The organism is Halomonas sp. I5-271120 (assembly GCF_030553075.1).
In the GTDB taxonomy this organism is placed as follows: domain Bacteria; phylum Pseudomonadota; class Gammaproteobacteria; order Pseudomonadales; family Halomonadaceae; genus Onishia; species Onishia taeanensis_A.
On sequence record NZ_CP130701.1, the window covers coordinates 1145324 to 1202396 of the forward strand.

The 57073-nt window shown below is 61.9% G+C and carries 51 protein-coding genes and 2 pseudogenes (2 of these 53 cut by a window edge); 17 read left to right on the forward strand and 36 right to left on the reverse strand.

The window, feature by feature from the left end:
- Nucleotides 1-1226, forward strand: partial view of a bifunctional acetate--CoA ligase family protein/GNAT family N-acetyltransferase gene (locus Q2K57_RS05035; RefSeq protein ID WP_304526228.1) — the final stretch only. The gene continues 1573 nt to the left of window position 1, outside the view; only the last 1226 of its 2799 coding nucleotides appear in the window; its start codon lies beyond the left edge, outside the window; the stop codon is at nt 1224-1226.
- A 12-nt stretch (nt 1227-1238) separates the two neighbouring features.
- Here Q2K57_RS05035 and Q2K57_RS05040 read toward each other — a convergent pair whose 3' ends face one another.
- Together Q2K57_RS05040 and dbpA are read right to left on the reverse strand one after the other, a co-directional pair.
- On the reverse strand, nt 1239-1514 hold the full coding sequence (locus tag Q2K57_RS05040) for a YrhK family protein (protein ID WP_304526229.1): 276 nt from the start codon (nt 1512-1514) through the stop codon (nt 1239-1241).
- 59 nt (nt 1515-1573) lie between these two features.
- On the reverse strand, nt 1574-2965 hold the full coding sequence (gene dbpA, locus Q2K57_RS05045; protein ID WP_304526230.1) for an ATP-dependent RNA helicase DbpA: 1392 nt from the start codon (nt 2963-2965) through the stop codon (nt 1574-1576).
- Between the two features lie 168 nt (nt 2966-3133).
- On the opposite strand from dbpA, the gene Q2K57_RS05050 reads away from it, so the two are divergent.
- Complete coding sequence (locus tag Q2K57_RS05050; protein ID WP_304526231.1) at nt 3134-3850, forward strand: YebC/PmpR family DNA-binding transcriptional regulator; 717 nt, start codon at nt 3134-3136, stop codon at nt 3848-3850.
- Between the two features lie 178 nt (nt 3851-4028).
- On the opposite strand, the gene Q2K57_RS05055 is transcribed toward Q2K57_RS05050, so the two are convergent.
- The 6 genes from Q2K57_RS05055 to Q2K57_RS05080 all read right to left on the reverse strand — a co-directional run bounded on the left by Q2K57_RS05055 (nt 4029) and on the right by Q2K57_RS05080 (nt 11121).
- Nucleotides 4029-5558, reverse strand: coding sequence for an IS66 family transposase (locus Q2K57_RS05055; RefSeq protein ID WP_304525928.1), 1530 nt, complete (start codon nt 5556-5558; stop codon nt 4029-4031).
- Nucleotides 5559-5650: 92 nt separating this feature from the next.
- Nucleotides 5651-5986 carry an IS66 family insertion sequence element accessory protein TnpB gene (gene tnpB / locus Q2K57_RS05060; RefSeq protein WP_304524918.1) on the reverse strand — a complete coding sequence of 112 codons (336 nt, stop codon included), beginning with the start codon at nt 5984-5986 and terminating at the stop codon, nt 5651-5653.
- Nucleotides 5983-6351 carry a transposase gene (locus tag Q2K57_RS05065; protein WP_304525929.1) on the reverse strand — a complete coding sequence of 123 codons (369 nt, stop codon included), beginning with the start codon at nt 6349-6351 and terminating at the stop codon, nt 5983-5985. Before Q2K57_RS05065 ends, tnpB begins: the two co-directional genes overlap by 4 nt.
- 217 nt (nt 6352-6568) lie before the next feature.
- Complete coding sequence (locus tag Q2K57_RS05070; protein ID WP_304526232.1) at nt 6569-8299, reverse strand: PAS domain S-box protein; 1731 nt, start codon at nt 8297-8299, stop codon at nt 6569-6571.
- Nucleotides 8296-9534 carry a substrate-binding domain-containing protein gene (locus Q2K57_RS05075; RefSeq protein WP_304526233.1) on the reverse strand — a complete coding sequence of 413 codons (1239 nt, stop codon included), beginning with the start codon at nt 9532-9534 and terminating at the stop codon, nt 8296-8298. Before Q2K57_RS05075 ends, Q2K57_RS05070 begins: the two co-directional genes overlap by 4 nt.
- A 276-nt stretch (nt 9535-9810) precedes the next feature.
- Nucleotides 9811-11121, reverse strand: a complete 1311-nt coding sequence (locus Q2K57_RS05080) for a sensor domain-containing diguanylate cyclase (protein ID WP_304526234.1) — start codon at nt 11119-11121, stop codon at nt 9811-9813.
- A 194-nt stretch (nt 11122-11315) separates the two neighbouring features.
- On the opposite strand from Q2K57_RS05080, the gene mltF reads away from it, so the two are divergent.
- Nucleotides 11316-12737 (forward strand): membrane-bound lytic murein transglycosylase MltF, encoded by a 1422-nt coding sequence (mltF, locus tag Q2K57_RS05085; RefSeq protein WP_304526235.1) that lies wholly within the window; start codon nt 11316-11318, stop codon nt 12735-12737.
- A 165-nt stretch (nt 12738-12902) separates the two neighbouring features.
- Here mltF and Q2K57_RS05090 read toward each other — a convergent pair whose 3' ends face one another.
- Both Q2K57_RS05090 and Q2K57_RS05095 read right to left on the reverse strand, forming a co-directional pair.
- Nucleotides 12903-13769 carry an NAD(P)-dependent oxidoreductase gene (locus tag Q2K57_RS05090; protein ID WP_304526236.1) on the reverse strand — a complete coding sequence of 289 codons (867 nt, stop codon included), beginning with the start codon at nt 13767-13769 and terminating at the stop codon, nt 12903-12905.
- 47 nt (nt 13770-13816) lie between these two features.
- Nucleotides 13817-14821, reverse strand: coding sequence for a zinc-binding alcohol dehydrogenase family protein (locus Q2K57_RS05095; RefSeq protein ID WP_112053798.1), 1005 nt, complete (start codon nt 14819-14821; stop codon nt 13817-13819).
- 194 nt (nt 14822-15015) lie between these two features.
- On the opposite strand from Q2K57_RS05095, the gene Q2K57_RS05100 reads away from it, so the two are divergent.
- Together Q2K57_RS05100 and Q2K57_RS05105 are read left to right on the forward strand one after the other, a co-directional pair.
- Nucleotides 15016-15384: a winged helix-turn-helix transcriptional regulator gene (locus tag Q2K57_RS05100; protein ID WP_369700295.1), complete on the forward strand. Its 369-nt coding sequence runs from the start codon at nt 15016-15018 to the stop codon at nt 15382-15384.
- Between the two features lie 170 nt (nt 15385-15554).
- Nucleotides 15555-15866: a hypothetical protein gene (locus tag Q2K57_RS05105; RefSeq protein WP_112053800.1), complete on the forward strand. Its 312-nt coding sequence runs from the start codon at nt 15555-15557 to the stop codon at nt 15864-15866.
- A 370-nt stretch (nt 15867-16236) separates the two neighbouring features.
- Here Q2K57_RS05105 and Q2K57_RS05110 read toward each other — a convergent pair whose 3' ends face one another.
- From Q2K57_RS05110 to Q2K57_RS05120, 3 genes are all read right to left on the reverse strand, one after another.
- Nucleotides 16237-16809 carry a cytochrome b/b6 domain-containing protein gene (locus Q2K57_RS05110; protein WP_304526237.1) on the reverse strand — a complete coding sequence of 191 codons (573 nt, stop codon included), beginning with the start codon at nt 16807-16809 and terminating at the stop codon, nt 16237-16239.
- Between the two features lie 134 nt (nt 16810-16943).
- Nucleotides 16944-17303 carry a hypothetical protein gene (locus Q2K57_RS05115; protein ID WP_304526238.1) on the reverse strand — a complete coding sequence of 120 codons (360 nt, stop codon included), beginning with the start codon at nt 17301-17303 and terminating at the stop codon, nt 16944-16946.
- Between the two features lie 40 nt (nt 17304-17343).
- Nucleotides 17344-17835, reverse strand: coding sequence for a hypothetical protein (locus Q2K57_RS05120; protein WP_220086227.1), 492 nt, complete (start codon nt 17833-17835; stop codon nt 17344-17346).
- Between the two features lie 737 nt (nt 17836-18572).
- On the opposite strand from Q2K57_RS05120, the gene Q2K57_RS05125 reads away from it, so the two are divergent.
- Nucleotides 18573-19226: a hypothetical protein gene (locus tag Q2K57_RS05125; RefSeq protein ID WP_112053804.1), complete on the forward strand. Its 654-nt coding sequence runs from the start codon at nt 18573-18575 to the stop codon at nt 19224-19226.
- Between the two features lie 200 nt (nt 19227-19426).
- Complete coding sequence (locus tag Q2K57_RS05130; RefSeq protein WP_112053805.1) at nt 19427-19642, forward strand: TIGR02450 family Trp-rich protein; 216 nt, start codon at nt 19427-19429, stop codon at nt 19640-19642.
- Between the two features lie 113 nt (nt 19643-19755).
- Here Q2K57_RS05130 and Q2K57_RS05135 read toward each other — a convergent pair whose 3' ends face one another.
- The 7 genes and pseudogenes from Q2K57_RS05135 to Q2K57_RS05160 form a co-directional block, all read right to left on the reverse strand.
- A complete protein-coding gene (locus Q2K57_RS05135) occupies nt 19756-21006 on the reverse strand; it encodes a dicarboxylate/amino acid:cation symporter (RefSeq protein WP_304526239.1) in 1251 nt (416 codons plus the stop codon).
- Between the two features lie 218 nt (nt 21007-21224).
- The gene (gene yghU, locus Q2K57_RS05140) at nt 21225-22100 is read right to left on the reverse strand and encodes a glutathione-dependent disulfide-bond oxidoreductase (RefSeq protein ID WP_112053807.1); all 876 of its coding nucleotides are present in this window, start codon (nt 22098-22100) and stop codon (nt 21225-21227) included.
- A 220-nt stretch (nt 22101-22320) separates the two neighbouring features.
- Nucleotides 22321-23268 (reverse strand): putative RNA methyltransferase, encoded by a 948-nt coding sequence (locus Q2K57_RS05145; RefSeq protein ID WP_304526240.1) that lies wholly within the window; start codon nt 23266-23268, stop codon nt 22321-22323.
- Between the two features lie 165 nt (nt 23269-23433).
- A complete protein-coding gene (locus tag Q2K57_RS05150; protein ID WP_304526241.1) occupies nt 23434-23583 on the reverse strand; it encodes a hypothetical protein in 150 nt (49 codons plus the stop codon).
- 2 nt (nt 23584-23585) lie between these two features.
- The gene (locus Q2K57_RS18335; protein ID WP_369700296.1) at nt 23586-23885 is read right to left on the reverse strand and encodes a zeta toxin family protein; all 300 of its coding nucleotides are present in this window, start codon (nt 23883-23885) and stop codon (nt 23586-23588) included.
- Nucleotides 23886-23933: 48 nt separating this feature from the next.
- The gene (locus Q2K57_RS18340; protein ID WP_369700297.1) at nt 23934-24074 is read right to left on the reverse strand and encodes a zeta toxin family protein; all 141 of its coding nucleotides are present in this window, start codon (nt 24072-24074) and stop codon (nt 23934-23936) included.
- 332 nt (nt 24075-24406) lie between these two features.
- Nucleotides 24407-24626 (reverse strand): annotated as a pseudogene (locus Q2K57_RS05160) (GMP synthase (glutamine-hydrolyzing)); the annotation flags it as partial.
- Nucleotides 24627-24883: 257 nt separating this feature from the next.
- On the opposite strand from Q2K57_RS05160, the gene Q2K57_RS05165 reads away from it, so the two are divergent.
- Nucleotides 24884-25774 (forward strand): pseudouridine synthase, encoded by an 891-nt coding sequence (locus tag Q2K57_RS05165; RefSeq protein ID WP_304526242.1) that lies wholly within the window; start codon nt 24884-24886, stop codon nt 25772-25774.
- Between the two features lie 51 nt (nt 25775-25825).
- Nucleotides 25826-26185, forward strand: a complete 360-nt coding sequence (locus Q2K57_RS05170; RefSeq protein ID WP_304526243.1) for a hypothetical protein — start codon at nt 25826-25828, stop codon at nt 26183-26185.
- Nucleotides 26186-26507: 322 nt separating this feature from the next.
- Here Q2K57_RS05170 and Q2K57_RS05175 read toward each other — a convergent pair.
- From Q2K57_RS05175 to Q2K57_RS05185, 3 genes are all read right to left on the reverse strand, one after another.
- Nucleotides 26508-28066 (reverse strand): IS3 family transposase gene (locus Q2K57_RS05175; protein ID WP_304525493.1). Its coding sequence is split into 2 segments (ribosomal slippage): nt 26508-27587 and nt 27590-28066, totalling 1557 coding nucleotides; the frame shifts between segments, so codons are not numbered across the junction.
- Nucleotides 28067-28229: 163 nt separating this feature from the next.
- Nucleotides 28230-30920, reverse strand: coding sequence for a DEAD/DEAH box helicase (locus Q2K57_RS05180; RefSeq protein ID WP_304526244.1), 2691 nt, complete (start codon nt 30918-30920; stop codon nt 28230-28232).
- Nucleotides 30921-30931: 11 nt separating this feature from the next.
- Nucleotides 30932-32005, reverse strand: a complete 1074-nt coding sequence (locus Q2K57_RS05185; protein WP_304526245.1) for a DNA methyltransferase — start codon at nt 32003-32005, stop codon at nt 30932-30934.
- On the opposite strand from Q2K57_RS05185, the gene Q2K57_RS05190 reads away from it, so the two are divergent.
- Nucleotides 32004-33023, forward strand: coding sequence for an IS30 family transposase (locus Q2K57_RS05190; RefSeq protein ID WP_369700298.1), 1020 nt, complete (start codon nt 32004-32006; stop codon nt 33021-33023). The genes Q2K57_RS05185 and Q2K57_RS05190 overlap by 2 nt on opposite strands.
- Here the strand turns inward: Q2K57_RS05190 and Q2K57_RS05195 are convergent.
- From Q2K57_RS05195 to Q2K57_RS05225, 7 genes are all read right to left on the reverse strand, one after another.
- Complete coding sequence (locus Q2K57_RS05195; protein ID WP_304526246.1) at nt 33017-33760, reverse strand: site-specific DNA-methyltransferase; 744 nt, start codon at nt 33758-33760, stop codon at nt 33017-33019. The two genes, Q2K57_RS05190 and Q2K57_RS05195, sit on opposite strands and share 7 nt — an antisense overlap.
- An 82-nt stretch (nt 33761-33842) precedes the next feature.
- The gene (locus Q2K57_RS05200) at nt 33843-34847 is read right to left on the reverse strand and encodes a virulence RhuM family protein (protein ID WP_304526247.1); all 1005 of its coding nucleotides are present in this window, start codon (nt 34845-34847) and stop codon (nt 33843-33845) included.
- Nucleotides 34848-34922: 75 nt separating this feature from the next.
- A complete protein-coding gene (guaA, locus tag Q2K57_RS05205; RefSeq protein WP_304526248.1) occupies nt 34923-36500 on the reverse strand; it encodes a glutamine-hydrolyzing GMP synthase in 1578 nt (525 codons plus the stop codon).
- A gap of 161 nt (nt 36501-36661) precedes the next feature.
- Complete coding sequence (gene guaB, locus Q2K57_RS05210) at nt 36662-38131, reverse strand: IMP dehydrogenase (RefSeq protein WP_112053812.1); 1470 nt, start codon at nt 38129-38131, stop codon at nt 36662-36664.
- Between the two features lie 108 nt (nt 38132-38239).
- On the reverse strand, nt 38240-39295 hold the full coding sequence (locus tag Q2K57_RS05215; RefSeq protein ID WP_304526249.1) for an ABC transporter substrate-binding protein: 1056 nt from the start codon (nt 39293-39295) through the stop codon (nt 38240-38242).
- The gene (locus Q2K57_RS05220) at nt 39292-40731 is read right to left on the reverse strand and encodes a sensor histidine kinase (RefSeq protein ID WP_304526250.1); all 1440 of its coding nucleotides are present in this window, start codon (nt 40729-40731) and stop codon (nt 39292-39294) included. Before Q2K57_RS05220 ends, Q2K57_RS05215 begins: the two co-directional genes overlap by 4 nt.
- Nucleotides 40728-41420 (reverse strand): response regulator, encoded by a 693-nt coding sequence (locus Q2K57_RS05225; protein ID WP_304526251.1) that lies wholly within the window; start codon nt 41418-41420, stop codon nt 40728-40730. The genes Q2K57_RS05220 and Q2K57_RS05225 overlap by 4 nt, the downstream gene beginning before the upstream one ends.
- A gap of 159 nt (nt 41421-41579) precedes the next feature.
- On the opposite strand from Q2K57_RS05225, the gene Q2K57_RS05230 reads away from it, so the two are divergent.
- The 5 genes and pseudogenes from Q2K57_RS05230 to xseA form a co-directional block, all read left to right on the forward strand.
- Nucleotides 41580-42560, forward strand: a complete 981-nt coding sequence (locus Q2K57_RS05230; protein ID WP_304526252.1) for a tripartite tricarboxylate transporter substrate binding protein — start codon at nt 41580-41582, stop codon at nt 42558-42560.
- Nucleotides 42557-43018: a tripartite tricarboxylate transporter TctB family protein gene (locus Q2K57_RS05235; protein WP_304526253.1), complete on the forward strand. Its 462-nt coding sequence runs from the start codon at nt 42557-42559 to the stop codon at nt 43016-43018. Before Q2K57_RS05230 ends, Q2K57_RS05235 begins: the two co-directional genes overlap by 4 nt.
- Before the next feature lie 12 nt (nt 43019-43030).
- The gene (locus Q2K57_RS05240) at nt 43031-44545 is read left to right on the forward strand and encodes a tripartite tricarboxylate transporter permease (RefSeq protein ID WP_304526254.1); all 1515 of its coding nucleotides are present in this window, start codon (nt 43031-43033) and stop codon (nt 44543-44545) included.
- 131 nt (nt 44546-44676) lie between these two features.
- Nucleotides 44677-45744: an AbrB family transcriptional regulator gene (locus tag Q2K57_RS05245; protein ID WP_304526255.1), complete on the forward strand. Its 1068-nt coding sequence runs from the start codon at nt 44677-44679 to the stop codon at nt 45742-45744.
- 148 nt (nt 45745-45892) lie between these two features.
- Nucleotides 45893-47230: pseudogene (gene xseA / locus Q2K57_RS05250) on the forward strand (exodeoxyribonuclease VII large subunit); the annotation flags it as partial.
- A 198-nt stretch (nt 47231-47428) separates the two neighbouring features.
- Here xseA and glrR read toward each other — a convergent pair.
- The 6 genes from glrR to Q2K57_RS05280 form a co-directional block, all read right to left on the reverse strand.
- Nucleotides 47429-48721 (reverse strand): two-component system response regulator GlrR, encoded by a 1293-nt coding sequence (gene glrR / locus Q2K57_RS05255; RefSeq protein ID WP_304526659.1) that lies wholly within the window; start codon nt 48719-48721, stop codon nt 47429-47431.
- 157 nt (nt 48722-48878) lie between these two features.
- Nucleotides 48879-49436 (reverse strand): hypothetical protein, encoded by a 558-nt coding sequence (locus Q2K57_RS05260; protein WP_304526257.1) that lies wholly within the window; start codon nt 49434-49436, stop codon nt 48879-48881.
- Between the two features lie 3 nt (nt 49437-49439).
- A complete protein-coding gene (locus Q2K57_RS05265; RefSeq protein WP_304526258.1) occupies nt 49440-50960 on the reverse strand; it encodes a HAMP domain-containing sensor histidine kinase in 1521 nt (506 codons plus the stop codon).
- Nucleotides 50961-52017: 1057 nt separating this feature from the next.
- A complete protein-coding gene (gene argA, locus Q2K57_RS05270; RefSeq protein ID WP_304526259.1) occupies nt 52018-53331 on the reverse strand; it encodes an amino-acid N-acetyltransferase in 1314 nt (437 codons plus the stop codon).
- A 190-nt stretch (nt 53332-53521) separates the two neighbouring features.
- Entirely contained in the window at nt 53522-54787 is a 1266-nt protein-coding gene (locus Q2K57_RS05275; protein WP_112053818.1) for an inorganic phosphate transporter, read from the reverse strand.
- A 122-nt stretch (nt 54788-54909) separates the two neighbouring features.
- Complete coding sequence (locus tag Q2K57_RS05280; RefSeq protein WP_112053819.1) at nt 54910-55590, reverse strand: TIGR00153 family protein; 681 nt, start codon at nt 55588-55590, stop codon at nt 54910-54912.
- Between the two features lie 103 nt (nt 55591-55693).
- On the opposite strand from Q2K57_RS05280, the gene Q2K57_RS05285 reads away from it, so the two are divergent.
- Together Q2K57_RS05285 and Q2K57_RS05290 are read left to right on the forward strand one after the other, a co-directional pair.
- Nucleotides 55694-56572 carry a CYTH domain-containing protein gene (locus Q2K57_RS05285; RefSeq protein ID WP_304526260.1) on the forward strand — a complete coding sequence of 293 codons (879 nt, stop codon included), beginning with the start codon at nt 55694-55696 and terminating at the stop codon, nt 56570-56572.
- 99 nt (nt 56573-56671) lie between these two features.
- On the forward strand, nt 56672-57073 hold the 5' end (the start) of the coding sequence (locus Q2K57_RS05290; RefSeq protein WP_304526261.1) for an ion transporter. Its footprint extends 561 nt past the window's final position; the window shows 402 of its 963 coding nt (coding positions 1-402); its start codon is at nt 56672-56674; its stop codon lies off the right edge, out of view.

Sequence of the window (57073 nt, forward strand, 5' to 3'; positions counted from 1 at the left end):
AGCTGGGCTTCCCCGCGGTGGTGAAAATTCTGTCGAAGGACATCAGCCACAAGTCCGATGTGGGCGGCGTAAAAATCGACCTGACCTCCAGTGAGGCCGTGAGTAGGGCCACCGAGGACATGCTGGCCCGGGTACGTCAATCGAGCCCCGAGGCACGCATCGAAGGGGTCAACGTGCAGCCGATGATCAGCCGTCCCGGCGCCTTCGAGCTGATTCTGGGCGTCGCCGAGGACCCGATCTTCGGCCCGGTGATTCTGTTTGGCCAGGGAGGCACAGGAGTGGAAGTGATCGGCGACCGAGTGATCGGCCTGCCGCCGCTGAATCCCTTGCTGGCACGGGAGATGATCGAGCGCACCCGCGTATCGCGGCTGCTCAAGGGCTATCGCGACCGCCCCGCCGTGGATATCGAGGCCATCGTGCTGGCATTGGTCAAGCTCTCGCAGCTCGTCGCCTGCCTGCCGCGGGTGGTATCGCTGGATATCAACCCGCTGCTGGCCGATGCCGGCGGCGTGATCGCTCTGGATGCCCGGGTCGTGGTGCGCGATGCCAGCAAACCGAGAGCGCCAATGACCATCCGCCCCTATCCGCGGGAGCTCGCCCACGACATCGTCACCCAGTCCGGCCAGCACTACCGCCTGCGGCCGATCCGCCCCGAGGACGAAGACGCCCTGGTGGAGATGCTCAGACGCTCAGATCGCGGCGACATCCGGCTACGCTTCTTCGCCGCGATCAAGCGCTTCGATCATGCCTTCGCCGCCCGCCTGACCCAGCTCGACTACGAGCGCGAAATGGCCTTTGTCGCCCAGCCCCAGGACGCCGACAGCATTCTCGGCGCCGTTCATCTGATCGCCGAGCCCAATCAGGAGCGCGCCGAATTCGCGGTAATGGTGAGAAGCGACATGAAGCAGTCGGGGCTGGGCTACTGCCTGATGCAGGCGATGCTCGACCACGCCCAACGCATGGGGATTACCTGGGTAGAAGGCGAGGTGATGCTGGAAAACGATGCCATGCGCCGTATGGCCAGAGAGCTCGGCTTCAAGGAGCAGGAGTTGGAGCGCGGCGCCGACTCGGTGGCCATCTCGCTCAAGCTCGACCATGCCGCAGACGACGACACGGACGGTTCCAAGAACGATTCCAAGAACGATTCCAGGAACGATTCCAAGAACAATGGCTCGGGCTCGGCACCTGACACCGCCACCCCTGCCGAGTCAGCCAACCCCGACTAAGCGCGACGGTGGCTACCCATCGCCGTGGATGTCGGGAATACGCTGCAAATGCAGATGGCGCGCCAGGCGGATCGCCGGGCGCACCAGGAACTGGAAGCTGCCTATGATGAACATCCAGATCGCTAGATGCTCCTGAGCGGGATACAGGAACAGAATGCTGCCCGCCAGAAACCATAGCGCAATAAGCACATCGTTGAAGATGCTCAGCGCCTCGTAGCGCTGGCGGATGACCAGCTCCTCATGGCCCACATGCAGGGTAAGCGAGTTTTCGGATTGTTGCTGGGCCATGCGCGCCTCCTTTTAGCCATGCGTATGAACGTGCTGACAAACGAGTGTGATTGCCTTGCCTAGCGGCTGACCCGCCGGGCGCGAAATGAGCGCCCCTTGAGCTTGCCATTGGCGAGCTGATCGAGGGCTGCCTTGGCCTGTTCGCGGCGCACCGCGACGAAGGTGCTGCGATCTAGCACCTTGATTTTGCCTACCGCATCGCCGGCGATGCCTCCTTCGCCGGTCAGGGCGCCAAGGATATCGCCAGGGCGCACCTTCTGCTTACGCCCGCCGTCGATCTGCAACGTCACCATCGGTGGCGCAAGGGGCGCCTCGGCGAGCGCCTGGCGAGACGGCAGCGTCTCAGGTGCAAAGGCCTCGTCGAGGCGCTCGCCGAGCTTCTCCAGGCGAAACGCCTCCTTCGGGCCATAAAGGGTACAGGCGATACCGCTGCCCCCGGCCCGCCCGGTGCGGCCGATCCGGTGCACGTGCACCTCGAGCTCGCGGGCGATGCCGTAGTTGAAGACCGCATCCAGAGCGTCGATATCCAGGCCACGAGCGGCCACGTCGGTCGCGACCAGGATCGAGGCGCTCTGATTGGCGAACAGCACCAGGGTGCGATCCCGGTCGCGCTGCTCGAGGTCACCGTGCAAGGCCAGGGCGCTGAAGCCGTGCTCGCAAAGCGCTTCGGCCACCTCGCGCGTCTCGCGCTTGGTGTTGCAGAACACGACGCTGGTGGCGGGCCGGTGGGTCAGCAGCAGCAGGCGCAGGGCCTCGAAGCGCGCGTCTTCGTCGGCCACCTGGAAGAAGTGCTGACGGATGCTGGTGCTATCGTGGGTCGATTCGACCTCCACCGTGACCGGCTCGCGCATCAGCGACTCGGCGATCGGGCGAATGGCATCGGTATAAGTGGCGCTGAACAGCAGCGTCTGGCGATCTTTAGGCGTAACGCCGATGATCGCCTCCAGGGCGTCCTTGAAGCCCATGTCGAGCATGCGATCGGCTTCATCGAGCACCAGGGTCGAGAGCGCATCGAGGGACAGGGTGCCCTTGCGCAGATGTTCTTCGACGCGGCCGGGCGTACCGACGATCAGGTGGGCGCCGTGCTCCAGCGAGCCACGCTGCGGGCCGAAGGGCGCACCGCCGCACAGCGTCAGCACCTTGACGTTGGGCAGTGCGCGGGCCAGGCGGCGCAGCTCGCCGGCCACCTGGTCAGCAAGCTCGCGGGTCGGGCACAGCACCAGCCCCTGAACGTCCAGGCGCGCGAGGTCGAGCCTCGACAGCAGCCCCAGGCCGAAGGCCGCGGTCTTGCCCGAGCCGGTCTTGCCGCGCCCGATCACGTCACGGCCGTCAAGCATCGGCGGCAGACTCTGGGCCTGGATCGGCGTCATGGCGTGATAGCCCAGCGCGTCGAGATTGGTCAGCAGCGCATCGGCCAGTGGCAGGCGCGCGAAAGAGGTGGCATCAGACACGGTGGGCGGTCCTTGGCAGCGGGAAAAAGCGAGGATGGGCAGGATACCAGACCCTTGCCGTGATCGTCTGGAAACCGCGCGGCATCTCGCGGCAAGAAATACCCCTGTTACCGATTTCGGTTGTTCAGTAAGATTTCCGCTTCGATCACGACGCAACAGGATGACACGATGGGCAGGGCCTTCCAGAACCGCAAGGAATCCATGGCCAAGACGGCCGATGCGAAAACCAAGGTCTACAGCAAGTACGGCCGTGAGATTTACGTGGTCGCCAAGTCGGGCGGTACCGACCCCAGCAGCAACCTGACGCTGCGCGGCCTGATCGAACGCGCCAAGAAGGATCAGGTGCCTTCGCACGTGATCGACAAAGCGTTGGACAAGGCTGCCGGCGCCGGCGGCGAGGACTTCTCGCCGGCCCGCTACGAAGGCTTCGGCCCGGCCAGCTGCATGATCATCGTCGAGTGCCTGACCGATAACCCCAACCGCACCTTCGGCGACGTGCGCAACGCCTTCAACAAGGGCAAGGGCAAGATCGGCACGCCGGGCAGCGTCAGCCACATGTTTGACCACTGTGCGATCCTGCGCTTTGCCGGCGAGGACGAGGAGGACGTGCTGGAGTCACTGATGGAGGCCGATGTCGATGTCACCGACATCGAGAACGAGGAGGGCCACATCACCGTTTTTGCGCCACATACCGAGTATGCCAAGGCCAAGCAGGCGCTGATCGACACTTACGGCGAGATGGACTTCGAAGTCGACGAGATCCAGTTCCTGCCCCAGACCCATACGCCGGTCGAGGGCGACGACGTGGCCCCGTTCGAGAAGCTTCTCGATATGCTCAACGACCTGGACGACGTGCAGAACGTCTACCACAACGCCGAGCTGTAAGCCTGTCGCGCCGGGCTCATTCGCGGCCCGGCGCATGCGCCTAACTACGCCTAACTACACCTAACTACACCTAACTACACCTAACTACACCTAACTACACCTAACTACGTCTACATACGCCTAGCTACGTCTATCTACGCCCATTCGTAAGCGTTCGCCAAACACCGCTTGTCAGTGATCAGACGTTGTGCTGCCAGTGATGGGGCAGAAGCTCGTGGATCTGGCTGGCCTTGTGTGTCGGTAGCCGTTCCAGCACGTCCTTCAGGTAGGCATAGGGCTCGTGGCCGTTGAGCTTGGCGCACTGGATCAAGCTCATGATGGTAGCGGCGCGCTGGCCACTGCGCAGTGACCCGGCGAATAGCCAGTTGCTGCGGCCCAGCGCCCAAGGGCGGATCAGGTTCTCGACCCGGTTGTTATCGATAGGTAGTCGGCCGTCATCCAGATAGCGCGTCAACGCCGCCCAACGCTTCAGGCTGTAGTCCAGCGCTTTCGCCGTCGCCGAACCATTCGGCACCTTTTCTCGGTGGGCCAGCATCCAGCGGTGCAGCGTGTCGGCGAGAGGTCTGGCTCGAGTGTCGCGTAACCGCTGGCGTTCTTCCTCGGTCAATGGCTGGGCCTCGCGCTCTAGTTGGTAGAGCTGGCCGATCAGCTCGATGGCCTGCTCGGCGATCTGGCTCTTGCCGGCTACATGCAGATCAACGAACTTGCGCCGCGCATGAGCCATGCAGCCGATCTCGGTGACGCCGTTGGCGAAGCTTTGCTTGTAGCCGCTGTAGTCGTCGCAGACCAGCTTGCCCCGCCACTCGCCGAGGAAGTCGCGGGCATGCTGACCACTGCGTCCCTCGCTGAAGTCGTAGACGACGGCCTTCAGGCCGGCGTAGGGCGTGGTGGCGTAAGCCCAAAGGTAGGCGCGATGTGTCTTCTTCTTGCCCGGGGCCAGCATCGGCACCGGCGTCTCGTCGGCATGCAGCACCGGCTCACTGAGCAGCAGCTTACGTAGGGCATCGATCAGCGGCTGAAGCCGCACGCCGCAGATGCCGACCCACTCGGCCAGAGTGGAGCGCGGAATCGCCACGCCGGCACGGGAGAAGATCTGCTCCTGGCGATACAGTGGGAGGTGATCGGCGTACTTGGCGATCAGCACCTGGGCCAGCAGACCGGCGGTGGGGATGCCCTTGTCGATGATCTGCGCCGGCATCGGCGCCTGGGTCAGTGTCTCGCAGTGATCACAGACCCACTTGCCACGGATATGGCGCTCGACATGGAATACGCCCGGCGTGTAGTCGAGCTTCTCGCTGACCTCCTCGCCGATCCGCCGCAGCTGACAACCACACGGGCAGTGATCATTCTCTGGGTCATGGTGAATCTCGGTGCGCGGCAGTTCGGGAGGCAAAGAGGCGCGCTTGGGCGTCTTCTTGGGCGCCGATGACGCATCGGTCGTGACCAGGTCTTCCAACTCAGTCTCGATGGCGGCGATGTCGGCATCCACCCCATCCTCCAGCAGACTGATCTGCAGAACGTTGAGCTGCTCGCTGCGCTTGCCGAAGGCGTGGCGCTTGAGCAGCGCCAGTTCATAGGTCAGCTTCTGATTGACCTGCTCGCTGTGGCGGAGCGCTTTATCCTTTTCCTCGACCTGCGTCATCAGCGTTGCCGCCAGGTGGCGGAGCTGATCGGGAGAGAGCTGAGACAGGTCGGGAGGCATGTTCATTCGCTGAGTATGCCAACCTGCCGTGGGGAGTGGGATTGGCACTTCAGCGAATAGCGAGCCGGGAGATTCTGTGCCTTATCTGGCTCGGTATGTCAGACCACCGAGATCACGCCACCGGCGCCGAGACGTTGCCAGGGTAGGCCCTGAACCAGCGCCGTGACCTGCTCTGGGCAGAGCTCGACGCGATCGCCGTGCCGGTGGCTGGCCCAGTGGAACTTGCCCTGGTTCAGACGCCGGGCGCACAGCCAGATGCCCAGGCCATCGTGAACCAGCACCTTCATACGGTTGCCGCGCCGGTTGGCGAACAGATAGGCACAGTGCGGTCGGGCGGCACCGAAGACCTTCACCACCCGGGCCAGTGCCGTATCCGGTCCGGCGCGCATATCCAACGGCTCCGTCGCCAACCAGATCTCGTCGATGCGGATCATGCGAGCAGCTCTCGGATCAGAGATCGACACGCGTCGGCCTCCGAGGCAGGCCACTCGATGACCATCGGGCCGTTGGGGTGCGGGATCGTGAGGCGAATACGGTCCGTCACCTGATTTTGGCGAGCGACCGGTAATGAGGCACTGGCCATGGGCACCGGCACAAACGCCGGTGCTTCTGGCGCGGCAGTCCGCTGGCGGGCGGCGCGGATCCACTTGTGGACCAAGTTGGCATTCAGGCTGTGCTCCAGGGCAACCCCGGCCACGGAGGCACCCGATTGCTGGCAGGCCTCAACGATTCTTGCCTTGAACGCGGTGGTGAAGCGACGACGCTTCCGAGGGGCTTCCGGCACGCTTAAGTCAGTCATGGTAGGTGTCCACTTATTAATAGGTGGGCACCTACTGTGATGGAATTCAGGTACTTTCGGCAGATGGGTTCACCGGGCGGTTACGCCCATTCGGCGCCACACTGGCGTGACGTAGGCCGGGACAACACTGCTGATGCCGGGCTAGATAGCGGTGAAGAGACGGTGACGAGACGGTTTCGCGACCTGGGCAAGCTCGGGGCCTGGGCAATCCAGGTAACTAGGCACTCTCGCGAAACAGGATCACGTAGCGCCTTCGCTCTTCGCGAATGACACCATTCGCCGTGACCCGCACCGTCCGCAGCTGGCCGTCACGTCGCTCGAACTGGCACTCCTTTTGCCAGCGCTTTCCCTGATCGAGCATGTCGACCAGATCGGGATGCATCATTAGAAACAGCCGCATGGCCGAACTGGCCTCTTCCTTCGGAAAGCCGCTCATCTCCGCAAAGGCGCTGTTGGAGATCAGCACCTGCTGCTGCTCGTCGAGCACGATGGCCGCATCGCGGGTTTCGGCAAGCACTTCCTTGGTCAGGTCGAGCTCCTCCTCGGTCTGTTCGATGTCGGTGATATCGGTGGCGATGCCGCCAATCAGGTAAGGCGCGCCGTGATCATCGGTGATCGGGAACTTGCTGAACAGAAAGCTCCGCACCCCCGAGCGCGTGTTGAGAACCTGCTTGTATTTGACCGGCTCGCAGTTAAGCAGCACATGACGGTCCATCGCCAGCGCATACTCCATGATCTCGTGATCGAGCACTTCCCACATCGGCCGTCCCAACAGTTGTTGCGTCGTGGTGTTCAACGCCTTGGCATATTGTTGGTTGACCAGGCAGTAGCGGTGATCCAGGTCCTTGAGAAAGATCAGGTCGGGGGAATGCTCGATGATGCCGGCCAGGTACTTGTCGCGCTCGTGGATGCGCCGCAGCATCTCCTCGAAGGCCCGGCCGACGCGGGTAAACTCCTCGAAACGCCCGTCATTGAAGGGTTGGGGCACCCCGCTGTCCGGCACCTGCTCGGCATAGCGGGTCAGGTTACCCAGCGCGCTGGAGGTCAGCCGGTTGATCACCAACATCATGATGACACCAAGCGCCACCACCATCAGGGTGGCATACACCAAGTTGGTGGTATAAATATCGCGCAAGGCATGGTAGCTGTCGCTGGGCAGCGCCGTCAGAACACGATAGGCCTCACTCCGGTCGACCCTGAGCACATGCTCGCGCAGGATACCCGCCGAGGTGATGCGCACCTCATCATCGGAGGCTTTCAGAGCGTTGAGTTGCTGCAAGGCATTCGCACCGCTCTCCAGCGAATCGAGGATCGTATCCCCCTGACTCAATGCAATCGCGCGAGCGCCAAACATCGACTGCAGCTCGTTGAGAATCCAGAAGTTGTCGTTGAGCAACACGAAGGTATGCAGTCGGCCAACCACCTCGCCAAGCCGCGGCTCGACCACCGGCAGCGTCAGTCGTAGCAGGCTATAGTGCGTCTTTTGGGTATCAGGACCGATATCGGCGTCGACCGTTACCCAACGCCCCAACCGCGGCTCTGAACGGCTCAGCGCCTCAAGCGGCAGCTGTAGGTTCAGCAGGCTGACATTGGGTGCTGCCTGAAATTCACCATCGTGCTCGATTACCATGGCATCGATATAGCGGGAGTAGCTGTCCCGCATCAGCCCATGCATGGCCTGATCCAGCAGGGCATTATCGTCGAGCATCAGGGCCCGCTCGAGCGCCGCGGACTGGCTGACCTCCTCGCTGTACTGACGAATGTTGCGAAAATGACTCTCGACGACGCTATCCAGCATGCGCTGGTCGCGAGTCTGTGCCTGCTCCGCTTCCTGCTTCAGCGCGCGCTCCGACCCCAGATAGGCAGTCGTCAGCAAGGTCAGCGACACCCCCGCAAGCATCGCCAGCACCAGCGCCAGCAATAGCCGCGAGAAACGCCAGGTCCTCATTTGAGTGCTCCTGCGGCAAGCTCATTTGCCAAGGCGTCACCGGCCATGTCGCTGGCACCGCCACGTTCACCGCGACGGCCACCCTCGTCATTGTCATTATTATTGTTATCGTCAGCGCCGCCGCTGAGGCGAAACGCCTGGCGTTCGAGATACCCGAGCACCTCGGGCGACACCGAACGCTCGACCAGCATCATCTGGCCGGAAAAGACCTGAGGCACCCGCTGTGGCGCCTGCATCAGATCCAGCTTGATGGCCTCGGCCATGGCGATGCCGTTGTCGTCGTTCATCCGCATTACGGTCAGGTCGAGTTCTCCTCGCCGAAGCGCCGCCAGTTCTGCCTTGCCGCCGCCCCAGCCGTTGATCAGCACATCCATGCGCCCTGCTTCACGAAGCGCACGCAAAGCGCCCAGAGCGGTATCCGTGGCGCTGGCAAAGATCATCTTCAGGTCCGGATGTTGCTTGAGCGCGCGCTGCGTGGCGCGATAGGCTTTTTCGGCCTCACCATTAGTGTAGAAGGCTCCGACCTGTTCGATATCGGGATACTTGGCGGCGGCAGCGGCAAAAGTCCCGCCTCGCATCTCGCTGACATATCCCGGAGCGAAATACAGCATCAGATACTTGCCACGGTAGTCGATGAGTTCAAACATCCGCTCGGCAAGTAGCTGCGTTCCCTGCACATGGTCGAAGCCGACGTACAGGAAAGGCGGTGTGCTCTGCCAGTCCGCCAGCGGTGTTGTGATGTTCTGCAGGATCAAGCGTGTTCGGTGCTGAGCCAGGATGCGCTCGATCATCCGGCTATGGGGCAGCAGGTCCAGGGTAAAGGCCAGGTAATCGGGGTCCCATCTCAGGGCGTCAGCGAGCTGCTGTTCTTGAAGGTCCAGGTCCCCACCGGGACGGGAGAAGTAGGTCTTGAGCTCGAAGGGAATCTGGAGCCGTTCCAGACGACGAGCCATCGCCCTGCTACTGCGCCGCCAGTAGCCCGAGGCCTGCTGGCCGGGGTAGACCATGGCAATACGCACCGCGCGTGCCGGCGGCGTGGCCAGCGGTTCCGCCGGTGCCTCAACCTGCTCAGCAAACTGCGCCATTAGCTCACGTTGTTCGGGATAGCGGTCCAGGTGTTCATTGATGTTCAGATAGCCCGGCGCCGCCGCATAGGGCGATGCCGCGGCCGCCAAGGGGATAAAGCATTGCAGCAGCAGCGTGATCAACGCCAGCTCTCGACACCATCTTGCCATGGGCCACCTCTTCCTGGGCCTCCGCCCTCCATACCAACTCCCTTTGGGCCATCGCCGGTCCGGCAGCGGAAACACTATGCCAGCCGCCAGGCCGAACACTTCGCAGCGCACGCCACGATTTCTGCAGTAAATAGGTGACATGCGAGCCTGCCAGGTAGCGACATGAAGTCGTGCGGTTACGTCAGGAGCGATGTTACGGGTGTGCGACGTCTCGGCCAACGTCCAGGACGAAAGAGGCCCACTCAGCGCCGGTCACGAGTCTCTGCGAGGCCGCGCTCAGCTAACGCATCGCTTGGCGGCGTACATGTCGTTGTCGGCATGGCGGAACAGCTGCTGACGGTCACTCCCCTGCTCGGGGTACAGCGCGGTGCCTATGCTCACCGTTATGTCGAGTTCGAGCCGCTGACCGCCCAGACTGAAAGGCTCGGCAAGCGCAGCACGAATCTTGTCCGCCACAACGGCGACCGAAGGCTTCCCCGCGATACCGGTCAGCAGCACCGTGAACTCATCACCGCCCATGCGCCCCACCATGTCGGACTCGCGCACGATACTCTCGAGTCGTCGAGCCACCTCGCAAAGCAGTTGGTCGCCCGCCTCGTGCCCAAGGGTATCGTTGATGTCCTTGAAGCCATTCAGGTCGAGATACAGGAGCGCCAAATGCTCGCGAGAGCGATGGGCGCGCTTCAAGCACATGTCGAAATGCTGATTGAAGAGCATACGGTTGGGCAGTTCGGTCAGCGGGTCATGTCGGGCCATGTGCTGCAGACGGGTCTCTGTCTGCTTGCGCGAGATGGCGGCAGCGACCTGAGTGGACACGAACTGCAAGAGCCCCTTTTCCTCCTCAGTGTAGCGAATGACATCGGTATAGCTCTGCATCACCACGGCACCGATCACCCCCGCCTGCGAAATCAGCGGCACGCCCAGCCAGTCGACCCATTCCTGGCCCTGCGCTTCGGCCTGCTCAGCAGTGATCAGCAGCGCCTTACCGCTGTGAATGACCTCGGCGAGAGGCGTGCCGGACACTAGCGGCTGCGATGCCGGTAAAGGCACCCGCTCATCGATGTAATAAGGGAAGGTTAGCCAGCCCTTTGCCGCATCGAACAGGGCCACCTGAAAGTTGTCCGCCGGCAGCAATTCGTCAATCACCTGATGAATCAGCTGGTAGAGCTCGACCAGGCCATCGGCCTGGTACGCTGCCTCGGAAATCCGGTAGATCGCCTGCTGCACGCGCTCGGCTCGCTTGATCTCGGTGATGTCTCGAGCCACCGCCAAACGAATGCGTTCGTCCTCCAGCCAGCGCGCCGTCCACATGATATCGACGACGTGCCCATCCCTGTGGATGTAGCGATTCTCGAAATGCATCTTGAGCTGGCCGTCCATGACCTCGGAGGCGGTGGCCAGCGTGCGCTCCCGATCATCCGGATGCACCAGCTCGATCATGGCCGTGCCAATCAATTCCTGCTGGGTATAGCCAAGAAGGCGTTCGCAGGCGGAACTGATGAACACGAAGCGCCCCTCGACATCGACCGCACAGACCGCGTCAGGCAATAGATCCAGCAGTTTGTCGAGGAGCAGCTCGGAATTCATATCGCCTCAATCCAAGGTCAGCAAGGCACGCTTACGCAGTCCCGATGCATAGTACGGCACTCAGGCAAGCAGCCGTTGAGCAAACAGCCGTTGAGAAGGAAGCGGCATTAGGCTGTTAATGTAAAAGACTTCTCTTTGGTATTCGAATGATTGTGCGCTTTCCTTTCGAATACCGTCGGCTATGGAGCAACCTCATGTCCCGATCCTCGCTGGGCATCCTGCTGGCAGCGGTCCTGTTCATGCTCGCGGGCTGTGGCGATTCCTCAGCCCCCGCAGCAGACCTGGCCACTCCCGAAGAGACCGGTGTCCTCAAGGTCGCCACGCGCAACGGCGCCACTACCTATTATTTCGACCGCCACGAAAACCCCGCCGGCCCCGAATACGACCTGACACGGCGCTTCGCCGAAGATCAAGGCTGGGAGATCGAGTGGTCGCTCTTTGATTCTACCTCCCAGGTGCTCGAGGCCCTCGAGTCCGGCGAGGTCCACCTGGCCGCCGCGGGGCTGACCCAGTTGCCCAGCCGGGATCAGCGTTTCGCACCGGGGCCCGGCCACACCGATATCGTCGAACAACTGGTCTGCCACCGGGATATGCGTCCCCTGCCTCGCCAAATCGAGGACCTGACCGACGTGGAGATCCGCGTCACCGCGGCGTCGAGCTATTCGCAGCAGCTCGCCTCGCTGGTCAATGATCAGACCGGTATCTCCTTCGAGGAGGACCCACGTTCCACCGAGGTGCTGCTAGAAGCGGTGGCCAACCGGACGCTGGACTGTACCGTCGCCGACTCCAACATCGTCAGGGTGGTGCGTCGCCACTTCCCCCATCTGGAAGTCGCCATGAACCTGACCGCCGGCAGCACCCTGGGCTGGTACCTGCCTCACGGGCAAGAGGCGCTGGCCGACCAGGCGAAAGACTGGATGGATAGCGACGCGGGCCAAGCCGCCATCGAGGCGATGACCGAACAATACTACGCCTATATCGGCGAGTTTGATTTCGTCGACCTGCGCGCTTTGAACCGTCGCATTGACGACCGCCTGCCGAACTTCATCGACCTGTTCCTCGACGCAGAGAAAAGTACCGGCATGTCGGCCGATCTGCTGGCCGCCCTGGCCTATCAGGAATCCCACTGGGACCCCAGCGCGGTCTCCCCCACCGGCGTGCGCGGCATCATGATGCTGACCCGCAACACCGCCGAGTCGCTGGGCGTGACCAACCGCCTGGACCCTGAGGCCGCCATCGACGGCGGCGCCCGCTATCTGGCCGACCGCCATGCGCGACTGCCCGAAGATATCCCCGAACCGGACCGCACCTATCTCGCGCTTGCCAGCTACAACATCGGCCGCGGCCACCTGCTGGACGCCCGCGAACTGGCCCGCAGCCTGGGCAAGAATCCAGATTCCTGGGAAGACATGAAGGAGGTACTGCCGCTCAAGGCCGACAAGCGCTACTACCCGCAGACGCGCTACGGCTATGCCCGCGGCTACGAGCCGGTGCACTACGTCAAGCGCATCCGCAACTACATGGACGTGATTGGCCCCGCCATCGACCCGCTGGAGATTGCCGAGGCCAACATGACGTCGACCCAGGCGCCTTCACATAACGCATCCACGCAGTAGCCATCACCACGAAAGGCACAGCGACCAAGGCCTGCCGCGCCATGAGCGCGCGGCAGGGCCTTCGTCACCTAGACCCGAGTGCTAGAACAACTTAAGTGCCAGCCCCCGGAGCAAGAACACCCCTTGGGCTGGAGAAGAACCAGGCTGGAAGAGAACGGGGCTAAATCACTCGCGTCCCAGGAAGGCGTGAATTGCCGAGAAGTCATCGCGGCCGCGCCCGGCCTGCTTGGCGCTGCCGTAAAGCGACTTGGCCAGCGAGGCCAGGTAGAGCGGCTGGTCCGCCTCATGGGCGGTCTGCTCCAGCAGGTGAAGGTCCTTGTGCATCCACTCCAGCGGGAACTGCGCCTCATAGTCACCTTCGCGAATCAGCTCGGCCTTGCCGGCCAGAAACGGCGCGGACACCGGCAGGTTGGGCAGCATGTCCATCAGGAAATCCTTCGAGAAACCCAGCTTCTCGCCCAGCAGGGCCGTTTCGGCATAGACCAGCATGGACTGCGCCAGCTGCGCATTGACCAGCATCTTGAAGGCCGACCCCTGACCGACGGCGCCGACATGCAGCGTCTTGCGGCCCATCGACTCCAGCAGTGGCTCAAGTGTCTCGAGTTCACGTGCCTCGCCGCCAACCAGAAAGGTCAGGGTGCCATCCTCGGCCGGCTGCTTGGTGCCGGCGACCGGCGCATCGACGAAACGCAGCCCGCTGGCCTGGGCGCGCTGGGCAGCGTCACGGCTGAAGGACGGGTTGACCGTTGAACAGTCGACCCATAGCGCGCCCTGTGGCATCGCCGCCACGAAGCCGTCCTCGGCAAACGCCACCGTCTCCACGACCTCGGGGGAAGGCAGCATGGTGAAGACGATATCCGCCTGTTCGACGGCCTGAGCATAGGAGGTAGCCCGATTGGCACCGGCACTCTCCAGAGCCGCCATGGGCTCCGGCGAGCGGTTGAAGACCGTCAGTGAGACGGCCGGGTTGTCGAGCAGGTTGCGGGCCATGCGCCCGCCCATGATGCCAAGGCCAATAAAGGTAACGTTCATGATTGCACTCCCTGTCGAGAAGGGTGGGCCGTCTGACGGACGGGGTTTCAGAAACCGCGCAATACGATCTTGCCGCGCCCCTTGCCGGATTCCAGCAGCGCGTGCGCGCGCAGCAGGTTCTCGGCGTTGATGGTGCCGAACTCTTCGGCGAGGGTCGTGGTCAGCTCGCCGCGGTCGACCATCTCGGCCACCCGCTCGAGCAGCCGGTGCTGTTCGATCATGTCTTCTGTCTGGAAGAGCGAGCGAGTGAACATGAACTCCCAATGCACCGATACGCTCTTGCGCTTGAACGGCATGATGTCGAACGACGCGGGGTCATCGATTACCGCAAGCCGCCCCTGGGGTGCGATCAGCTCGGCGATCGCGGCCAGGTGCTCGTCGGTATGGGTCAGGCTCGCCACATAGTTCACGGAAGGAAGGTCGGCTGCCTTCAGTTCGTCGACCAGCGACTGGCGGTGATCGATGACATGGTCGGCGCCCAGCTCCTGCGCCCAGGCACGGGTTTCCGGCCTTGAAGCGGTCGCGATCACGGTCAGGTCGGTAAGCTGCTTGGCGAGCTGGATCATGATCGAGCCCACGCCGCCAGAAGCACCGATGATCAGCAGCGAACCGGCGTTTTCCTTGGCCACCTGCAGGCGATCGAAGAGCATTTCCCAGGCGGTGATCGTGGTCAGCGGCAGCGCCGCCGCCTCGGCAAAGCCAAGTGATGTCGGCATTTTGGAGACGATGCGCTCATCGACCTGATGGAACTGCGCATTGGTGCCGCTACGATCGACAGCACCGGCATACCAGACCTTGTCGCCGGGCTGAAACAGGGTCACGTCCTCACCGACGGCCTCAACCACGCCGGCGGCATCCCAGCCCAGCACCTTGTACTCGCCACCCTCAGGCGACACGTTCTGACGAATCTTGGTATCGACCGGGTTGACCGAGACGGCCTCGACACGCACCAGAAGATCGCGGCCCTGAGCCTCGGGGGTCGGCAGCTCGATATCCTCGAGTGCTTCTGAGGCAGTGACCGGCAGCGACTGCTTATAACCAACGGCTTTCATGGTGAGCTCCTATCAGCAAGTGTATTGCCGACCGAGTATAGGGGTACCATGGTGGCTAACAAGTATGCACATTCCTGTGCGGTAGTGATTTTTCCGTGCCTTAGCCTCTATAAAGATCCTAGGTACACTTTTGTATACCGCAACCAACGGGCAAGGCCCCGCCCGCGAGACACTCGAACAGGCGATACCCGAACATGGATCATAAAAACATGCGGCATCAGAATTACGCCTGCAGCTTCGGCTGCTCCGTGGAAGCCGCCATCGAAGCCATCGGCGGCAAGTGGAAGGGCGTGATCCTCTTCCACCTGGCGGACGGCACCAAACGCTTCAACGAGTTGCGCCGGCTGATGCCGTCGGTAACCCAGCGCATGCTGACCAAGCAGCTACGCGAGTTGGAGCGCGACGGCATTGTCCACCGGCACGTCTATGCCGAAGTGCCGCCCAGGGTCGAATATCGCCTGACCGCCTTCGGCGAGACACTCGAGCCGATCCTCAAGGAGCTGGAAGCCTGGGGCAGCCAGTACCTGGACAAATTATCGGCGTTGCGAAGCGCGGACGAATAGGGAGCGCTTGCTCACTTCTCAGAGCACGCCACTACAGCGCCTGCGACCCGGCACAACAACACAGTGCTGGATCGGCGGCCAAAACCCTGTATGCTGACCGGGTACCACCGACAGTCAATGGAGTAGGCATCACGATCGATCATTCTTACCAAGCCAGCACGGAGGTTCTCATGAAGGTATATCGACCTGAATGGCAGTGCACGTTTAACGTAAACGAAGGCGTGGAAGAAACAGCCAGTTGGAAGGAACGCATCGCCTGGAGCATCAGGGCGCTTGCCAACAGGCTGGATGGTGGCGGACGTACGATCCAGATTGACTGCGATGTGACCCCTCGGGTGAGCCAGGAAGATGTCGATGTCTGCCTGGGTAAAGGCTTCGAGGTGACGCACAGCCTGCTCACCCAGCTTGCTCACCAGGCCGCCTGCGAAAACGTCATGCGTGACGCCAAGGCAGAGCTTTACGAGGAGAACACGCAGTATTGAGGGAACAGGCTGGCGTGATAGAACTGGCGCGATAAGACTGGTGTGACAGAACGGGGCAAGAACGCAGGTTGCCCGCTCAACAGTGAGTCAGGTCGCTTCAAGCCAAGCCTATGTTAGGTAAGCAAAGGGAAGGTAAGTATTTGAAGCAGATCACCTGTTTCACCGCACTTGCTTCACCGCACTTGTCGTACTGAACGTTTAGCCATTGCACGTGAGCAGGGACGCTGCGAAAGCGTTAGAAGCTAGAGAGTTAATCGATGCAAGCTAGACCGCCACGACACCCCATTCAGCCACGCTGGATGGGGTGTTTTCGTTCAGGTCGTGTCACCAGCAGTCCCGCGCTGGCTAATGGCCCGCAGGGCGAGTGTACCTAAAGGCTGGGCGCGCGATAGCGCAGGTAGATATGCAGAATGCCCATGGCGGCATGCCCCACCAGATAGGCTTCTATCAGCCCGGTCAGCAGCCCGTGCACTTCCTTCACCTGATACGCCCACGACGGCAGGAAGTTCCAGCACAGAAACCAGGTAAAGCCCGACAAGACCACCAGCAGCAGCGCTCCCAGGCCGAGCCCATGCATGACCGCAGCCAGCCCAGCCGGCCCCGGGGCTGGCAGCTTGAACTTCAATAGCGTCTGGATATCGGCCTTCAGCGGCTCCAGATCGCCGACCAGGTAAGGAAAGTAGTACTTCAGGCCCCGCTGCTTGATCACGGCAAATAGAAAGATCAGCGATACCGGCACCAGCAACAGCCCCGTCCCGATATGCAGCCAGGTGCCCACGCGCTCGGGAAGCTGGCTCGCCACCTCTCCCGCCCGAGTGAAGCCCATGAAATTGCTGAAAATGATCTGGCTGATCACCATCAGTAAGACGGCGATATGAAACGACAGCACGAGCGGCGTCTGGCGCTCTCGGAAATAGCTCATGGTGCTACTGAGTACGTTCATGCAAGTCCTTATGTGGTGGCGACCCCAAGGCTTTCTGACTCGCCCGATCCTGAAACCCATGGCCTCTTCAACGGATACGATGCAAGGCGATCAGAGAGTAATAGCACCCATGCCTTACCGCGGTCTTAAGTCGCCTAGCCTGCCTCTCCCGCTTTCACGGGCCGGCGCACCACGCCATCGACCAGCAGCCTCTTCTCACCACCGACGATCCGGTAGATCACCGTCGAACGCTCCTGTACGCGCCCATAAGAAACCCCGTTCAACGTCAGTCGCCCGTCCTTGATCTCGACATGATCACCGTTCACATCAATAACCGCGTTACGCCCCGACACCGCCGCTTCCACAGTGCTACCGCCAGCGTCGGTGCGAGTGCTCGAAACCACCACCGAGCCACCGCCCTGGGTATGAACGCTGGTGGCCGCGGGCACTGACTGGCTTCCGCCGGCAAGCATCATTTGCAGCACCATAAACGTCGCCATGCTTTTGGCATTCATTTCACCGCCCTCTATGGATCGCTCATCCCCGCACACACCGCTAGCGAGCACCCACCGGAACCATCAGATGCTGATAGTCGGTGCCCTTCCACATCAGATAAGACCCGCCGTTCTCGGGGTCGGTGGGATAGGCATCGAGCAACGCCGAAGGGGCAATGATCATCAGATGCGGCCCTTCCTTGATCCACTGATTATCCTCGCTGGGCCCCTCGGCATAGGGGTCGATATTGCTGGCTCCCGCGTCTCCCGCCAGCATGTAGGCAATGCCCAGCGCCTCGGCGGTGAAGGACTCCTTGGCTTGCCAGGCCTTGGCCCAGGCCATCCAGGTCTCATCCAGGCACATCGGCGCATTGCCGGTCAGCATCGGTGGCGTCGGCATACAGGTATAGCCATTGCTGCCTTCCTTGAGCACCTTGCCTTCCCAATCCACTACCGTGGCGCCCTCGGCCATCCCCGGCCAGGCCGCGCTCAAGGCGTTCTCAAGAGGAGCCGACTGCGCCTGCGCCGGGCTCGCCTGGGCAAGGGCAATCACCAGCAACGCCCCAGCAACGGCCCAATGGCTGACGTACTCAGCCCTAACTTCCGGCTCTTCACACCACCGCTGATTACACTTAAGCCGACTGACGACACACCGGCTCACATCTCTTGATTCCATCATGCATGTGTTCATCGCACTGCCCTCTCTCATTGCCCTCAGTACCACCTGAAAAGACGACCAACGCAGACCCAGCCAGCCGGTGCTCGCTTGCGCGCCCTGACGGGGCGGGCGCTGCTCTATCAGTCAAGCCGAGTGCGGTAAGACGCTCCACTACCCGTTGCCGATACCGGGTGTGCGGCTGAGCAAAATCAGGGCCTCGTATGATACGCCGTCAGCCAAACGACCAGTGAACGAGCTGGCGCCGTAAGAATGTCAAGCAGGCCGTGTCACGGGTGCGGTAAAAGAGCGCACTCAAGCATTTGATGGTTGATTCAGATCAAGCACCGGAGCAACATTCTGTGTACATGAGCTGCCCTCTAATCGACGCCCCCATTGCCAATTTCAGCGTCATTCGTTTCGGCACTTTTCGGTACCTTTCTAGATACTCTCATAGAGACTCTCATAGAGACTTTTCTAGATACTCTTCTAGAGACTCCCTTAGAGACTAGAGACGTTCTTCAGTACACCCTAGTAGCGGCCCTATCACCGTCTAATGTGAAGAAAGGTTCAAGGGCACCGGGGCAGTCAGTTTTCATCACAGTGATGTGTCAGCACATAAGGAGCCTAGTGACATGCTGAGTATTCTGATCTTTTTCCTGATCTATGCCGGTGTTTCAATTGCCGTTTATCAGCTATATGACATCTATCATAGCCAGAACTTCGCTGACGAAGAGAAGCGCGCCCGCATCGGTGGGCAGGAAGTTGAAGAGCTGGCGCATCAGGCCAAGGAATACCGGGAAACGGGCTCCTCAATGGGGTTTGTAAAAGGCGTGAAGGCCTTCTTCGGTAGCGATTTCGACCCGCGAGTTGCGCTGGCAGCCTTCTCTCAAGGCGATAAGCTTCCCAACGTGGAGCCTCTGCTGCGCCGGAAAAGCAACATCATCTGCAACGGCAAGATCAGTATTCGTCATCCCTTTGGCATCAAGACCAACCCGCCCGCGAAAGACTCCCGGGGCGTTGCCATCGCCGTCATCATCATCAACTGCCTGCTGGCCCTCTTCCTGGGTGGCCTGAGCGTCTACTCCATCGGCTACGATGTACCGGCCGCCTGGATGCACGATGAATCGATCCTGATGCTGCTGATCTATGCGCTGATTCTGTTCACGCACTTGATTGCCAAACTCGACAAGTACATGAATGATCTCTACCAGATCGGCCAGTTGAATCGGCACTTCCCCGCCCAGCCGCTTGACCAGCAGACACAGGATGCTGGCCTATCTACATAAGGTCGTACTTTTATATAAATTGATACTTTTATAAAGGTGGTAAGTCCATAAGGCGACAAATGGGCGAGCAATACCTCATCCACCGATACCACCATCGGCAGGGATTCATAAAAAACGCCCCAAGACCTCAGCGTCAGGGGCGTTTTTTCATACAGCGGAAAAGCCTATTCACGACCGATAAACACAGGAGCACAGCACCGATGCACGCCATCAATCCCGACAAGCTTCACCACAGCAAGTGGACCGCCGTTGCGCCCAAGCATAAGGAAAAACATTTCATGGTCACCAAGCTGTTGCGCGACGAGGAAGAAAACGTCGTGCAGGTGGTGCTGGAAGCCGTGCTAACCCGGCGGGAATTCACCCTGCCCTGGCAGGCACTCAAGGATGAAGAGACCTGGCGGATGGGCTGGAAGTAAGCGCCGCCCCCTGTATCGGCGCTTCTCCCAGCCACTAGGCGGTGGCTCAATCAGATGACTGGCGCTCCCGTTGCCTGGCTGGTGGATACCGGAGGCTAAGCAATTCGCCCTCCTCAGGCCGTTGAGGCCGACGCCTCGGGCTGTGCAGCATGCTTCTCTTCCGTGCGGGAAATGATCGAGGTACCGACCAAATCCCCCGTGACGTTGAGCGCGGTGCAGCCCATGCCCACCAGGGCATCGATGGACGCCAGCAGCGCCACCGTTTCGATCGGCAGCCCCACCTGAGCGAAGACCGTCGCGATCATCACGATGCCGGCTCCCGGCACCCCGGCGGTTCCAATCGAGGTCAGGGTACCGATCAGCACGATCTGGGCCATGCTCATCAGATCCAGCGGCGCCCCGATCACATTGGCCGCGAACACCGCCGAAATCGCGATGCGGATCGCCGCGCCATCCATGTTGATGGTCGCGCCCAGCGGCAGGCTGAAGCCGTACAGGCTGCGCGCATAGCCAAGGCGGCGTGCGGCATTCAGCGTCAGCGGCAGCGTGCCTGAACTGCTCTGGGTGGCGAAGGCGGTGGCCATCGGCGTGCGGGCCTCACGGAAGAACGCCCGCAGCCGAACGCCGAACAGCTTCATCAACACCCCGTAGACGACCACCTGCGCCGCCAGCGCGATGTAGAGCACCGCGACCATGTCACCAAGCGAGAGCAGCGTTTCCATGCCCTGCTGGCCGACCGTCTTGGCGACGATCGCAAACACCCCGATCGGCACATAGTGGAGCACGCCGGACATGACCTTGAGGGTCACTTCGTTCAGCGCCTCTATCACGCCATACAGCCGCTCACCGAGGGCGGCATGGCTGTCGGAGTTGCGCAGCATCAACAGCGCGATGCCGAACACCACCGCCGTGAAGATAATGCCCAGCAGGTTGCCCTCAACGAACGCCGCGACGATGTTGTCCGGCACGATGTTAAGCAGCACGTTGGCGATGCCCGGGTTATCGGGCACGCTGACCTGCGCACTTTCATCCAGCGTCATGCCGCTGCCGGGGGCAAAGAACGTCGCCACCGCCAGCCCGACCACGATCGCCAGCGCCGAGGTCACCACGTAGTAGCCGAACAGCTTGCGACCCAAACGCCCCGTGCTGCCAAGCGGCGCCTGGTTAATGCCGACCATCAGCGTGAACAGCACGATCGGCACGATCAGAAACTTCAAGAGCCTAAGCAGCAGCTCACCAAAGGGCGCCAGCCAGTGCGCGGCGTCCTGACCGCCCAGCAGGCCAACGACCACACCCAGCACCAGCGCGATGCTGACGCGAAGAATCAGCGATGCCTCCATATAGGTGTGCAGCAGCGCTTTCATAACCTACCTCCCATCATGACGTTCCTCTCAAGGCCCTCAACCGGCCGTGACGCCCATTGGCGGCGATGGTCGTTGTTGTCAGCGGTTACCTCGCCCAACGGCGATCGTTGGCGAGGCCACCAACAGGACAGCGCCCACAAGGCATTCCTCATGGGCGCTGGGTGATCCAAAGGCCATGTAGCTGGCAGCACGATCATCGCTGCCGGCAGTGCCGACCCTTAGTCTTGGGTTTCGAGCTTGTCCTGCGTTTTCAATTCGAAGTCGCTGGCGTCGTGGCGCTCGTGCAGCTGCATTTCCGGCTCGCCGAAGGTGCGGTTGACCATCCGCCCGCGAGTGACCGCCGGGCGCGCGTCGATCTGCTTCGCCCAGCGCAGCACGTGGGTGTATTCCTGCACCTGCAGGAATTCAGCGGCGTCATACAGCCGACCCAGCACCAGCTGGCCGTACCAGGCCCAGTTAGCGATATCGGCGATGGTGTACTCATCCCCGGCCAGATACTCGGACTCCGCCAGGCGACGATCCAGCACGTCAAGCTGACGCTTGGTCTCCATGGCGTAGCGGTTGATCGGGTACTCGAGCTTCTCCGGCGCATAGGCGTAGAAGTGACCGAAGCCACCGCCCAGGAAGGGCGCGCTGCCCATCTGCCAGAACAGCCAGTTCATGGTCTCGGTGCGAGCGGCCAGGCTGCCCGGCAGGAATTCACCAAAGCGCTCGGCGAGATACAGCAGGATGGCACCGGATTCGAAGACCCGGGTCGCGGGCGTGGTGCTGTGATCCAGCAGCGCCGGAATCTTCGAGTTCGGGTTGATCTCCACGAAGCCGCTGCCGAACTGATCGCCATCACCGATGCGGATCAGCCAGGCGTCGTACTCGGCATCCTTGTAGCCAAGCGCCAGCAGCTCCTCGAACATCACCGTGGCCTTCACGCCGTTGGGTGTGCCCATGGAATAGAGCTGGAAGGGATGCTTGCCGACCGGCAGCTCCTTGTCATGAGTGGGCCCGGCGATAGGGCGATTGACGCTGGCGAACTTGCCGCCGCTGGCCTGATCCCAGGTCCAAACCTTCGGTGGGACGTACTCATTGCCTTGGCTCATGAAGCGCTCCTCGGTATCGGATGACGATATCTAGTGACGGTATCTAATGACTCGGTTTACCCACCTAGGTGGGGGCACGTTAGCTTGCTATCAACCTGTGACAGACAATAGCGTGCGACAGTTTTGTGCCCAATGCCATATCAGAGCCTTACTGGCTTCCGAGCGCTGCGCTGCCACACTCGACAGAAGACCGGGGCGGTGGTGCTCATCAGGGCATTGATCAAGATGCTTCCGGGCTGTCAGCTTTCGGGCTGTCGGCTTTCGGGCTATCGCGACCCAGGCGCGACAGCCGCACGTCTACCGTTACCGTCAACGATTCCAGCGCCGCGGCCTTTTCGCGGCCTTCGGCGCTGGTGCGATACAGGTGCGGGGTCATCGCCAGCAGGTCGGCGATGGCATCAACACTCTCCAGCTCTAGCGAATAGCGAATGCTCTCTGTGGCCAAGGGCGTGAACCCTTCAGGCGCCTGGGGCTCCTCCGCGCTCTCCGGCTTCAGGCTCGGGTAGATGACCTCGCGCAGTTCCCGCAGGTGATCCGGCCCGGCCTCGACCATCAGCAGCACGCCGCCTGGCTTCAGTACGCGAGCGAACTCCGGGTAGACGGGAAAGCCGAACATGCACAGCACGAGATCCAGCGTGCCGGACTGCACCGGCAGGTTGGCGTTGCTGCCCACCACCCAGCTGGCTTGCTGCCCCGCCTGCTTACCTTGCTTGGCGGCGGCGAGCACCGCCCACTTGGAGATATCCACACCCAGTTGCGCCAGGGTTTGCCCATCACCTGTCGTTTCGCCTGCTTCCTCACCCCAGGCCTTGGCCAGCTCGCGCAGGTAGTAGCCTTCACCGCAGCCAGCATCCAGGCAGCTTAAAGCGGTATCGGCACTGGCATCACCTGGTACATCGTTTGCCAAGTGGCTCAGCGCGGCCTGGCTGACAGCCTCGGCGATCGGCCGGTAGTGGCCGGCATTCAGGAAGCGCTGACGCGCCGCCACCATCTCCTTGCTGTCGCCGGGATCGTGCGAGCGCTTCTTCTGCACCGGCAACAGGTGCACGTAGCCCTGCTTTGCGATATCGAAACTGTGGCCGACGCCACAGCGCCAGGTGCTGCCGCTCTTGTGCAGCACGTCGCCGTCCAGCGGGCAGGCCAGCGCCTGAAAGGGGATCGTGCTCATGTCTTGCCTCACCGTCTGATGATGAATGCCTTACGCAAAGAACCTGCCACGCGGGCGAATTCTCGTTGACCAGCCACGAATGATGGCACATGACCTTCATTAGAGGCGGGAGAAACACAAAAAAGCCTGCCGCTGGGGCAGGCTTGATGAATTGGCTGGTGGGTCTCAGCGCCGCTCACTGGCCTGGTTGATGACCTGCTTCTGGCGAGCAATGGCATTGCTGATGACCTTAGCGTGGAGCGTCTTCTTCTGCTCAGCGCTAGCCTGGCGCTGGAAATGCGTCAAAGGCGTTGATTTTACGGTCTTTCCTTTCATAGTCAGCCCTCGGCTGCAAATAGCTGGTCCAACTGCTCATGAGCGTAGCGTTCGGGCAAGCAGTCCTCAATGGACTGAACGTCCGACAGCCACTCCTCGCTGGAGCCATCGTTGTTCTTGATGATGATATCCACCGTAAGCTGGTCGCCGAACCCCTCTTTGAGCTGGGTGACTACATCGCGCACATCCAGAAACTGGCTGATGAAGCTCTGCAAAGGGATGTTGCGTCCCTCGACCTCCTCGCGACTCTTCACGAACTCCCAGGCCAAGGCGGGGTCTTGATAGACATAAAAAATCTGCACGGCTCGCCCTCGTCTCAAGGACCGTTGCACATTCTTTCTGGCGATCTCCTACCTCGACAGCGTGCCATCCAGAATGAAGGATTGCCGCTGATTCAGCATCAGGTCATGGATCTTGTCGACGACGATGGATACGGCGCGCTGAAACAGCCAAGAGTTGTTGCCCGTATACCCCGGGAAGTGATCTCGCAAATCATCAGGATCGATTCACAGAATACTGCCGAAGCCTCCGTACCTTTCCGACTTGAGATCGTCAAGCGCGGCGACATACTCCTTGGAAATCTCGGTCTTGCCTGCCCCCGGCTAGTCCGCCATAAAGATCGATAAGGGTTCATCTTCAGGATGGGAAGTCTTCTTTACTGGTCAGTGACTTGGCAATTCGCATCTTGTGCTTTCTGGCAAAGGCCAAGGCGTCATCAGCGATTCCCTCGTCATCGAGCATGCACCTACTCCTCATAAAAGCAATCGGGCCACCCATCTAGGGTGGCCCGATCAAGGTTAGCGCCGTTGGCCTACCTCAGTCATCACTCCCACTCGATCGTCGCGGGCGGCTTGCTGCTCTCGGCGTAGGTGACGCGGGAGACGCCTTCCAGCTCGTTGATGATGCGGTTGGAGACTTTCTCCAGCAGCTCATACGGCAGGTGCGCCCAACGGGCGGTCATGAAGTCGATGGTCTCGTCGGCGCGCAGGGCCGATCACCCACTCGTAGCGGCGGCCGTCAACGACCACACCCACGGACTTGAGCAATGCCGTGGCGGCGGGGTCTAGGTCCCAGTACCATGGCGAAAATATGCGCACCTGCCCCCGGGCAACGGCCTGCTCGCCGGACTCGAACAGAATCGGCTCGAGACCCGCTGCCAGCAGATTGACCGCATTACTCAGCCCTATCATGCCTAGCCCGACATGGATTCTTCTCTCGGTTACACTAGCGCGACCGCCGATAGGGTGAGGCTTTCTCACCACGTGTTCACCCAGCTCCTTCCCGACCTGTGATGCATGTCATGTCCATTTCCGCACGCCCTTCGAAGCTAAGCCTTCCTCAGGTCAATCCCGGTGTGTCGACGGTGCTGGAGTATCTGCTGCTCAAGTTTCCGGCCATCGGTGAGGCGACATGGCGTGAGCGCATGGCTACCGGCAAGGTGCACCGCGATGACGGCTCATGGATTACGCCGGCGTCGCCCTTCAAGCCACATCTCCGCGTGTTCTATTACCGCGAAGTGGCAAGCGAGCCGAGCATTCCCTTCGCAGAGAAGACTGTCTATCGAGATGAGCACATTCTGGTGGCCTACAAACCGCACTTCCTGCCCGTCACGCCCGGCGGGCGCTACGTGAACGAGTGTCTGCAGCAGCGTCTGCGCAAAAGCACGGGAATCGAGGCGCTGCAGGCGGTGCATCGTCTGGATAGAGTCACGGCAGGACTGGTGCTGTGCTCCCTCAATCCCGAGACCCGCGCGCTATATCATCAGCTGTTCAAGTCACGACATATCCACAAGACCTATCAGGCCATCGCCGAGATAGACGGCGATAAGTCATTGGTGGGTCAGCAGTGGGACGTAAAGAATCGCATCGAGCAAAGCGAGCAGCGCTTTCGCATGCGGATCAGCGAGGGCGACGCCAACAGCCATTCGGTGATCCGCTGCGTGCAGCAAACCGACACGCAGGCGTTGTTCGAATTACACCCCGTCAGCGGGCGACGCCACCAGCTGCGCGTGCACATGCAGTCACTCGGCTGGCCGATTTTGAATGACCGCTACTACCCAGTGCTGCAGCCGCTCTCCCCGGATGACTACACGCGCCCCTTGCAGCTTCTCTCCAAGGGCTTCGAGTTCATTGATCCCGTGACAAATGAGCCCAGGCGCATTGAATACGCTGGCGAGCTGGAGCTTAACTAGCGCGGAGCCCTGGTCGACCGCTTCTCAGGGCCCAGGCTCACCTTCGCCATCATGCTGCTGTTGGGAATCGCGCTGATCGTGCTGCTGCTGAAAGTCGCACCATGGCTGGCACTGATCCCCATCGCGCTTTGGGGCGCCGTAGGCTGGGCACTGCAGGTGCAGCAGAATAATGAACTGATGAAAGCCCGCGAAGCTCAGGGCGACGGCAACCTGGCGGTGGCGTTGAACGAATCGGCGCTTTATCTGGGGAGTGCTATCGGCACATCAAGCGGCGGCCTGGCCCTTATAACGCATGTACCGGTCGACATGCTGTCAGTGGGCGCGGGTGTCGTGGCTCTGCTGGGAATGGGCGTGCAGGTTTGGCTGATGAGACAGTCCTGTGCGCGCGGTATAACGTGTCCCCGTCTTTGAGGTGGTTCGCCACCCTTTGCGCTCACCAGGATCATGAGAGTGCTTCTTCTAAACCGGCAGCAAGTTCACGTAGCCCTGTCTGGAGATATGTAAACCATATCCGACACCACAGGGAAAAGTGCTGCTGATACAGTGCCGCACTTCGGTCTTTAGCGGACAGGCCGGCGCCCGAAAGAAATTGTATCCATGCATCGCTTCATAGCTTCGCAATGAATGCCTTTCATAGGCACACTGCGCTAGTACGTTGCCGGCTGACAGATTAGGCTATCTAGGACCAACGGAGTCTGTCAACATAGTTGGCACATGAAATGACTTCGGCTCTTTAAAACCCTGCTGCCTGTGGCACCGGGTCCCTCTCGGGGTTCAGGTGCACTACCTCTGGCAGGCTGAGTTTCCGGATGTCACCCGACCAGCGCTTCGGGTGACGTTGCTTCGCCGCCTCGAAGACCTCTCGGCGCTGCGCCAAGATGCCTTTGGCCTCGCCGTTATGGCGCTGGCTCGGCGTGACGTAGCGAAGGGCGCTGTGACGGTGCTCGTGGTTGTACCACTCGGTAAATTGCTGAACCCAGTCCTGGGCCTCGGCTAGGGTGGCGAAACCGTCGGCGGGGAAGCCCGGCCGGTACTTCAGCGTCTTGAAGGCCGACTCGGCGAAGGCGTTGTCATTGCTGACCCTCGGCCGGTTGTACGACGGGGTGATGCCCAAGTCGTAGAGCTTCTCCAGGAATGTTGCCGCCTTCATCGGACTGCCGTTATCTGAGTGCAGAATCAAGGGCTTGTGAAGATCGGTGAGGTGCTCTCGCCAGCAGGCCTTCTGGATCAGCTCAGCGGCCAGCTCACCGGTCTCCGTCTCGTAGACTTCGTGCCCAACGATCTTGCGGCTGAAGACATCCATGATCAGGTACAGGTACCACCAGGTGCCACGCGCGGGGCCGGGAAGCCACGAAATGTCCCAGCACCAAAGGCGGTTCGGCGCCGTGGCTTGATGCGTGGTCGGAGGGCGCTTGCGCTGTGGGGCCTGCTGGTGGCCCCGGTGATGTTGCTGGCCAACTTCATGAAGCACTCGGTACATCGTCGACTCAGAGGCCAGGTAGCAGCCCTTATCCGCTTGATCGGCCACGATGAAGGCCGGAGGGCGGCTCCGATACTCGGGGGCATTGCACAGCGCCACGATTGCCTCTCGCTCCTCGGGAGACAGCTTGTTGGCCGGCTCCGGACGGTCGGCATCGGGACGGCGATCAGCCGTCACCTCGCCCTCAGCGACCCAGCGGTAGTAGGTCCTTACGTTGATGCCCATCACCTGACAGGCCTTGGCCAGCCGAGCACCGTCACGCTGGGCATCTTGCACCAGGGTCACGATGCGCTGGCGATCCGGGAGGCTGGTCAGTCGTCCTCGTCGTTGGTCGTGCCCCAGATCGCCTCTGCCTTTTTTGACAAGGCCAGCAGCGCCGCCGTCTCGGCCAGTGCCTTGTCCTTGCGGCGCAGTTCTCGCTCCAGCTTGCGGAGCCGCTTCTGCTCCTCCTTGCGGGCCTGGCGCTGTTGCTTGGCCTGCGCTGGGGCATCGCCATTGGCGTTCATGCAGGCATCCCGCCAGGCCTCCACCTGCTCGGGGTAGAGCCCGCGCTCACGGCAATAGGCGCTGAGTTCGGCCTCGTTCATCGGGGCCGTTTCCAGGACGATCTGGAACTTCTCTTGGCTGGTCCACTGGTCGGGCTGGGTCGAACGTGATGGCAAAACCTGTCCTCTTGTTCTGGCCTGTTTTCGCCAATTGTAGAGGGTTGTCGCGGTGATGCCTTCCTGCTCGGCCAGTTCCGGGACGGTCATGCTCATGGGCGGCGCCATCTTCTTGAGGATGGCTTCCTTACGTTCTGCGGGGTAACGCATGTTGATCACCTCTCAATCCGTTTAGGTGACAACTACGTTGACGTATAGGGCCAACCTGACGCAAAAAACCCGCCACGTGGGCGGGTTATCATCACACTAATGCCTGTACAGCATATAAAGGTATGCTCACTTGATGGCCTCAGGTGGCTATATGTTAAAAAAATCACTGCATTAAGTCCGCAATCGAGTCCCAATCGCGGTTAGTGACCATAACAAACCTTGCTCGACCTTGGCTTTCCTTGGCCCATAGCTCACCGATCATGCGGTCTTCCTTGGCCTTATCCGTCGAATAACGATCACCACCCTTATATTCAACAATTAAAATCTTGTCGTCGGGCAGTTTACAGATAAAATCTGGCCAAAATTTTCCATCAGCTTTTTGTAGAAAGAAAGCACATGCAGGTTTACGATCCAGATTTCTAACCCAGAACTCAATCTTTCCCTTTCGAGCCTGATCATCCAACCAGATAGCACATTCAAGCTCTTCCTTGCTATCAAAGTCTCCAACCTGACCATAGTAATGATGCCGAAAACTCGCATGACCAAAGCGGTTATCGTAAACCCGGTTAGGTGCATAGCCATAGGGAGGAAATTCAAATTCCATCCCCGACCCACCGACAACAACGTCGACTTTTTTATCGCTATCGAAAAGAGAATCTTGATACGCCTGCTTCACCGCACGTTGACGCAGCTCACCAACACGTTGCTCAAGCATCTCTCGCAGCAAGAACTTATGTGAACTCAGATAAGCAAGATTCAGAGTATCAAGTTTCAAAAGCCCTTGGACCCAGCGAGTGACAAAGGCACGCTTGCTTTCATGCGTTAGCGTTTGATCGGGTAAATTGCGACACAACCAAGCCGCTAGGTCGACAGCATTGAAATGCTCCGGCTGATAGCTCAGCGCCAGATCATGCGTCACCCCTTTCATGAAATCGACATTGATACGCCCCGCATTGTCGTCGGTGTCAATCTTGCCGACTTCCGCAACGCCGTTGCCTTCGAGACGTTTCTGCTGAGACGTCGTCGGATTAGCATCGTATAACGAAATATCCCACGGATAGTTCAACACTTCAGGGTCATCGAAAAGCTGCAATTCTCCCTGAACGCGCAACCCCATTTGCGGTACGACTAATAGCTTCCCCAATTCCGAAGGTGTCTGAAAATACTCGACACTGGCTTGTTTTCGACTCTCTTCGACTGCCTGCACTACCGCTTCGCGATCTTCACCCGAGGCTACCGCCTGTGACGCCGTCTCTGCATCGGCGTCGTCCAACGGTTGCTGGATGGTGAGCGTCTTGGTCTTGGGCTCCCATGCCACTTTATCGCCCAACTTGTTGAGATCACGCTTGGCGGGCTTATCCGTCAGTGTCACAGGGATCGGCGTGAAAGAGGAACGTGCCTTGAAACGTTCAAAATCGAGCGGTGTCTGTTGCGGTTGGGTGGCTTCAACAAATTCCCGCGCTTCCCGGCGTTCAAACCCAGCCCCTTTGACCAAGCTATCACGCAGGCTATCGGCAGTATCACGGAAGCTACGTGACACGACGTAGGCATAGGACTGGTTCAGCGCGCCATCCGGCCTGTCCTTCGCCTCTGGCTGACGTAGCACACGCCCAAGAAGCTGCTCCACCGCCGTCGAGGAATGCAGTTCCGCCATGCTCACCAAGATATACGCCCATGGGCAGTCCCACCCTTCGGCCAAGGCCCGTTGCGTAATAACGAATGTCACTGGGCAATCAGGATCCATAATGCCTTTTGCATAGGCCTGTTCCAGCGCCTCCAGTTCCTTATATTCGCTAGTTGCCCGTGCGATGCATTCAACCGGGATCTGATGATTGTCCTGCAACTCTTGCCACAGTGTTTCGACATCTAGCGTCTCATGCCCCGAGCGGCGTGGCTCAGCCTGAATCAACACGATCGGGCGAATGGGAGATGCCCCTTTGCGTCGTTCGGCATCGGCTCGTCCTTGCAACTCATCACGCCAGGCAATGGCTTGACTAAGGCACTTTTGCCACTCCGGCTGGGTTTCCAGGCGGATTGGCAGCTTGATCATTTCCTCGGCTTTCAGCTCGGCGGCCCACACACTATGCAGCACATTACTGGGCGTATGCGTGGTATCCGGTGTCGCGGTGAGTTCCAAAATACCGGAAGGGCTCAGACGTCGAAGCGTTTCGAAACCCAAAGCGGTGCGATTGTTGTGCGCCTCATCAACGATCACGAATGGCCGGTGTAGGCGTAACACATTGGCTAGCGAATATGGCACCGCGGCGCCATCCTCGCTACGGAGTAACTTTTCCTTCTGCTCAGCCGTCAGATTGTCGAAATGCCCCATCAACGCGCCGCTCGACTCATAGACCTTGCGACTTTCGGTCTCTTCAACTTGGAAGGCCTGTCGCGTACAGACAATGATCACCGTACTGCTGGAAAGGGTGCCGGGCGTCACGCTCTTTGCTTCGTCGATATCCAGGACCGTGACCGGTCCGGCATCACTCAGGGCAGCATGATAGGGATGCCGAGGGTCTTTGAGTGCCCTTAGCGTCTGCTCGCGAATAGCATTGGAAGGCACCAGCCATAGCACCACGCTGTGGGAAACATGAAGCAAATGCGCATTTACCATGCCAACCGACCGTGCCGCTAGCCACGTTTTGCCGCCACCGGTCGGAATACGTAGGCAGAAGTACGGCATCGCCGGGTTAAAACCTGCTAGAGGTCGATAGGGAACGCCTTGCCCCCAAAGCGCCCTCGTTGTCTGATAAAACGCAGTATCCGCATCCCCCAGCTCCCGACAAGCCTTCAAGTAGGCCAGCAGTGAATCGAGTGCCTGCTGCTGATAGGATTTTGCAACGAATCCGGCCATGGTCCACCTGTTTATTGATCGAGGGCGTAGGGCGTTTGCTTGAATACGATCTGCTCACGACGCAAGCGCGAAGCTCCCAGACGACAGGCCGCCGCATAGAAGGTTTTGGGGCCATCATGGGCTGGCAGGCTATCCAGCACCGGCCCGGTCAGCACATTACCGCCATTGATGCTTTTGTCGCCTAGAATGCCATTGAAAAGTAGATAAATGGCCTGCCCTTCATGAATGCCGAGCAAGGGCGAGGTGAAGCGTTTCTCGCCCGCTCCGCCGGGTGGCAACCCGGTACCGGTTTCCTTGAACCAGACGAATTCCGCCAGCTGCTCGAACGTGACGTCATCACGTACCTGCCCGAAGGCATCGAACATCGACTCATCACTCAAACGGTAATAGCGAAAACCACCACCCAACCCCTCAATAGCATTTCCTTTCTTATTAGAATAACCTTCCAACACGCGGCGCACACGTTCCGCCGTAATCTCTTCAGCAATGCTGTCCTTCATCTCAACCAAAATGAACTTCCTATCCTGGCTATCCGAGTTATTGAGCTGCATGACAGCTTGTGCTGTCGTACCGGACCCAGCAAAGGAATCAAGAACAATATCATTCCCTGATGTCGTAAAGCTCAAAAGCGTCTCCACAAGCCCTGTGGGCTTGGGAAAGTCAAAGGGTCTACCATGCTCTGGAAAGACATCCTTTATTTCGTTAGTGCCGACTCGACCATCCAGCTCAAAAAGGCTCGAAAGCTTAGCACGATAATCCTTTACATAAACCTTCAGCTCAACAAGTTTAGTCTCATCGTCCCCAAATAGTACGCGACCGTCTTCTATCAAGCGCTTCATCGTCGCCTCCGGGAAACGGTACCCCATCATAGGCTGCTTGCATGGCATACCCGTTTCAGGGTGTATTACATCGTAACGATACCCTTCCTTTCCCGGGTTATGAACACTTTGGCTACCAGTATAAATACCATCTTCATCTATATATTTATATCTATCAAATGGCCAAATTTCACTCTTATTCTCTCTAAACCAGGCGGTCTCAATGACCAAGTGCAACACGTAACCCATCAGGTACGGTGTTGCCATGACCTACTGCTACCGCCATCTCACTGCTGAAGACCGAGCTGCCATCATGATGATGCGAACGACTCACTCGATCCGAGCTATCGCCTGTCATCTGGGCCGTGCCCCGAGTACCGTATCGCGTGAAATCGCTCGCCATACGATTGACTCCATCAAAGGCTACGATGCCAGTCTCGCCGGCTACCGGGCCCGCCTAACGCGTCATCGGCCACGTCAGCGCCCCAAGCTGCATCCCGACGGCGAGTTGTTCGAGGTCGTGGTCCATCTGCTGCGCAAGTACTGGTCACCGCAGCAAATAGCCCGCACACTGAAACGCATGTCTCCCAACGATTCACATCGACAAGTTTCTCATGAGGCCATCTACAACGCGCTCTATGTGATGCCCCGTGGCAGCCTCAAAAAAGAGCTCATCGCCTGTTTGCGGCAGGGCAACGGCAAGCGTCGGCCACGCAGCCGTGGCTCAGATCGACGCCAGCAGATTCCCGATCTGGTCAGTATCCACATGCGGCCGCCTGAGATCGAAGACCGCTTGATGCCTGGCCACTGGGAGGGCGACCTCATCATTGGCGCCAATAATCGCTCCGCGGTCGGTACATTGGTGGAGCGCACCACGCGGCTGGTGATCCTGGCGAAGGTGGATGGCACCACGGCTACGGCGGCGGCGGTTGGCTTCAGCGACAAGCTCAATGAAGTGCCTCGATCCCTGCGTCTGTCCATGACGTACGACCAAGGCAGGGAGATGGTTAAACATGCCGAGATCACCCAAAAGACCGGTACGGCCATCTACTTCGCTGACCCGCATAGCCCATGGCAGCGGGGCTCGAATGAGAACACCAACGGGCTGTTACGGCAGTACCTGCCGAAAGGCACAGATCTTTCTGTCTACAGCCAAGAAGAGCTCGACGCGATCGCGGACTCACTAAACACGCGGCCGCGCAAGACACTGGACTGGCGCACGCCAATGGAAGTATACGCCGAGGTGCTCAAGAAATCGGTCGCCGGTCCCGGCACCCTTCAATAGCGTTGCACTTGGAACTTGAGACCGCCCCACTTTGAATACGCTTTTTGCCTTTCCTTGCCATCTGCATATTCCCTGACAAATGAACCCCCCACTTCTATCAACCTTTCCTTGGCATCCAAGCTCGTCGCTTTCCATTCAGAATCAACTAGCGCCTTATGCTTTGCGTAACACACTACATATTCATGCTCCGTGGCAATGCGCGTCGGATTATTATCCGTCGCATTATTCCATATTATGGTGCCTATGAAATTATTTGCGCCATAAATTTCATCCAAAATCATTCGCAAACTAGACAGCTCATTATCATCTATACTAACGAATATAACGCCATCACTTTTCAAAAACTCTCTGAGCATTTTTAGGCGAGGGTACATCATACAAAGCCACTTATCATGCCTTGATAAGTCCTCACCCTCCTTTCCTACCACTTCATGCAACCACTTCCTTATTTCAACACTATCTACACGATCATTATAAATCCAGCCAGTTCTTTGATTATTTTTATCTCGTTCATCCTGTCCCGTATTATAAGGGGGATCGATATAGATACATTTGACTTTTCCCGCGTAGCGCGGCAACAACGCCTTGAGGGCATGGAGATTATCCCCTTGGACGAGCAGGTTACCGCTGTCCGCGTCGCCACCATCCAGCTCGGGCACGGGCTCTAGAAGGCGATAGGGCACCTTTTGATGGTGGGTGACAACGGCGTCTTTGCCGATCCAGTTGAGCGTTGGCATGGGTTACCTATCTTTCAAAATGGACTACAAAAGGCGACCCTGTATCTCTGAACAGCGACTCGCCAACACATGACAAACAGCTTTATTTGTCAAGATTGCGTTTAATATGCTCTTCAAGCGCTTCCAGGTCTTTCAGGTCTTCTTCATCCGCCTCCAAGGCCTCTGCCTGGCGGCGGTGAGAATCAAACTGGCCATAGCGCTCATGGGCGATAGCTCTAGCTCTTTGGGCACTGATAGTGCCGGCCCCATCCAGAATAGGCCGTTCACTAAAATCCAACAGGCGGTCGACATTACGGCGCCAGTAATCCAGCGTGAGATCCTTACGTTCCTTGGCACGCAACTCGGCCTGCTCCAGAAAGATCACCACCAAGCGATTAAGCGTATCGACCTCGTCAGCGGACAGATAGTTCTTGGCTATGGTTACGTCCTGCTTGCGCACCCGCGCGCCTTGCCAAGAGGTGAGTGCCATATTGGGCTCTTCTGGATTGGCACGATTCACAACGATTTCGGCTGCGGTCTGCTCAGTGACGGCATACAGCAACTTGTTCTGCACTTCAGCAAAGAAGCGATGAGCATCACTATCATCGGTGTGATAGTCACTGCTCAGGGCGAATAGATCGCGAACCTTCTGATAGAAGCGTTTTTCCGAGGCACGGATATCGCGTATACGTGCCAGCAATTCATCGAAATAATCCCAGCCACCCGGCTCTTTCAAACGCTCATCATCCATGACGAAGCCCTTGATCAGGTATTCGCTGAGGTTGGCTGTGGCCCATTGACGAAATTGCGTTCCTCGCGGCGAACGCACCCGATATCCCACTGCCAAGATCATCGACAGGCTATACCAGTTGACTTTATAACGCTTCCCGTCAGAGGCAGTTGTCAAGGATTCCTTGACAACTGCCTCTCGAGATAACTCTCCTTCTTTCAGTATGTTACGAACGTGCAAGCTTACATTCTGCTTCGACGTCGCAAACAGTTCGGCAAGCTCAGCCTGGGTCAGCCATACGCTTCCGTTCTCGGCGTGTAGATGTACCGCACTACGCCCATCATCGGTTCGGTAGAGGATCAGTTCACTGTTACCCATGAGCCAGCCCTATTGAGGTAGATACCAAAAGCCCGCCTTATTTGGCGGGCTTGATAGATTAGCAAAGCCTGGCAATCACTCCCACTCAATCGTGGCGGGCGGCTTGCTGCTGACGTCGTAGGTGACGCGGGAGACGCCTTCCAGCTCGTTGATGATGCGGTTGGAGACCTTCTCCAAGAGCTCATACGGCAGGTGGGCCCAGCGGGCAGTCATGAAGTCGATGGTCTCGACGGCGCGCAGGGCGATCACCCACTCGTAGCGGCGGCCGTCGCCGACCACGCCCACGGACTTCACCGGCAGGAAGACGGCGAAGGCCTGGCTGGTCTTGTGGTACCAGCCCGAGTTGTGCAGTTCCTCGATGAAGATGGCATCCGCCTCGCGCAGGATGTCGGCGTATTCCTTCTTCACTTCGCCAAGGATGCGCACACCCAGGCCCGGCCCCGGGAAGGGGTGACGGTAGACCATGTCGTAGGGCAGGCCGAGCTCGACGCCGAGCTTGCGCACTTCGTCCTTGAACAGCTCGCGCAGCGGCTCGACGAGCTTGAGCTTCATGGTCTCGGGCAGGCCACCGACGTTGTGGTGCGACTTGATCACGTGCGCCTTGCCGGTCTTGCTGGCGGCGGACTCGATCACGTCGGGGTAGATGGTGCCCTGGGCCAGGAAGTCGACGCCTTCGATCTTGGCAGCCTCGGTATCGAACACGTCGATGAAGGTGTTGCCGATGATCTTGCGCTTGGCTTCCGGGTCGTTGACGCCTTCGAGCTTGCCGAGGAACAGGTCTTCGGCATCGACGCGGATCACCTTGACGCCCATGTGCTGGCCGAAGGTTTCCATCACCTGGTCGCCTTCCGCCTTGCGCAGCAGGCCGTTGTCGACGAATACGCAGGTCAGCTGGTCGCCGATGGCCTTATGCAGCAGCGCGGCGACCACGGAGGAGTCGACGCCACCGGACAGGCCGAGCAGCACGTGACGGTCGCCGACCTGCTCACGCACGCGGGCGACCTGGTCTTCGATGATCTGGGCCGGGGTCCACAGGCGCTCGGACTGGCAGATATCCAGCACGAAGTGCTCGAGGATGCGCTGGCCCTGCAGGGTGTGGGTCACCTCGGGGTGGAACTGCACGCCGAAGAAGCGCTTCTCTTCCCAGCTCATGGCGGCGATCGGGCAGCTCGGGGTGGAGGCGGTCACGGTGAAGGTGTCCGGCACTTCGGCGACCTTGTCACCGTGGCTCATCCACACGTCGAGCAGCGGCTTGCCGCTGTCGTGGTCGATGTGATCCGAGATGTTTTTGAACAGCGCGGTCTCGGCATCCAGGCGAATCTGGGCGTAGCCGAACTCGCGCTTGTTGGAACCGGCCACCTTGCCGCCGAGCTGCTCGGCCATGGTCTGCATGCCGTAGCAAATGCCGAGCACCGGCAGGCCCATTTCGAACACGCACTGAGGCGCGCGGGGCGAGTCAAGCTCGGTGACGGATTCCGGGCCACCGGCGAGGATGATGCCGTTGGGGTTGTACTCGCGAACCTCGTCTTCGGTGATGTCGAAGGCGCGCACTTCGGAGTACACGCCGATCTCGCGCACGCGGCGGGCGATCAGCTGGGTGTACTGGGAGCCGAAATCGAGGATCAGGATCTTGTGGGCGTGAATATCGGTCATGAAGAAAACATCTCTGTGAGGCCGCAAGCCAGTCCAAAAGCTAGCGGGTCAAGACACCGTGTCTGGATACCCAACCGGGGCCGGGTACCGGGTCACTCAACCCGCCGGTCAAAAAACGAACGGCGGGGATAAGCCCCGCCGCCGTCTAGCGCATGCTGTGATCAGCTGGCCCGATAGTTCGGGGCTTCCTTGGTGATCTGCACGTCGTGGACGTGAGACTCGTTGAAGCCGGCGCCGGTGATCTGCACGAATTCCGGCTTGGTGCGCATCTCGAGCACGCTGCTGCAGCCGGTGTAGCCCATGGAGGCGCGCAGGCCGCCCATCAGCTGGTGAACGATGGCGCTCATCATGCCCTTGTAGGGCACGCGGCCTTCGATGCCTTCCGGCACCAGCTTCTCGGCGCCTTCGGACTTGTCCTGGAAGTAGCGGTCGGCGGAGCCCTGGGTCTGGGACATGGCGCCCATGGAGCCCATGCCGCGGTAGGCCTTGTAGGTACGGCCCTGGTAGAGCTCGACCTCGCCCGGCGCTTCCTCGGTACCGGCCAGCAGGCCACCGATCATCACGCAGCTGGCGCCGGCGGCGATAGCCTTGGACAGGTCACCGGAGTAGCGCACGCCGCCGTCGGCGATCAGCGGAATATCGTAGGGCTTGAGCGCCTCGGCGACGTTGGCCACCGCGGTGATCTGCGGCACGCCGACGCCGGCAACGATGCGGGTGGTGCAGATCGAACCGGGGCCGATGCCGACCTTGACGGCGTCTGCGCCGGCTTCGGCCAGGGCGATAGCGGCATCGGCGGTGGCGATGTTGCCGCCGATCACCTGCACCTCGGGGAAGTGCTCCTTGACCCAGCGCACGCGGTCGATCACGCCCTTGGAGTGACCGTGGGCGGTGTCGACGACGATGGCATCGACGCCGGCCTCGACCAGCGCGGCGATGCGGTCCGGAGTCTCCGGGCCGGTACCGACGGCGGCGCCGACCAGCAGGCGGCCGTCGCTGTCCTTGGCGGCGCTCGGGTAGGTGCGCGCCTTCTCGATGTCGCGCACGGTGACCAGGCCGCGCAGGCGGAACTCGTCATCGACGATCAGGATCTTCTCGATGCGGTTTTCCTGCAGCTTAGTCTTGATCTGCTCGAGCGGCGTGCCAACCGGCACGGTGACCAGCTTCTCGCGCGGCGTCATGATCGCCTCGACGCTGTCGCTGTGGTCCGGCTGGAAACGCATGTCACGACCGGTGACGATGCCGACCAAGGTCTCGCCCTCGACCACCGGGAAGCCGGAGTAGCCGTACTCGTCGGCCATCGCCAGCAGGTCGGTGAGCTTGGCCTTGGGGCCAACGGTCACCGGATCTTTGACGATCACGCTCTCGTGCTTCTTGACCTTGCGCACTTCGGCCGCCTGGCCAGCAATGGTCATGCTCTTGTGGATGATGCCGATGCCGCCTTCCTGCGCCATGGCAATCGCCAGACGGGCTTCGGTCACGGTATCCATGGCGGACGAGCAGAGCGGGATGTTCAGTTCGAGATTGCGGGTCAGGCGGGACTTGAGGCTGACGTCCTTGGGGAGGACATCCGAGTAGCCGGGAACGAGTAATACGTCATCGAACGTAAGAGCTTCTTGCGCCATACGTAACATATCGGCAACACCCAATGTTGAGCAGATGGAGGATGTGGTGAGGGGAAGTTAATCGACCATTATAACGCCGAGCCCGCCCTTCCATCAATCGAAGTGCTGGATGAAAACCTACTCGTCGGCTGCCGGCCGTGGGCGTTCGAACTCGCGGCGCCAGCGCGCCAGGAAGGCATCGCGGCGCTGAGGGTCGACGAACGCTAGCAGCGAGGCATTGAGAGGAATCGGGTAGAGACGATCGCCCACCTGATCGCGCAGCCGGGCCGCCGTGTAGGGGCCGACGATGTCGGGCCGGACGCTGAACAGCGGGGTCTGGCCGGCCAGCACCCGCTGGCCTTCCCGGCCGAGCAGGAAATCGACGAAGGCGGCGGCCGCTGCCGGATGCGGGGCGTCGCGGTGGATGAAGGCCATGCGCATCATCACCAACGAATAGTCCTGGGGCACCTGCACGATCACCTCGGGATGCTCCTGCGCCCAAACCATCGCGTAGGAGCCCAGCAGGTTATAGCCGAGCCAGTAGCGCCCGTCGCTCAGGCCCTCGAGCATGGCCCGGGTGTTGCATTCTAGCTGGGCATTCACCCGCCCCATGCCGGCGACCAGGTCCCAGAAGCGCGGCGTATAGCGGGCATCCTGCTGGAACAGCGAGAAGCCGACGCCGCTCTTAAGCGGTGAGTAGGTGGTCACTTTGCCCTGCAGCTGCGCCGTTTCGGTGGTCAGCAGGGTATGCAGGTCGGCATGCGTCTGGGGCGGCATCATATGCTTCGACAGGTCGAGCCGGTAGGCCATGACGATGGGTTCGAAGGTGAAGCCGAATACCTCGTTGCGCCACTTAGCCCAAGCCGGCCAGCTCCGCGCCGCCGGGGAATCCAGCCGCTGCGCGTAGCCCTCGTTGACGCGGGCCATCTGCCAGGGCATCGCCGAGCTGATGACCACGTCCGGCGCGGGGTCGGCCTCGCTGACCAGCGCATCGACGGTGAGCGTCGAGCGGTCATGGAATTCAAGGTCGATCTCGGGATGCGCGCTGCGAAAGGCCTCGAGCAGAGGCGCGACGACGTCATGATCCAGCGCCGCTTCGATGACCAACGGCGTCGCCTGGGCGCGAGCGGACAAGACCAGCGCGCAGAGCGTCACTAGCAGCATCCAGGTGAAACGGCGGCGGTACAGGGTCATGACGGCGTCTCTCTTGTCGCGTCCGGGTCGGAAGCAGGGTGAGCGTCGGGGTCGCACAGCGGCAAGTCCAGGGTCACGATCAGGCCATGGGGGCTGCGCTCGCTCAACGACAGCCGCCCGCCCAGCCGGCGGGCGATGGAATCGACGATGGCAAGGCCCAGCCCGGAGCCTTCGGTATCCTGGCGGCCGCCGCGCTCGAAGGGCTGCAACAGCCGCTCGCGGGCCTCAAAGGGCACGCCGGGGCCATTGTCCTCGACATAAAGACTCACCGTCTCCCTGTATTGGCAAAGCCCCAGGGTGATCTCGCTGCCTGCCTTGGTGTAGCGCAGGGCGTTATCGATCAGGTTTCCCAGCAGCTCGCGAATCGCCCAGCCGTCGGCGCGCACCCAGAGCGGCCCACTGGGCATCTCGGCGAGGCCAAGATCATGGTCACGCGCCACCTCGCGCCCTGCCCAGTCGAGCACGCATTCGCGCAGCACGGCGACGATATCCAGCGGGGCGACCCTGCCCGCCTCACCGATATGCCGCAGCCGGGCCAGGCTCAACAGCTGGCTCGCCAGGCGGCTGGTGCGGTCGGCCCCGTCGTGCACCGCCAGCAGCGCGGCCTGCCAATCGGCGGGGTCTTGGCTCTTGAGCGCCAGCTCACTGGTGCTCTTGAGTCCGGCCAACGGCGTCTTGAGCTGGTGGCTGGCATCGGCGGTGAAGCGCAGCAGCGCCTCGCGGCTGTGGCGCTGGCGGGCGAAAAGGTGATCCAGCGTCTGCGCCAGTTCGCGCATTTCCTCCGGCACCCGGGCATCCAGCGGGCCCATGTCGTCGGCATCCCGGTGACGAAGCTGGCGACGCAGCCGGCGCATGGGGCCCAGCGCCACCCGCAGGGCCATCGCCATCAGGATGCCCGCCAGCAGCACCATGGCCAGGAAGCGGGAAAGGGTGCGCTCGAAGAGCTCATCGCCGAGCGCCTGGCGCCCGACTCGGGTATGCCCGACCCAGACCTGTACCGGTTCCTGAGAAACCCAGCCCGCCGAGTCGTACTCACGGCCGTAAAGCCGCCAGGAGGTGCCATCGAAATCGGTCGTCAGTGCCCAGGGGGCGTCGGCCACTCGCTCGCGCCACTCAGGCTCGATAGTAAACGACATGTTGGTGGAGACCGGCTTGCCATCGGCATCGAGCACCGCATAGAAGACTCGCTCCTGGTGATGAGTCGCCAGGATCTGCAGCGCCGCCGCCGGCATTTCCACCAGCGGTTCGCCGGCCTGCCACTGCACGGCCTCGGCAATGGTCAGGGCGGCGGCCTCGAGCTGGCTGTCGAAGGCGCGCTCGGCGGCCCGGTGGGTGCTCAACCAGGCCTCGATCATCAGCAGCGCCCCAAGACCGGTCACGGTCAACAGCAGCCACACCGCCAGCCGCCTCTTTAGCGAGCCGGTCACCTCGATCACGCCGGTCCTTCCTTTCGGCCTTGCTCCAGATCTTCCTCCAGGCGATAGCCCAGACCGCGAAAGGTGCGGATCTTCAGGCCTGAGTTCTGCAGGCGCTTGCGCAGCCGGCTGACATAGACCTCGATCGCATTGGAGCCGACCTCATCGAAACCGAACAGCCGACGCTCGAGGGTTTCTCGCGGGGCAATGCTGCCGGCATGCAGCAAGAGCCCCTCCAGCAACAGCAGTTCACGGCGCGGCAGCGCCAGGGGCGTGTCGTCCAGGGCGGCGGTGCCGCTCGCCGGATCGAAGGAAAGCCGCGAGAAACGTAGCCGGTTGTCGCTGCGCTGCTGGCTGCGCCGCAGCAGAGCCCGCACCCGGGCCTCGAGCTCGGCGAGCGAGAACGGCTTGGCCAGATAGTCATCGGCGCCAAGATCCAGCCCGCTGACCCGGTCATCGACGCCGTCCCGGGCGGTGAGAATCAGCACCGGGGTGGTGTCGCCCCGATCGCGCAGGGCCGCCAACAGGTCCAGGCCGTCGCCATCGGGCAGGCCAAGGTCGAGCAGGATCAGATCGAAGCGATCATGGGCCAGCGCGGCCTGAGCCTCGGCGTAGGTGCGGAACACCTCAACCGTGTTGCCCAGCGGCTGCAGGGCGTGTTCCAGGGAGCGGGCGATCAGCGGATCGTCCTCGATGACCAGCAGGCGCATACGACCAATGTCTCAGGGGGTGGCAGGGAAAGTGACAGGTTGATGAAAGGTGGCAGGCATAGCATCGCTCTGGCCATCACTAAACAAGGTGGCCATCACTAATAAAGAGGGCCGGCGGCTAAGAATCGGCCGCTCATAACAAGAGAACAGGAGATCGCCATGAAGATCAATACAGCCATCCGCCACGCCTCAGGCATCGCCCTGCTGGGCAGCGCACTGCTCGCGGGCCAGGCGCAGGCCGCCGGCGAAAGCGAATGCATCGCCCCGGCCAAGCCCGGCGGCGGCTACGACCTCACCTGCCGACTGGCCGCCAATGGCCTGCTGGAAACGGGGCTGATCGATGAGCCGATGATGGTGACCTACATGCCCGGCGGCATCGGGGCTGTGGCCTACAACCACGTCAACGGCGTGCGCACCGATGATCCGAACCTGATCGTCGCGGCCAGCACCGGCGCCGCCGTCAACCTGGCGCTGGGCAAGTTCGGCCAGTACGACGCCGACGAGGTTCGCTGGCTGGGCGCACTTGGGGTCGACTATGGCGCCATCGTGGTCAACGCCGACTCCCCCTGGCAATCGCTTGACGAACTGATGGCCGATCTTAAGGACAACCCGGGCGAGATCGCCTTCGGCGCCGGCGGCACCGTAGGCAGCCAGGATTGGATGAAGGCCGCTCTGACCGCCAAATCCGGTGACATCGACCCGCGCGACCTGCGCTACGTGGCCTTCGAAGGCGGCGGTGAGGCGCTGGCGGCTCTGCTTGGCGACCACATTCAGGTCTTCACCGGCGATCTCTCCGAGCTCAAGTCACAGCTCGACAGCGGCAAGATTCGCGTGCTGGCGGCCCTGTCCGAAGAACGCATGGGCGGGCCCTATGCCGAGATTCCCACCGCCGCCGAGCAGGGCTACGACGTCCAGTGGCCGATCTGGCGCGGCTACTACATGGGCCCGGAAGTCAGCGACGCCGCCTATGAAGAGTGGACCCAGCGCATGCAGACCCTGGCCGGCAACGATGAGTTCGCCAAGCTGCGTGAAGCCCGCGGCCTCTTCCCGATGTCGCTCTTCGGTGATGACTTCGACAACTACGTGAAGGACCAGGTCGCCGGCTTCAAGACCCTGGCCGAGGAAGTGGGACTGAAATGAGCCATCTCCAAAAGCCGGTCGCCGACCGGCTGTTGGGGATTGTCCTGATCGGCCTGGCGGCGTTCGTCGCCGTCCAGGCCATTCAGTTGGAAGTCCCCTTCAGCTATGAGCCCGTGGGCCCACGGGCCTTCCCCCTGGGTCTTTCCATTCTGCTTGCCGGCCTGTCGCTGGTGTTGATTTTCAAACCCGGCGCCGATGGCCATTGGCCGAACCGCGCGCTGTCGATCCGGCTGCTGCTGGTACTGGGGCTGCTGCTGGCCTACGCCATGCTGTTCACCCGCCTAGGCTTCGTGCCCACCTCGCTGATGGTGGTCGCCGCCCTGGCGCGACTATTCGATGCCACCTGGATCAAGGCCTTGATTACCGGGGTGCTGATGTCGGCGTGCAGCTATGTGCTGTTCACCGAGGGCCTGGGTATCGCCCTGCCCACCGGCACCTGGCTTGCCGCTATCACCTAGAGAAATGCCACCATGTTTGACTTCCTGATCGATGGCTTTGGCGTGGCGCTCACGCCCCTCAACCTGGGCCTGGCCTTCCTCGGCGCGCTGCTCGGCACCCTCTTCGGGGCGCTGCCGGGCATCGGGCCGATCAACGGTATCGCTATCCTGATGCCGCTGGCCTATACCCTGGGCCTGCCGGCCGAGTCCGCACTGATTCTGCTGGCCGGCATCTACACCGGCTCCGAGTATGGCGGCCGCATGTCGAGCATCCTGCTCAACGTGCCAGGCGATGCCGGCGCGGTAATGACCACGCTCGACGGCCACCCTCTGGCCAAGAAAGGGCTTGCCGGCCCGGCACTGGGCCTCTCGGCGGTCAGTTCCTTCGTCGGCGCGACCATCGCCATCATCGGCCTGACGCTGTTCGCGCCGCTGCTCGCCGAAGTGGCGGTGATGTTCGGCCCCGCCGAGTTCTTCGCACTGATGGTATTCGCCTTCTCGTCGATGTCGGTAATGATGGGCAAGGACCCGGTCAAGACCGCCATCGGTGCAGTGCTGGGCGTATTGCTGGCCACCGTGGGCGTGGACTCCGGCACCGGCGTGATGCGCTACACCTTCGGCATGCCTGAGCTCTACGACGGCATCGATTTCGTGGTGATGATCATCGGGCTATTCGCGATCAGCGAGATCCTGCTGATGCTCGAACATGCCAATCGAAAGGACGTCGACGACGAGATGCCGCCGCTGGGTCGCGTCTTCGTTACCCTCAAGGAAGTGCTCTACTGTAAGGGCGCCATGTGGCGTTCAGGGGTGCTCGGCTTCATCATCGGCGTGCTGCCGGGGACCGGCGCTTCGGTGGCGGGTGCGGTAGCCTATACGACCGAGAAGCGACTTTCCGACAAGAACGGCACCTTCGGCCACGGCGACATGCGCGGCCTGGCGGCCCCGGAGGCGGCCAACAACGCCTCGGCGGCAGGCTCCTTCGTGCCGATGCTGACGCTGGGCATCCCGGGCTCCGGCACCACCGCCGTGCTGCTCGGCGCGCTGATGCTCTACAACATCACCCCGGGGCCGATGATGTTCACGGAACGTCCCGAAGTGGCCGGTGGCCTGATCGCCTCACTGTATATCGGTAACATCGTGCTGCTGGCCCTCAACCTGCCGCTGGCCGGGGTGTTCGCCCGAGTGCTGACCATCCCCCGCTGGGTGCTGGTACCGGCCATCGCCATCCTGGCCTTCGTCGGCGTCTATCAGCTGCACTCGGACCTGACCGCCATCTACCTGATGCTGATTATCGGTGTGTTTGGCTATCTGCTGCGCAAGCTGGGATTCTCGCTGGCGCCGGTCATTCTCGGCTATGTGCTGGGCGGGCTGATGGAGCAGAACCTGCGTCGGGCGCTGTCGATCAGCGGCGGCGATGTCGATATCCTTTGGCAATCCGGTATTTCGCTGGGCCTGTGGATCGCCGCGGCGGCGCTGCTGGTACTGCCCTGGCTAGTGCCCAAGCTGTTGTCCAAAAAGCCGCGCGAGAAAACCCAGCAAGACTGAGTCCTCCCGGCTCATCGTTATCCTAAAACATCGTTATCCTAGAACATCGTCATCCTGGTTCATCGCTCGCGTTTCATCGGGCCTCGCCTATCCTTGCGAGGCCCGAACACATGACAGGAGGTCTCCGCCGCTTGAATAACACCCTCACCTCCCGTTTAGCCGCCCTGGGCCGTTTTCTGCCAACACTTGGCCTGGGGCTTGCCGGCGGCGCCATCGCCTTCCGGCTAAGCCTGCCGCTGCCCTGGCTGCTGGGCGCGATGATCGCGACCACCATCGCCAGCCTTGGCGGATCACGGCTGCGCTCACCCGGGCGCGGGCGCAAGGGAGTGCTGGTGGTGATCGGGGTGATGCTGGGCTCGGCCTTTCATCAGGGGCTCAACATCGATGTGGCGGCCTGGAGCGCGAGCCTCGCCATCATGCTGCTGGCAACAGCGGTGATGATGGCGTTCTCGGTGTGGTTCTCGCGGAAGGTCGCCGGCTATTCGCTGGAAACGTCTCTCTATGCCGGGGTGCCAGGTGGCGTATCGACGGTCACCCTGATGGCGCTGGAATCCGGTGCCGACCTGCGGGTGGTCGGCATGACCCACGCGGTGCGCATCCTGATCCTGCTGCTGGCCATCCCGCTGGCGCTGCCGCTGTTTGGCCATGTCAGCATGCCGGAGAATCGTACGGATATCGCTCATTGGCTGTGGCTGCCGAATGCGATGGATACCGCCTGGCTCGTCGCGGCGGGGCTTGCCGGCGCCTGGCTGGGCAAACTATTGCGACTGCCTAGCGCTCTGCTCTTTGGCCCGGCGTTGGCCTCGGCGGCCCTGCACCTTTCCGGGGTGAGCGATGCTTCGGTGCCACCAACCCTGATCGCCCTGGCCCAGGTGCTGATCGGCGTGTCGGTGGGGGTGCGCTTTACCGGCACCTCGCTTGCCGCGGTCGGCCACACCCTGGCGATGGGGATTATTCAGGCACTGGGGCTGGTGGTGATCGCAGGCCTCGCCGCCTGGGGCGCACAGCTTTTGACCGGCACCTCAATTGCCGCCGCCCTGCTCGCCTACATGCCCGGCGGCGCCCCAGAGCTAAGCCTGGTGGCGCTGTCGCTGGGCATCGACCCGGCCTTCGTCACCGCCCACCACCTGCTGCGCATCAGCCTACTGGTGCTTTGTCTACCGCTGCTGCTGAGTGCCGGACGCCGGCTGAGCACCTAGGGCTTATCAACTGAGCCTTAGCAACTGAGCCTTAGCGACTGACGTTTAGCGACTGGCGTTTAGCCCCTAAAGCGCCAGCGGCATAGTAAGAGCCAACGGCCGGCGGCATGTTAGGCTGAGCGGCGTTTCGATCAAGGATGCCGCCGCCATGACCCAGGCCGATACACCGACCTTTTCAGTCAGCGAACTCAACCGACGCGCCCGGCTGATGCTGGAGCGCGACTTCGGCGATTGCTGGGTCGAGGGCGAGCTTTCCAATGTGGCGCGGCCGGCCTCGGGGCACGTCTATTTCACCTTGAAGGACGAGCGCGCCCAGCTGAAGTGCGCGCTGTTTCGCAACCGCGGGCGCTTCGTGGGCACACCGCTGAACGACGGCGACCGGGTGCGCCTGCGCGGCAAGGTGTCGATCTTCGAGCCCCGGGGCGATTATCAGATGATCGTGGAAGCCGTGCAGCCGACGGGCCAGGGTGACCTGCTGGCGGCCTTCGAGCGCTTGAAGCATCAGCTCGGCGCCGAGGGCGTGTTCGCCAATGCGCGCCCGCTGCCCTACCCGCCGCGACATCTGCTGGTGCTGACCTCACCGACCGGCGCGGCGATCCGCGATGTATTGGCGGTGCTTGCCGCACGCTGGCCGCTTTCCCGCGTCAGCGTGCTGCCGGTGCCGGTACAGGGCAAGGAGGCCGCGCCAGCGATGATCCGTGCCCTGGCGCTGGCCAACCGCGACTCGCGCTTCGACCCGGATCGTGACGCCATCCTGGTGACGCGCGGCGGCGGCAGCCTCGAGGACCTCTGGGCCTTCAACGACGAGCACCTGGCCCGGGCGATCTTTCATTCCCGGCTGCCGGTGCTCTCGGCGGTGGGCCACGAAACTGATGTCACCCTTTCCGACTTCGCCGCCGATGCCCGAGCCCCGACGCCTTCGGCAGCGGCGGAACGGCTGGTACCGGACCAGGCGGCGCTGCGTCAGCGCCTGGACAGCGCTCTTGCTCGCCTCGCCCGCGCCCAGCGCAGCCGGCTGGACGCCGAGACCCAGCGTCTGGATCACCTGCGCGCGCGGCTGCGTCACCCCGGTGAGCGGCTCGCTCAGCAGCGCGCGCATCTTGGCCAACTCGAGGGGCGCCTACAGCGCGCCATGCAGTCACGACTCTTCGAGGCCCGCACCCGCGAACGCCACGCCGGCGCCCGCCTGAACGCCTTCGACCCTCGCCAGCAATTGGATAGTGCCCGTCAGCGCCTCGCTCAGGCCGACAGCCGGCTCAAGGCCACCCTGCCCCGCCAACTCGCGGAACACCGCCAACGGCTGTCGTCGCTGGCACGGGAACTGCAGGCGGTCAGTCCGCTTGCGGTGCTCGGGCGGGGCTACTCGATTCTTTCGGATGATGAGGGCCGGGTGATCCGGCGCAGTCAGGATACCCAGCCCGGTCAGCAGCTGACCGCCCGGCTGGGCGAAGGAAGACTCAAGGTGGAAGTGAAGCGGCGCTTCAAGGCAGCGCCGGCCCCGGACCGGACCCAGGCACAGGCCCCAGACCAGACCACGGGGCCGGAACACCAGGACGAGACCGACTAGTCAGGCATTGCGCCCCTCATTCCTCGCTGCGGCCATCGCCCCGGCAGGCGTCTTGTGGAAGGTGTTTTGTAGCAGGCGTTTGGTGGCAGGCGCGCTGTGACAAAGTCGCCGAGCTATTCAGCCATCACTCTTGGCCACGGCCTTGAAGCTGCTGGGTTCGAGTTCGTGGCGGCCCAGCAGCTTGTAGAAGTCGGTGCGGTTGCGCCCGGCGATGCGCGCGGCCTGGGTGACGTTGCCTTCGGTGATCTTCAGCACCTTGATCAGATAGCCCCGCTCGAAGCTCGCGCGGGCGTCATTGAACGACGGCAGCGCATTTTCCTCGGCCACCAGCGCCTGGGCCACCAGTGCTTCGGGAATGATCGGCGCACTGGTCAGCGCCACGCATTGCTCGACCACATTGACCAACTGGCGCACGTTGCCGGGCCAGGCCGACGAGGCCAGCAGGTTCAGCGCCTCGGTGGAGAAGCCCTTCACGAACGGCTTGTGGCGGGCGGCGGCCTGGCTGACCAGGTGCTTGGCCAGCAGCGGCACGTCCTCGGCGCGCTCCTTGAGCGGCGGCAGGCGCAGATTGACCACGTTCAGGCGGTAGTAAAGATCCTCCCGGAAGTCGCCCTCTTGCATGGCGCGGTCCAGGTCGCGGTGGGTGGCCGAGATGATGCGCACATCAACAGACACCGAGGCGGTCGAGCCCAGCGGCCGGACCTGACGCTCCTGCAGCACGCGCAGCAGTTTCACCTGCAGAGAGAGCGGCATATCGCCGATTTCGTCGAGGAACAGGCTGCCGCCATCGGCGGCCTGGAAGAGCCCTTCATGCTGACTGATCGCGCCGGTGAACGCTCCCTTGGCGTGGCCGAAGAGCTCGCTTTCCAACAACTGTTCGGGCAGAGCGCCACAGTTGATGGCGACGAACGGCTTGTCGGCGCGGGGGCTGGCGTCATGCAGGGCGCGCGCCAGCAGTTCCTTGCCCGAGCCCGAGGGGCCACTGACCAGCACGCTGACATCGGCGCCGGCGACCATGCGTGCCTGGTCGAGGATGCGCTCCATCTGCGGGCTGCGGGTGATGATCGCCGAACGCCAGGCGTCGTCACCGTCGCCTGCGGCCGGCGCCTGGAGCAGCGCTTCGTCGATCGCCGTGAACAGCTCGTCGCGGTCGACGGGCTTGGTCAGGAAGCTGAATACCCCCTGGCGGGTGGCGCTCACCGCATCGGGGATCGAACCATGGGCGGTAAGGATGATCACCGGCAGGCCCGGGGCTTGGCGCTGGATTTCCTGAAACAGCGCCAGGCCGTCCATCTCGTCCATGCGCAGGTCCGAGAGCACCAGATCCGGGCGCTCGATGGCCAGGCGATCCAGCGCCATGCGTCCGCTGTCAGCGGTGGTGACGCGAAAGCCACGGCTTTCCAGCCGCATGCCCAACAGCCTGAGCAGGCTGGCGTCGTCGTCGACCAGCAGGATATGGGCGATGGGTTTGCTGCCCTTGAGGGCGCCGGTCAGTTGCGCGGCGTCTTTCACGGTGATCTCCCTTCTATTCAGACGAAGCCTGGCCAGGCGCCCGGCGCATCACGCCTCAGGGGGCCTGCTGTCGCAGGTTTATGCTTTGCTCGATATCGCTCAGGGCCTCGAGCTTGTCGGCCATCTCGTCCAGCTGCTCGGCCTGAGCGGTGTTCTCGTCGGCCAGTACCTGATTCGCCTGGCGCTGCTCGGCCAGCTTTCCGGTCATGGCGCGGCGCCCTTCGAGCTCGTTGAGCCAGTAACGCAGCAGCGGCTGCAGCTCGGTCGGCGCCTTGGCCAGGTCGGCCTTGTAGAGTTCTGAGGCCTGATTCCATTCGCTCTCGCTGCCCCAGGAAAGCACCACGGCGCGGACCAGGCGCTCACGGGTATCGTGGCTGTCGAGGCGCGCCAGCTGGCGGTCACGCCAGGCACGATCGCCGCGCTGGGAGGCGAGCCCGAAGGCCACCCAGGCCTCGGTCTGGCAGGCGTTGACGGTCAGGCTAGGCCACTCGTCCTGGCAGTCGGCGGGCAGTTCCGTCAGCGTCGGTGGCGTGGAGGACGTCTGCGCCGGCAGCCACTGGCATCCTGCCAGCAGCGAAACGGCGACCAGCCCCGTCAGGGTGCGGTACAGCATGGGTTATGAGTTCCTTGCGTCTGCGTCTGCCGCCCGGTGCTGCGATGACGGCATCATTATCGTATTCGTGTCCTGCTGATTCGCGCCCTGCGCATTGCAGGCCTGCCAGGGCAAGGTCAGGCGGAAGCACACCGCCAGGCGAGCATCGTCGACCAGTTCCAGGTGCCCCTGCTGGGCCTTGGCACAGTCGGCGGCCACCGACAGGCCGATCCCTGAGCCCTTGAGCGGCCCCTTGCGCCGGGCACGCCCCTGGTAGAAGGGATCGAAGAGCCGCTCGCGGTCCTCGGCGCCAATCTCATCGCCGCTGTTGGCGACTTCCAGCAGTAGCAGGTCGCCGCGCTGCTGGGCACGCAGTTCAAGCAGTCCGCCATCTTCGCCATAGGCAATGGCATTGGACAAAAGGTTATCGAGAATGCGCCCGGTGGCGGTGCGGTCGGCCTGCCAGGCCAGCGGCCGGTCGCGCCACTTAAGCTGCATGCCCTTGGCATCCAGAGCCAGCTGGTGCTTGGCCAGCAATTCCTTGATCAGCGTGGTGACATCGAAATGATCGACGCTGACCTCGGCATGGTGCTGAAGCAAATTGTAGTCGAGCAGCTGTTCGATGAGACGCTGAAGTTCCTCGCCGCTGGCCTCGATCAGTTCGAGGATCTCGTGCTGGCGCGAGGTCAGCTCGCCGGCCACCCCATCGGAAAGCAGCGCCGTGCCTTCCCTGACGCTTGCCAGCGGCGTCTTGAGTTCGTGGGACATGTGGCGCAGGAACTGGCGCTTCTGGGCCTCCAGCTCCCCCAGCCGTGCCGACAGCCAATCGAGCCGCTTGTCGAGCTGCACCAGCTCCGCCGGTCCCTGAAGCCCCTTCGAGGGCGCAGGCTGACCGGCGCTACCGAGGCTCAGAATGCGCCGTTCGAGCTGGCGAATCGGGCGAATGATCAGCCAAGTGAACAGCAACATCAGCACCAGGCTCGCTGAGACCAGCGCCGTGGTCTGCACCCACAGGCGGGTCTGCACACCGCCGGCCTGTTCGCGAATACGTTCGATGCGCGCGTCGATGTGCCGGTTGGTAGCCTGGCGCACGGCCTCGGTGCGCTGGGCGAAGGGCACGAACTCGTCGAGCCGGGATTGGATATCGGCCACCGGGGCATCGAGCAGGGCCTTGAGGCTATCGATGCGTTTGGCCAGCGCCTGAGCGTCAGGGTTATCGGGCATCAATAACCGCTGCCTGGCCAGCATCGCCTCGAATTCGTCGGCTCGCTGAGTATAGATCTCGCGCAAGCCGGGCTCCTCCAGCACCGCATATTGGCGGGCGCTGCGCTCCATCTCCACGGCAAGCGACGACAGTGCCCGGGCGCGACGGGTTTCTTCGACCGCCTGCCGAGCGCTGTCATCAGCGAGCCGGGTCAGTTCGGAGAGCGCCTGGCCGGCCTGGAACATCAAGATGCCCAGCGGCAGCATCACCACCAGAAAGGCCAGCAGTACCAGTTGCAGCAGGGAACGTGGGCGCCAGCGGCGCGAGACCTGAGTGGTCATGACAAGGGTTCTTTGCAGAAGGAGTTGGGACGATGTCATGGGGCTTACCACTGCAGGATACCAGAGTTGCCGGGAACGACCGCGACCTTTCACGGCATACCGGACCTGACCGGACACATGGACCAGGTCGTGAGCATGGTCACGGCTTGGACACGCCGAGCCACGCCAAGGAATAGGCAAAAAAAGAGGGCCGGCAGAGCCGGCCCAATACGCAGGGAACTTCAGGTGAAACAATGTCGGGGGAGCAGACGCGTCTGGCCGGACTGGTCGACATTCTTTCTGGGCCTAAGCCCCGAAGTCACACGACGGGATCGACACTCACCAGAAGCTGGCCGTCATGTGTGGGGACGTATCCCCTCTTCGTTCAGGTTGCAGCGCCGCTTGCGCGTCGCCGCCGGATTCAGCCCCCGAGGGGGCGAGGCATCCTTGCCGAGAGCATCCTTGCCCGTAGCGGTACCGTTCCTTGCCTGTCGGCGGTACCCGTCTCATCGCTACATCAATCACACATCGCGTGGAGCAGACGCGGACCGACCCGATCGGGTGACATGCACAGGGTAGTAAATGCGCCCTGTCAGGCCGGCCAGGAAACGGTTCGAGCCGTGATGAACCGAATCCCTTGCTTGCTCACTGAATATATAGCGAGGAGCGTGCCAGAAACTTTTCAATCTCTTTATTTTCAACGGCTTAAAAAACACCAGCCTGTGCCAATCTGGCCAATGACGCTCACAGGGGGCGAAAAGGCGCCCGCGATCCATAGTTTTCGTCTCCAATTGGCGACGCTATATCGAAGAAAAAATAAAATTCTTTAAAAATCAGACAGTTACCATGTATTCTTTTGGCGACATTCGCCGCTCCCAGTGTCGCTGACGGCGACACTCACGCGGCGGAGGGCATACCACGGACTCATATCACGGGCTTATATCACGGGCTCACGCACAGGACTCATAGAACGGACACTCGTGACAGACTCACAACATGGCACTCAAGAGAGAAGCATGCGCAGCGTGGCAGGAAGGTAACGCGCAGGCGGCGGCCTAAAGCGGGACGCCGCCCGTGATCAGTTCAGGATCTTGAGCAGGATCTTCGACTTGCGGGCATGGTTGTAGGCATCGCGTTTGAGCGGCGGCAGATCGTCGATATCGGCGAGTCCGAAGCCCTTTTCGATGAACCAGTGGGCGGTATGCGTGGTCAGCGCGAACATCGCCGACAGCCCCCGGCGCCGGGCGCGACGTTCGGCATCAGCCAGCAGCCGCTCGCCGCGATTGCCGCCCCGGTAATCGCCATGCACCGCCACGCAGGCCAGCTCGCCCATGCGGGCGTCCGGATACTCATGCAGGGCAGCACAGCCGATGATCATGCCATCGCGCTCGATGACTAGGTAGTCCTCGATCTCGTGCTCGAGGCGCTCCCGGGAACGCGGCACCAGCATGCCGCGACGCTCCAGGGGTTCGAGCAGCTCGAGCAGGCCGCCGACGTCGCCTAGCTCGGCGTCGCGCAGCTGCTCGTAGCGATGCTGAGTAATCATGGTGCCCACGCCGTCGCGGGTGAACAGCTCGCCGAGCAGGGCGTCGTTGTCATGCCAGGACAAAAGATGAGTGCGCGCCACGCCATGGCGGGCCGCGGCACAGGCCGCCGCCAGGTGACGGGAAAGCTCGCTGCCGGGCGCCGCCTCGTGCATCAGCGGCTCGGCCTCGGCCGGGGTCAGCTGGCGCTGCAGGGCACCGCTTGCGTCATGCAGGCCCTCGGCTTCGCCGAGCAGCACCAGCTTGTCGGCACCCAGTGCCACCGCCGCCTGCTGAGCGACTTCGGCGGCGTCCAGATCGAACACCTCGCCAGTGCTCGAGAAGCCGAGCGGTGGCAACACCACCAGCGAGCCCTGATCGAGCAGCGCGTCGATCGCCTCGGCACGAACCCGTCTCACCTCGCCGCTACGGGCGAAGTCGAGGCCGTTGCGCACGCCGAGCGGCTTGGCCATTACCAGGTTGCCGGAGACCGCCGTCAGCTCGATGCCGTGCAGCGGCGTATTGGGCAGCCCCAGCGACAGCCGCGCCTCGAACCACAGCCGCTGCTCGGCGGCGATGCGCTCGACCCGCGCCATGATGGCGTCATCCGCCACCCAGCGGCCCTCCTCGCGCCGCGGCGTGATGCCCTCATCGACCAGCGCCGCATTGACCTGGGGGCGAATGCCGAACACCAGCACCAGCCGCACGCCCAGGGTATGCAGCAGCGCCAGGTCCTGAATCAGCGATTCGCTGTGACCCGCCGCCATCGCCTCGCCTTCGATCAGCACCACGAAGGTTCGTCCTCGGTGGGCGTTGATGTAGGGCGATGACTGACGAAACCAATCGACGAAGGGAAAGCGCGTATTCAAGGGCCGCACTCCGGCAGCTAGAGGGTGAAATCGGGCAGCATGCCCACCAGCCATGACTATAACAGAGGGCGAAAAAAGGCGGCACCGCCTCGCGGTGCCGCCATTCTCGAGATACGCCCGACAGCGTCGTGTGCAGGTAGCGAGCTCCGTACCTGACTAACTAAGTGCCTGGCTCAGTACCTGGCCCTGCTTAGCCGAACATGCCCTTGAACATGAAGAAGAACATGATCGCCAGGAAGGCGCCGGCCGGCAGGGTGATCAGCCATGACATGACGATGGTGCCGATCACACGCAGGTTGAGTGCCGCCATGCCGCGAGCCAAGCCCACACCAAGCACCGCGCCGACCAGGGTATGGGTGGTCGAGATCGGCAGGCCGGTACCCGACGCCAGCACCACGGTGGTGGCGGCCGCCAGGGTGGCGGCAAAGCCGCGGCTCGGCGTCAGCTCGGTGATGCCGGTGCCGACGGTGGCGATGACCTTGTGGCCATAGGTAACCAGGCCGACCACGATGCCGCCGCCGCCCAGCACCAGCACCCACCAGGGCACCATCGACGCGCCGCCGACGTCGCCGTGGCTATAGACCACGCTGATGACCGCGGCCAGCGGGCCGACGGCGTTGGCAACATCGTTGGAGCCGTGGGCGAAGGCCATGGCACAGGCGGTGAACAGCATCAGCACGGCGAACACCCGCTCGACGCCGCCGAAACCGAAGGCATCATCCGCCGAGCGGTTGCGGCTGACGCGACGCTCGAGCAAGCCGCCCAGCGCCATCACGGCGAGGCCGATCAGCACCGCGTAGGCAAGGCTGACGCCAAAGCTGAGATCGAGACCGACGTGCTTGAGACCCTTGGTCAGCGTCACCATGGCGACGATGAAGCCGACCAGGAACACGTACATCGGCACGTAGCGCTTGGCCGCGGCGAACGGGTCGCGGTTCTCGAAGATCAGATGCTGCACGGATTTGAACAACATGAAGGCGATCGAGCCCGACATCAGCGGCGAGACCACCCAGCTGGCGGCGATCTGGCCGACCTTGGCCCAGCCGACGGCATCCAGGCCGAGGCCAGCCATCGCGAAGCCGACGATGGCACCGACGATGGAATGGGTGGTCGACACCGGCCAGCCGCGCATCGAGGCCACCAGCAGCCAGGTCCCGGCCGCCAGCAAGGAGGCCAGCATGCCGTAGACCAGCAGTTGGGGATCACTCTCGAGCAGCGCCGGGTCGATGATGCCCTTGCGGATGGTTTCGGTGACCTGGCCGCCGGCGAGCCAGGCGCCTAGAAACTCGAAGATCACGGCGATGAAGATCGCCTGCTTGATGGTAATGGCCCGCGAGCCCACCGAGGTGCCCATGGCGTTGGCCACGTCGTTGGCCCCTACGCCCCAGGCCATGAAGAAGCCGAAGACACAGGCCAAAATAATGAAGATGTCGCCGTGTTGCGCAATGATCGACATAAGAGCTACATCCTTAGGGATGACTGAAAGTCCGCCGAGACACGCCTCGATGCGCCTGTCCTTGGCGAGTGCGTCAGAGGGCACTCACCGTGGTCGTGGGGCGGAGGGTTCGAGAGAGTGAATCAGCGGGCGGTCAGCACCTGCAGACGGCTGCCCACGCGCTCGGCACCGTCGGAGAGCTCGCCGACCCAGTCGATGATCTTGTAGAGGAAGATCACGTCGACCGGCGGCAGCTCGCTCTCGAGCTGAAACAGCTGGCGACGAATGGCCACCTGCTGGTCGTCGGCCTGGTGCTCGAGGGCGTGAAGCTCGCGGATCAGGTTCTGCATGACATCGGCGACGTTGCTGCCGAACCCGGACTCGAGCAGGTCCTTGAGCTCTCCGAGGGCCTTGCGGGCCTGGGACACGGCGGCCACCGAGGTGCGCAGGTAGTCGCGCATCGTCGGCGCCAGCGACTCGGGCACCTGCATCTGGCGGCCGAGCATGATGCCGGTGATGTCGCGGGCCTTGTTGGCGATCTTGTCCTGCACGCTGATCAGGTCCAACAGGTCCGAGCGAGAGACCGGCAGGAACATGGTATTGGGCAGGTTCAGGCGCAGCTCGGTCTTGAGCTCATCGGCCTCGTGCTCGATGCGGGTGATGGCGCCACGATGGCGTTCTGCCGCCTCCCAGTCACCGCTCAGGGTGGACTCGAAGAACGGCAGCAGCTCGTCGGCGCACTCGCTGACCTTGACGATATGCAAAAGCAGCGGCTGGAAGGGCGAGCGACCGAAGATCGCCGAAAACGGATTAGATGTCACCATGATAGGTAAGCGATTCGCGTTGGAAATGGCGCGGACATTATAGTGGTGGCACCGACCGACGTCATAAAGAATTCACCAATTTGTCATATAGGAAGCATCGGCCATGAGCCAGGAAATTGAACTCAAGCTCGCGCTACCGCCAGAAGGCCCCGAGCGACTGCGTCGCCATCCTCGCCTGGCGGCGCTCCCGGCCGAAGACCGCACGCTTGCCAACACCTACTACGACACCCCGGACGGCGCCCTGGAAGCCGCACGGGTGGCCCTGCGTATCCGCAATACCGGCAAGGGCCGGGTGCAGACCCTGAAGACCACCGGCAACGGCCAGGGCGGGCTCTCGGTACGTGGCGAATGGGAGTGGCCGATTGACGAGAACCGGCTGGACCTCGACGGGCTCAAGACGCTGGCGCCCATGCAGGCGCTAGGCGACGAGACACTCGCCGCTCTGGCACCGCGCTTCGCTACCGACTTCGCCCGCCGCACCTGGATCGTCGACGGCGAGCAGGGCCGCATCGAGGTGGCGCTGGATGATGGCGAGGTGCGCGCGGACGGACGCCGGGCGACGATTCGCGAACTGGAACTCGAACTCAAGGACGGTGACCCCGCGGCCCTGTGGGCGCTGGCCGAAGAGTTCGCCGCCTCGGTGCCGCTGCGCCCCGCTACGGCCAGCAAGGCCGCCCGCGGCGCGTCACTGGGCGAAGGCCGGTGGTCGCTCCCGGCAGCCGATGACGATCCGGCAGCGCTATACGAGCACACCATCCTGGCGCTGGATGCCCTGGCCGACAGTCAGGACAGCCATTTCAAGGACGAGGCCCGCCGGTCGCTGGACCGGCTGGTCGCCCTGGGCGATGATCGCCTGACGGGCCCGGCCGCCACCCTGCTCGCGGCTCTGAGCCATCAGGCACCGGAAGACGATGCCTGGCTCGATGTGGCCTTCGGCCAGGCGGCCCTGGCGCTGGCGCGCGCCCTCTATGCCCCAGCCTGATGACACATGGGCCTGACGGACGCGCGGACCTGAAGTCAACCGGCGCCCGGTGCGCTGCGTCCCCAGGACCGCTCTTATACTAAAGGATCGGGAGGTCCCTTGTTCCCTACTCTCAAACCGGCCGGTGAAGGGCTGCGCACCCGGATCTTTCAGGTCATCTTCGAATCGGATACCCGGCTGGCCAAGGGCTTCGATATCGTCCTGATCGGCCTGATCCTGGCTAGCGTCACGGTAGTGCTGCTCGACAGCGTGCCGGCCTATCACGCCGCCTATGGCCGGTTTTTCAAGGCACTGGAGTGGGGCTTCACCGGGCTTTTCACCCTGGAGCTGCTGGTTCGCCTGTACTGTCTGGAGCGGCCGGCCCGCTACCTGAGAAGCTTCTACGGCATCATCGATCTCATATCGATTCTGCCCACCTGGCTGGTGCTGTTGCTTCCCGGCGCGCATTCGCTGGTGGTGATCCGTCTGCTGCGGGTGTTGCGCATCTTCAGGGTGCTCAGG

What these genes read in the sequence shown, in the direction of transcription:
- Q2K57_RS05040 (WP_304526229.1), bottom strand. Translation starts at nt 1,514, where the DNA reads ATGGCCCAGCAACAATCCGAAAACTCGCTTACCCTGCATGTGGGCCAT.
- Q2K57_RS05050 (WP_304526231.1), top strand. Translation starts at nt 3,134, where the DNA reads ATGGGCAGGGCCTTCCAGAACCGCAAGGAATCCATGGCCAAGACGGCC.
- Q2K57_RS05055 (WP_304525928.1), bottom strand. Translation starts at nt 5,558, where the DNA reads ATGAACATGCCTCCCGACCTGTCTCAGCTCTCTCCCGATCAGCTCCGC.
- tnpB (WP_304524918.1), bottom strand. Translation starts at nt 5,986, where the DNA reads ATGATCCGCATCGACGAGATCTGGTTGGCGACGGAGCCGTTGGATATG.
- Q2K57_RS05065 (WP_304525929.1), bottom strand. Translation starts at nt 6,351, where the DNA reads ATGACTGACTTAAGCGTGCCGGAAGCCCCTCGGAAGCGTCGTCGCTTC.
- Q2K57_RS05070 (WP_304526232.1), bottom strand. Translation starts at nt 8,299, where the DNA reads ATGAGGACCTGGCGTTTCTCGCGGCTATTGCTGGCGCTGGTGCTGGCG.
- Q2K57_RS05075 (WP_304526233.1), bottom strand. Translation starts at nt 9,534, where the DNA reads ATGGCAAGATGGTGTCGAGAGCTGGCGTTGATCACGCTGCTGCTGCAA.
- Q2K57_RS05080 (WP_304526234.1), bottom strand. Translation starts at nt 11,121, where the DNA reads ATGAATTCCGAGCTGCTCCTCGACAAACTGCTGGATCTATTGCCTGAC.
- mltF (WP_304526235.1), top strand. Translation starts at nt 11,316, where the DNA reads ATGTCCCGATCCTCGCTGGGCATCCTGCTGGCAGCGGTCCTGTTCATG.
- Q2K57_RS05090 (WP_304526236.1), bottom strand. Translation starts at nt 13,769, where the DNA reads ATGAACGTTACCTTTATTGGCCTTGGCATCATGGGCGGGCGCATGGCC.
- Q2K57_RS05095 (WP_112053798.1), bottom strand. Translation starts at nt 14,821, where the DNA reads ATGAAAGCCGTTGGTTATAAGCAGTCGCTGCCGGTCACTGCCTCAGAA.
- Q2K57_RS05100 (WP_369700295.1), top strand. Translation starts at nt 15,016, where the DNA reads ATGGATCATAAAAACATGCGGCATCAGAATTACGCCTGCAGCTTCGGC.
- Q2K57_RS05105 (WP_112053800.1), top strand. Translation starts at nt 15,555, where the DNA reads ATGAAGGTATATCGACCTGAATGGCAGTGCACGTTTAACGTAAACGAA.
- Q2K57_RS05110 (WP_304526237.1), bottom strand. Translation starts at nt 16,809, where the DNA reads ATGAACGTACTCAGTAGCACCATGAGCTATTTCCGAGAGCGCCAGACG.
- Q2K57_RS05115 (WP_304526238.1), bottom strand. Translation starts at nt 17,303, where the DNA reads ATGAATGCCAAAAGCATGGCGACGTTTATGGTGCTGCAAATGATGCTT.
- Q2K57_RS05125 (WP_112053804.1), top strand. Translation starts at nt 18,573, where the DNA reads ATGCTGAGTATTCTGATCTTTTTCCTGATCTATGCCGGTGTTTCAATT.
- Q2K57_RS05130 (WP_112053805.1), top strand. Translation starts at nt 19,427, where the DNA reads ATGCACGCCATCAATCCCGACAAGCTTCACCACAGCAAGTGGACCGCC.
- Q2K57_RS05135 (WP_304526239.1), bottom strand. Translation starts at nt 21,006, where the DNA reads ATGAAAGCGCTGCTGCACACCTATATGGAGGCATCGCTGATTCTTCGC.
- yghU (WP_112053807.1), bottom strand. Translation starts at nt 22,100, where the DNA reads ATGAGCCAAGGCAATGAGTACGTCCCACCGAAGGTTTGGACCTGGGAT.
- Q2K57_RS05145 (WP_304526240.1), bottom strand. Translation starts at nt 23,268, where the DNA reads ATGAGCACGATCCCCTTTCAGGCGCTGGCCTGCCCGCTGGACGGCGAC.
- Q2K57_RS05150 (WP_304526241.1), bottom strand. Translation starts at nt 23,583, where the DNA reads ATGAAAGGAAAGACCGTAAAATCAACGCCTTTGACGCATTTCCAGCGC.
- Q2K57_RS05165 (WP_304526242.1), top strand. Translation starts at nt 24,884, where the DNA reads ATGTCCATTTCCGCACGCCCTTCGAAGCTAAGCCTTCCTCAGGTCAAT.
- Q2K57_RS05170 (WP_304526243.1), top strand. Translation starts at nt 25,826, where the DNA reads ATGCTGCTGTTGGGAATCGCGCTGATCGTGCTGCTGCTGAAAGTCGCA.
- Q2K57_RS05180 (WP_304526244.1), bottom strand. Translation starts at nt 30,920, where the DNA reads ATGGCCGGATTCGTTGCAAAATCCTATCAGCAGCAGGCACTCGATTCA.
- Q2K57_RS05190 (WP_369700298.1), top strand. Translation starts at nt 32,004, where the DNA reads ATGACCTACTGCTACCGCCATCTCACTGCTGAAGACCGAGCTGCCATC.
- Q2K57_RS05185 (WP_304526245.1), bottom strand. Translation starts at nt 32,005, where the DNA reads ATGGCAACACCGTACCTGATGGGTTACGTGTTGCACTTGGTCATTGAG.
- Q2K57_RS05195 (WP_304526246.1), bottom strand. Translation starts at nt 33,760, where the DNA reads ATGCCAACGCTCAACTGGATCGGCAAAGACGCCGTTGTCACCCACCAT.
- Q2K57_RS05200 (WP_304526247.1), bottom strand. Translation starts at nt 34,847, where the DNA reads ATGGGTAACAGTGAACTGATCCTCTACCGAACCGATGATGGGCGTAGT.
- guaA (WP_304526248.1), bottom strand. Translation starts at nt 36,500, where the DNA reads ATGACCGATATTCACGCCCACAAGATCCTGATCCTCGATTTCGGCTCC.
- guaB (WP_112053812.1), bottom strand. Translation starts at nt 38,131, where the DNA reads ATGTTACGTATGGCGCAAGAAGCTCTTACGTTCGATGACGTATTACTC.
- Q2K57_RS05215 (WP_304526249.1), bottom strand. Translation starts at nt 39,295, where the DNA reads ATGACCCTGTACCGCCGCCGTTTCACCTGGATGCTGCTAGTGACGCTC.
- Q2K57_RS05225 (WP_304526251.1), bottom strand. Translation starts at nt 41,420, where the DNA reads ATGCGCCTGCTGGTCATCGAGGACGATCCGCTGATCGCCCGCTCCCTG.
- Q2K57_RS05230 (WP_304526252.1), top strand. Translation starts at nt 41,580, where the DNA reads ATGAAGATCAATACAGCCATCCGCCACGCCTCAGGCATCGCCCTGCTG.
- Q2K57_RS05235 (WP_304526253.1), top strand. Translation starts at nt 42,557, where the DNA reads ATGAGCCATCTCCAAAAGCCGGTCGCCGACCGGCTGTTGGGGATTGTC.
- Q2K57_RS05240 (WP_304526254.1), top strand. Translation starts at nt 43,031, where the DNA reads ATGTTTGACTTCCTGATCGATGGCTTTGGCGTGGCGCTCACGCCCCTC.
- glrR (WP_304526659.1), bottom strand. Translation starts at nt 48,721, where the DNA reads ATGCGGCTGGAAAGCCGTGGCTTTCGCGTCACCACCGCTGACAGCGGA.
- Q2K57_RS05260 (WP_304526257.1), bottom strand. Translation starts at nt 49,436, where the DNA reads ATGCTGTACCGCACCCTGACGGGGCTGGTCGCCGTTTCGCTGCTGGCA.
- Q2K57_RS05265 (WP_304526258.1), bottom strand. Translation starts at nt 50,960, where the DNA reads ATGACCACTCAGGTCTCGCGCCGCTGGCGCCCACGTTCCCTGCTGCAA.
- Q2K57_RS05275 (WP_112053818.1), bottom strand. Translation starts at nt 54,787, where the DNA reads ATGTCGATCATTGCGCAACACGGCGACATCTTCATTATTTTGGCCTGT.
- Q2K57_RS05280 (WP_112053819.1), bottom strand. Translation starts at nt 55,590, where the DNA reads ATGGTGACATCTAATCCGTTTTCGGCGATCTTCGGTCGCTCGCCCTTC.
- Q2K57_RS05285 (WP_304526260.1), top strand. Translation starts at nt 55,694, where the DNA reads ATGAGCCAGGAAATTGAACTCAAGCTCGCGCTACCGCCAGAAGGCCCC.